Below are 56,054 nucleotides of genomic sequence, written 5' to 3'. Positions count from 1 at the left end.
CCCTGCTGAAGTAAGGCTGGGCTGAAGTAAGCCACACAACCTCTTCGAGGTAGGGGGAGGGCGCCCGCCGCAAGGTGGGCGCCCTTTTTCGTGCCTGCAGCTTTCAGGCGCGGGTGACGTTCATCAACCCGTCCATATCGATGAATTTCTCACGCGGGGCGTGATTGCGGGCGCGGGCCACTTCGGCGGCATCGATCTTCTGCCAGTCGCGGAAGGTGACGATATCCAGCCCGCGCAATTCGACAAGCGCATCGAAGCCCGCCCCGCCGGTTTTGGTGGAGTCCCTGCCGTCCAGATCCTGCGCGATACGCTCCACGATGGCAAAGCCGTCGGGCCGGTTGGTGCCGATGGTGCCTGAAGGACCGCGCCGCGCCCAACCCACGCAATAGAGGCCGGGCAGGATGCGGCCTTCCTCGTTGGCGAAGCGCCCGCGCGTCTCGTCATAGGGCACGCCCGCGATGGGGCTGGTCTGATAGCCGATGCAGCTGATCACCAGATCGGCGGGCAGGCGCTGGATCTCTCCGGTGCCCACGGCCTTGCCGTCGACCAGCCTGGTGCGCTCGACCTCGATGGCCTGCAGCTTTCCGGACGCATCGGCGATCAGCGCGCGTGGCGCGGTGAGGAAGGCGAAACGCACCGGGAAACCGGCGTCCGGCGTGGTGGCCCAGCCGCGCAGGGTCTGCATCGCCTTGCGCAGGCCGGGATCGAGTTTCGCATCGGCTTCCACCGGCGGGAAGTCGGCGGGATCGACATGCGGCACGGCGCGGGCCAGATGGGCCAGTTCGCCCAACTCCTTGGGCGACATGGAAATCTGATGCGGCCCGCGCCGCCCCAGAATCGTCACGCTTTCCAGACTGGAGGCGCTCAGCTCGTCCAGCGCATGGGCGACGATGTCGGAATCCTCGAATTCTTCCGGGGACTTGGCCAGAATGCGCGCCACATCCAGCGCCACATTGCCATTGCCGATCACCACCGCATGCTTGCCAGACAGGTCCGGCGCCAGCGTGGCGTAATCGGGATGGCCATTGTACCAGCCCACCAGCGCCGCCGAGCCGAAAACATTGGGAAGATCCGCCCCCGGCAGATCGAGCTTGCGGTCATGCGGGGCGCCGGTGGCCAGCACCACCGCGTCATAGAGGCCGAGCAACTCCTCCACGGTCACATCGCTGCCCACCGCCACATGGCCGATAAAGCGCACCTGCGCCGCCAGCGCCACGCTCTCGTAACGCCGCGCCACGCCCTTCACCGACTGATGATCGGGCGCCACCCCGCTGCGGATCAGCCCGTAAGGCACCGGCATACGGTCGAAAATGTCGATATGGACGTTCTCGCCCCAATGCTTGTAAGCGGCCTCGGCGGTGTAATAGCCCGCCGGGCCCGAGCCGATGATGGCGATGTGAGGCGCATTGCGAGGAGTCGTGTGAAGCATGGCGCTCGCTCTCCCTTGTCAGAACGACAATTGTCAGAATGACACTTATCCGGACAGCTGGCCCGAACCGGGGGCGGTCCGTCTGTTTTGGGGGCGCCGGGTCGGCGCCCTTTGCAGATGGACAGAACAGACCTCTTGGCCGGGCTTGGCAAGAGGCAATCGCGCCAAGCCCGCGATTTTTTAAACCTGCCGCAACAGGCGAATTTACATAGGGTTTCAGGCCGGTTTAACCGATTGGAAAGCCCCGGCGGGGGATAAGCGCGGCCATGCAGACCGGGCGAAGGGAAAGATTTATGGCGGCGGCGCGCGCCGCCGCGCAAGAGGCCGCCGGTACTTCCGGTGAAGGCGAGGCCGTGCCCGCCGCGCCCGAAAAAAGCGCGCCTCCGCCTGTTATCGCGGCTGTTTCAGCCCCTGCCGCCCCGCCGCCTTCCGCCCCTCCGTCCGTTTTTCGTCGTGGGGCCGGCGCGGCTGCGCCAGCTGCCTCTGCCGCGCCGGCGTCTCCGCCGCCGCCTGGCATGTTACCGCCCAGCCCGCGCGCGATGGGCGATCTTCCGGGGGATGATGTCGATGTTTCGGGTCTGCGGCGAAAGGTTGCCGTGAAATCAGTCGATCGTATGGCCGAACCCTATCCCGGCTATTTTCTGGTGCCTCAGGGCTGGGCGATGATGGCGCCGGCCATGGCCATTGCCTGCCTGCTGCTGGTGCTGGACCAGTTCACCCTGCCGATCCAGCGTACGGTGATGCCCGCCACGGTGGCGGTGGTGATCTGCGCCTGCGCGGGGCTCTTCGTGCGCGCCGAGCGCACTGAGGGACGTTCCCTTGCCGTCCGCTATGGCGTGATGGTGCTGGCGGTGCCTCTGCCCATGGCGCTGTTCGGTCTGGCCATGGCGCTGTGGCATCATGTCGAGCCGCTGCAATCCACGCTGGCGATCATCGGCGCGCTGGCCACCACGTCGCTGGTGGCCGCCGTGGCGCTGTCGGGCCGCGCGCCCGCGCTGGTCGCGGGCTATCTGGCGCTGTGGGCCGCGCCCGCGCTGGAGATCAACAGTGTCGGCGCCACGGCCATGCTGGTGCTGGGCGGGCTGATCGGCATCGTCGCGGCGATCCGCCAGATCACGCTGGACCGCGCCGCGCAGGCCGAGGCTCATGCCATGCTGCGCCTGCAAAAGCGCGCCGAGGACATCCTTCACGATTACGAGCAGACCGGGCAGGGCTGGTTCTGGGAAACCGACCGCAAGGGCATCATCACCTATGTCTCGGCCCCGATTGGCCGCGTGCTGGGGGTGGAGGCCGAGCAGCTGCTGGGCCACAGCCTTTCCGACCTGTTCATTCTCGACGATGCCAGCCGCGAGGGCGAGCGCACGCTGGCCTTCCATATGAATGCGCGCTCCTCCTTTCAGGAGCTGCCGGTGCGCGCCGCCACGCGCCGCGAGGAGCGCTGGTGGTCCATCAATGGCCGCCCGATCTATGACGGCTTCAACAATTTCCTGGGCTTTCGCGGTTCGGGCAGCGATCTGACGGAAAAGCGCCGTACCGAGCAGCATGCCACGCGCCTTGCCCATTTCGACTCGCTGACCGGTCTGGCCAACCGTTTCCAGATGAGCCAGACGCTGGAAAAGATCCTCAACGCGCCGCAGCCCGCGCATCGCATCTGCGCGGTCTTCCTGCTCGATCTCGACCGTTTCAAGCAGGTCAATGACACGATGGGCCATCCGGCGGGCGACGCGCTGCTCAAGCAGGTGGCGCAGCGTCTGGCGGGCACGGTGGGCGATCTGGGCCGCGTGGGCCGTCTGGGTGGCGACGAGTTCAAGGTGATCCTGCCGGGCCGCATCGACCGCAACTCTCTGGCCGGTCTGGCCCAGCGGGTGATCGACAATCTCTCGCAGCCCTACACGATCGAAGGCGCGCGGGTGGTGATCGGCGCCAGCCTGGGCATAGCCCTCTCGCCCGACGATGGCGTCACCTCCGAGGCGATCATCCGCAACGCCGATCTGGCGCTGTATGCCGCCAAGGATCGCGGGCGCGGGGTCTATCACTTCTATGCCGCCGATCTGCATTCCGATGCCGAGCAGCGCCGCCAGCTGGAAGCCGATCTGCGCGATGCGCTGGTCCATGGCGGTCTGCGTCTGGCCTATCAGCCGGTGGTCCACACCAATTCGGAGCGCATCACGGGGTTCGAGGCGCTGCTGCGCTGGAACCATCCGACGCGCGGCGACCTCTCGCCCGCCATCTTCATCCCCATTGCCGAGGAAGCCGGGCTGATCGCCCAGATCGGCGAATGGGCGCTGCGCACCGCCTGCATGGATCTGGCCCAATGGCCCGAGAGCGTGCGCGTGGCGGTCAATGTCTCGCCGCTGCAATTCGCCAATCCGGCGCTGCCCGGCATCGTCACCAGCGCGCTGGCCTCGGCGCAGGTCACCCCGGCGCGGCTGGAGCTGGAGATCACCGAAAGCGTCTTCCTCAACGACAGCGAAAGCACCGAGGCGATGTTCGCGGCGCTCAAGCGCGTCGGCGTGCGTCTGGCGCTCGACGATTTCGGCACCGGCTATTCCTCGCTGGGCTATCTGAAAAAGGCGCCCTTCGACAAGATCAAGATCGATCAGGGCTTCGTGCGCGGCGCCACCGAGCCCGACAGCCGCAATGGCGCGATCATCGCCTCGATCGTGAGTCTGGCCGAGGCTTTGGGCATGGAAACCACGGCGGAAGGCGTGGAGACGCTCGACGAGCTGGATCTGATCCGCGATCTGGGCTGCAGCCATGTGCAGGGCTATATCTACGCCAAGCCGCTGGAGACCGCCGACGCCAATGATCGCGTCTCGGGCGATCTCTCGATGGAGGCCAAGGGGCCGCGCTCCTCGCGCGCGCCGCGCCGCACCATGCTGCGCCGGGTGATGATGGAGGCGCTGGGCGCGCGCTATCCGGTCACCATCCGCAACATGTCGGCGCGCGGGGTGATGATCGAGGGCGTACTGGATGTGCCGCTGGGCGTGGAGCTGCTGCTGGAGCTGGGCGAGGGCATGGCGCTGGTCGGCATCGTGCGCTGGAGCCGGGAAGGGCGCACCGGGGTGGAATTCCTCACCCCCGTGGCCTTCGACGAGGCGGGCAGCGTGATCCCGCCGGCGGGCTGGAACGCGCCGGACAGTGCGGCGCTGGACACTCAGGCCCTCTGAACCTGCGCGGGCGGGCGCCCCAGCACGATATCGAGAAAGGCCTGAGCGGTGGGGCGCGGGCGCTCGGCATGGATCAGCCACAGGCGGGTCATCACCGGCTCACGCAAAGGGCGATAGACCACATTGTCCACCCGCAGCCGCATCAGCGAGCGCGGCAGCAGGGTGGCCCCGAATCCCGCTGCCACCAGCCCCAGCAGCGTGGCCAGACCCGCCGCTTCGCTGGCGATGCGCAGCGGCAGGCCCGCCGCGCGGGTGCGGGCGAAGACATCCTCGTAATAGCTGGAGGCGCCCGCCGCCGTGGTGATCACCAGCGGATGTTCGGCGCATTCCAGCAGGCTGGGCAGCGCGATCTGCGTGGCCAGCGGATGATCGGCGCGCACCGCCACCATCATCTCCTCCTCGACCAGACAGCGGGCATAAAGGCCCACCGGCAGGGTGGGGGCGGAGGCGGCGCGCACCATGCCCAGATCGATCTCCTCGCGCCGCAGCATCTCGATCTGGTCATGGGTGCCCAGTTCGCGCACGGTCAGCTCCACCTCGGGATAATGCTGGCGATAATCGTGCAGGGCTTCGGAAAGGCGCGCCACATAGGGGCCCGATGAGGTGAAGCTGATCCGCAACCGCCCGCGCTGGCCATGCAGCGCCATGCGCGCCACCATGCGGGCGTGATCGGCCTGCGCCAGCGTGCGGCGCGCCTCGGGCTCGAACAGGCGGCCCGCCTCGGTCATCTGCACGCGCCGGCTGGAACGTTCGAACAGGCGCACGCCCAGTTCCTCTTCCAGCGCGCGGATCTGCTGGCTGAGCGGGGGTTGCGACATGCCGAGCCTTTCGGCGGCCCGCCCGAAATGGAGTTCTTCCGAAACGCAGAGGAAGGAGCGCAGCTGTTTGAGGTCCATACAGCTGTCATTAAGACGAATATCAAATCAATCAATCCGCATTCCATATTGGACAGAAAAGCTTCGCTGCCCCAAGCAACCTTTCGTCGCAGGCTTCCCCCCCACTTGCGGCGCCTATTCGGTCTTTCAGCGTTGCGCGGCCTGCATGCCGCTCCCCTTTGCGCCGCGTTTGCGCTGTGGGCCGGTCAAGAACCGCTTGTGCTCCGTCCTTCATGTCGCAGGGATGCGGGTCCTATCTGGTAGAGATGCTTCGGCGGATCATGCCTCCTTGGCCGCATTCACGCGGGCGGGATCTTGGCGTGGGCGGGATGTTGGAGTTATCGATGCTGGATATCGTCAAGGTTGCGCTGCACCGTCCGCTGACCTTTATCGTCATGGCCATTCTGATTGCCATGGGCGGCACGCTGGCGGCCATGAACACGGCTGTCGATATCTTTCCCGAAATCCGCATTCCGGTCATCGCCGTGGCCTGGCAATATGCCGGCATGCCCGCCAAGGACATGGCGGACCGCATCACCACGCCCTATGAGCGCGTGCTGACCACCACGGTCAACGATATCGAGCATATCGAAAGCCAGTCGATGCAGGGCATTTCGGTGGTGAAGATCTTCTTCCAGCCCAATGCCGACATCCGCACCGCCAATGCGCAGGTGACGGCGGTCTCGCAGACCGCCCTGCGCCAGCTGCCGGCTGGCGAGAACCCGCCGCTGATCCTGAACTACAATGCCTCCACCGTGCCGATCGTGCAGCTGGCGCTGTCGGGCAAGGGCCTGAACGAGCAGCAGCTGTTCGACATCGGCATGAACCAGATGCGCATCCGCCTGATCACCGTGCCGGGTCTGGCCATGCCCTATCCGGCGGGCGGCAAGCAGCGCCAGGTGCAGATCGACCTTGATCCTTCCGCGCTGCTGTCCAAGGGGCTGTCGGCCAATGATGTCGGCAATGCCATCGCCGCGCAGGACCAGCTGACGCCGGGCGGCTTCATCAAGATCGGCGATCTGCAATACAGCGTGCGCCTGAACAACGCGCCCGACAAGATCGAGCAGTTCAACAATCTGCCGATCAAGGTGGTGAACGGCGCCACCGTTTACATGCGCGATGTGGCCCATGTGCGCGATGGCTATCCGCCGCAGCAGAATGTGGTGCATGTGGAAGGCCAGCGCTCGGTGCTGATGACGGTCTTCAAGAATGGCGGCGAATCCACGCTGGCGATCATCGATGGCGTGAAGCGCACGCTGGCCAAGATCAAGCCGGCCCTGCCAGCCGACCTGAAGGTGATGCTGGTGGGCGACCAGTCGCTCTTCGTGAAGGCGGCGGTCACGGGCGTGATCCGCGAGGGCCTGATCGCGGCGGGGCTGACCAGCCTGATGATCCTGCTGTTCCTGGGCTCGTGGCGCTCGACGATCATCGTTTCCACCTCGATTCCCCTTTCGGTGCTGGCGGCGATCGGCACGCTGTCGATCTTCGGGCAAACGCTCAACACCATGACGCTGGGCGGTCTGGCGCTGGCGGTCGGCATTCTGGTCGACGAGGCCACGGTGACCATCGAGAACATCAACTGGCATCTGGAGCAGGGCAAGCCGGTGATCCCCGCGATCATCGATGGCGCCTCGCAGATCGTGGTGCCCGCTTTCGTCTCGCTGCTGTGCATCTGCATCGTTTTCGTGCCAATGTTCTTCCTGCCGGGTGTGGCGGGCTTCCTCTTCGTGCCGATGGCGCTCTCGGTGGTCTTCGCGATGATCGCCAGCTTCCTGCTGAGCCGGACGCTGGTGCCCACCATGGCGATGTATCTGCTCAAGCCCCATGCCCCGGGCGGCGCGGGCCATGAGGCCGGCGCCGAGAATTCGCGCAATGTCTTCATCCGTTTCCAGCGCGGTTTCGAGGAGCGCTTCGAGGCGTTCCGCAAGCGCTACATTGGCCTGCTGCGCAGCGTGCTGGAGGTGCGCAAGCCCTTCATCGCGATCTTCATGGCCGGGGTGCTGATTTCCTTCGTGCTGATGCCTTTCCTGGGCAGCAACTTCTTCCCCGATGTCGATTCCGGCCAGATCCAGATGCATGTCCGCCTGCCGGTGGGCACCCGCATCGAAAGTTCGGCGGCCCGGTTCGAGCTGATCAGCCGCTCGATCCGCGAGATGGTGCCCGCCGAGGAGCTGACCTCGATCACCGACAACATCGGCCTGCCGATCAGCTCGATCAACACCGTCTATGACAACAGCGGCATGATCGGCCCGCAGGACGGCAACATGCTGATCACGCTGAACGAGGAGCATCACCAGCCCACCGCCAAGGTGGTGGCGATGCTGCGCCGCGAACTGCCGCGCCGCTTCCCCGGCGTGAGCTTCGCCTTCCTGCCCGCGGACATCACCAGCCAGATCCTGAACTTCGGTTCGCCCGCGCCGATCGACGTTCAGGTCGCCGGCAAGAATGCCGAGGATGCCCGCGCCTATGCCGCCAAGCTGGTGGCGAAGATGAATGGCATCGCGGGCATCGCGGATCTGCGCATCCAGCAGCCGGCCCATTCGCCGGAAATGACGGTGGATGTGAACCGCACCCTGATCGGCCAGTATGGCCTGACCGAAAAGAACGTGACCGACAGTCTGGGCACCTCGCTGGCGGGCACCTCGCAGGTGGCGCCGCTCTTCACGGTGAACCCGGAGAACCGCGTGTCCTATGCGGTGGTCGCGCAGACGCCTGAATACAAGGTCGCCAGCATGAACGATCTGGGCAATGTCAGCGTCACCGGCACCACGCCGGGGTCACCGGGCCAGTTGCTGGGCGGTGTGGCCGATCTGCACCGCACCAACACCGAACCGGTGGTGACCCATTACGACATCCAGCCCACCATCGACATCTTCGCCGCCACGCAGGGCCGTGACCTTGGCGCGGTGGCGGGCGATGTGCAGCATGCCATCCACCAGCTTGCCGCCGAGCAGCCCAAGACGGTGACGGTGACCATCCGCGGCCAGTACGCCACGATGAAGACCGCCTTCTCGGGGCTGGGCTTCGGCCTGCTGGGCGCCATCGTGCTGATCTATCTGCTGATCGTGGTGAACTTCCAGAGCTGGACCGATCCGCTGGTGATCATCAGCGCGCTGCCCGCGGCTCTGGCCGGCATCGTCTGGATGCTGTTCATCACCGGCACCACACTTTCGGTGCCTGCCTTGACCGGCGCGATCATGTGCATGGGCATCGCCACGGCCAACTCGATCCTGGTCATCAGCTTCGCGCGGGAGCGTCTGCATGCCACCGGCGATTCCACCCGGGCGGCGCTGGAGGCAGGCTTCGTGCGCTTTCGCCCGGTGCTGATGACGGCGTTGGCCATGGTGATCGGCATGCTGCCGATGGCCTTGGGCCTTGGCGACGGCGGCGAGCAGAACGCGCCGCTGGGCCGCGCGGTGATCGGCGGCCTGTGCTGCGCGACCATCGCCACGCTGTTCTTCGTGCCCACCCTGTTTGCCATCGCCCATCGCAACTACAATCCCAACGAGGCTGACGCCTTCCCCGGCAATGACCCTTCCATCGATCAGGCTCCCCATCATGCATGAACAATCCCTTCTTCCCGATGACGATCAACAGCGCGACACCGGCGGCCTGAAGCGGCTGGGTCTGGGCGTGGCGGTGGTGGCTCTGGTGGCCGCCGGTGTGGGTGTGGCCATGCGCCTGCATGCCACCAGCGGCCTGCATGGTGTCGCTGCGGAAGCGGCGCTGCCCAATGTTTCGGTGGTGATCCCGCGCAACGCCGATGGCGATGACGAGCTGGTGCTGCCGGGCAATCTGCAGGCCTACAATGCGGCAGCGATCAATGCGCGCACCAGCGGCTATGTGAAGCGCTGGCTGGCCGACATCGGCGACACTGTGAGGCAGGGGCAGGCGCTGGCGGTGCTGGAAGCGCCCGATCTCGATCAGCAGCTGATTCAGGCGCAGGCCGATTACCAGACGGCGCTGGCCAACCAGCATCTCTCGGAAACCACCAACACCCGCTGGAAGAGCCTGCTGGCCAAGGATGCCGTCTCGCAGCAGGAAGCCGATGAGAAGAAGGGCGATCTGGCCGCCAAGCTGGCGTTGTCGCACTCGGCGCTGGCCAATGTGAAGCGGCTGCAGGCGACTCAGGGCTTCAAGACGCTCTATGCCCCCTTCGACGGCGTGGTCACCAGCCGCGCCGCGCAGATCGGCGCGCTGGTCGTCTCGGGCAACATCGCGACGCAGCCGCTCTTCACCGTGTCAGACATGCATCGCATGCGCATCGATGTGCGCGTGCCTCAGGCCTATTCGGCGATGCTGCACAAGGGTGTGAACGCCACGCTGCAGCTGCCCGAATATCCCGGTCGCAAGTTCACCGCCACGCTGACCCGCTCGGCCAATGCCGTCGATCAGGGGTCGGGCGCGGTGCTGGTCCAGCTGGAGGCCGACAACACCGATCATGCGCTGAAGCCCGGCGCCTATGCGCAGGTCCATTTCCAGCTGGGCGACAAGGCCAGCGGCACCCCCGAAGTGGCCGTGCCGGGCAGTGCCATCCTCTATGGCGCGGCTGGCCCGCAGGTTGCCGTGGTCGATGGGCAGGGCGTGGTGACGATGCACAGCGTGACCATCGCGCGCGACAAGGGCAGCATCGTGCTGCTCTCGGGCGGGGTGAGCGCCACCGATCACGTCATCGACAGCCCGCCCGATGCAGTGCGCACGGGCGATCATGTCCGGGTGGCGCAGACCACGCCGATGCCCGCGCCCAAGCCCGATGAGACGGCCAAGCCGAATGCTCAGGCCCCGGCCAACACGCCCGCGAAGGGAGCCGCCCATGGCGGTTAAAAAGGGCCGGACCCTCCTGGTTCTGGCGCTGGCGGGCACGGCTCTGGCCGGATGCGACATGGCGCCCGCCTATCACCCGGCCACGCCCGCCGTGCCGCCGACTTTCGCTGAAACACCCGGTTGGCAGGCTGCCGAGCCGATGGACGCCCTGCCGCGCGGCAAGTGGTGGGAAGGCTTCAACGATCCCCAGCTCAACGCGCTGGAAGATCAGGCGGAAAAGGCCAGTCCCACGCTGGCGGCCGCTCTGGCCCGCTATGATGCCGCCACCGCCGCCGCGCGGGTCAGCGCCGCCGCGCTGCTGCCCGAGGTTTCGGCGGGCGGCTCGGCGGAGCGCACCCGTCTGGCGCGCGACCGGCCGTCTTCCACCACGGGCCGTCCCGTGACCTATGATCTCTACAATGTCGGCGGCTCGCTGAGTTACGAGATCGATTTCTGGGGCCGCGTGCGCAACAGCGTGAAGGCCGCGCGCGCCGAGGCTCAGGCCAGCGCGGGCGATCTGGCCAGCGCGCGCCTCAGCCTTCAGGCCGAAGTCGCCGATGCTTACGTGCGGCTGCGCGGGCTGGATGCTCAGGCCGAATTGCTGCGTCATACGGTGGATGCCTATCAGCGCGCCTGGCAGCTCAACCATGACCGGCATGAGGGCGGGGATGCATCGGGCGTCGATGAAAACCGCGCGCTCTCGCAGCTGGCCAGCGCCAAGGCGCAGGTCTCGGCCATTTCGGTGCAACGCGCCACGACCGAGCATGAGATCGCCGCCGCCGTGGGCGCCGTGGCTTCCAGCTTCCATCTGGAGCCCAATGCCGCCGCGTTGACGATGCCGCAGATACCCTCGGGCACGCCGGGTCAGGTGATCCAGCGCCGTCCGGACATCGCCGCTGCCGAACGCCGCCTGTTCGAGGCCAATGCCGGGATCGGCGTGGCCCGCGCCGCGCGCTTCCCTTCGGTGACGCTGGGCGGCAATGCCGGCTGGCAGACCACGGGCGGGCATGATCTGTTCGCCGCGCCCAACACGGTCTGGGCGCTCGGGCCTTTGGCCGCCAGCCTGCCGATCTTCGACGCGGGCAAGCGCGCGGCGCAGGTCCGTCAGGCCCATGCGCAGTTCGATGAAGCCGCTGCGGCCTATCGCGGCAGTGTGATCGCGGCGTTCCAGCAGGTGGAGGATGCTCTGGCCACCGAGCGTGACACCACCACGCAGGCGCGTGACCAGACCGAGGCGGCGCAGGCGGCCAATCGCACCAGCGATCTGGCCTTCATCCGCTATCGCGAAGGCGCGACGGACTATCTGGAGGTCGTGACCGCCCAGACCGACGCGCTGACCGCCGAGCGAACTCGCATCGCGGTGGAAACCCAGCGCCGTCAGGCCGCAATTGCGCTGGTCAAGGCGATTGGTGGCGCCGTGCCCGAAGGGCATTGACCAAGGCGCCGAAGACTATGGATTGAGAGGACGCTGACAGGCGTGGACGGAAAGGGCGGCCCGGCGCAGGACGGGCCGCCCTTTTTCCATCAACCGGAGGGCAGGGCCCTTTGGTCTGTCGCCAGCGCGCGGCACACCCGGTCGCGCCCGGCCTGCTTGGCGGCATAGAGCGCTTCATCGGCGCGCTGGAAATGATCGTCCAGACTGCCCGAACTCCAGCCGCACAGGCCCGCCGAAAAGCTGATGATGCGGCCGTCGACATCGCCGATGGGCAGACCGCGCATCTGCGCGGCGATGCGTTCCAGCGCGGCGCAGGCTTCCTCCTCGGAGCAGCTGTCGAAGAAGATGGCGAATTCCTCGCCGCCCCAGCGCGCCACCAGATCGGCGCGGCGCAGCTGCCCTGCCAGCCGCGCGGCAAAGGCGCACAGCACGCGGTCGCCCTCGTCATGGCCGAGCCTGTCGTTGACGCTCTTGAAATGGTCGATGTCGACGATGGCGACGCAGCCCCGGCGCTGCTCCTCGGGCATGGTTTCCAGCTGGGCGAGGAAGCCGCGGCGGTTGGGAATGCCGGTCAGCGGATCTTCGTGCGCGGCGGAATCCAGCTCGTCGATCCGCGCCTGCGCATGGGCGGCGGAGCGCTGCACCCCGGCGTAAAGCGTGTGGATGATGTCGCCCACCTCGGGCACCAGTGGGGCGGGGGCGGCGTCGCGATGCAGCGCCTCGGCCAGCACGTGAATGGGATTGAGCAGCGCGCCGATGCCCCACAGCGCCAGCCCCATGCCCGCCACCGTGGCCAGCGTCAGCAGCAGGAACTCGGACAAGGCGATGCGTCCCGTGGCAAAACCCCAGCCGCAATAGGCCAGCAGCGGCACATGGGTGGAAACAAAGCATAAAGCGAAAAGCCGCATGCGCAGCGAACGCGGAAAGATAAAGGATGTGGCGAGATAGAAAGTCACGAAAACCTCTCTCTTTCTGTATTGCGTTGCAGCAAAAATTGATCGAGCGGCTTAAGTGAATGATAAGGTTCACGGTTAACAACATGCTGCGGGATAACCCGTGCTTTGGGCGTGGTGGATTGCCGGGCGCATGGCATGATTGCGCGCGGCAAAGAAAACGCGCGGCGGGCAGATGCCGCCGCGCGTTCATGTAAGCCTTTGCTGCGGGCGAAGAGCCTTGCGGCAAGCTCCGCCCGTCTGGATGGATCAGTGATGACCCCCATGGCCGCCACCGCCGCCATGACCGCCACCACCACCGTGGAAGCCACCGCCACCACCGCCGTGGAAACCGCCGCCACCGCCATGGAAGCCACCGCCCCCACCGTGGAACCCGCCACCACCATGATAACCGCCGCCGCCGTGCCAGCCACCGCCGCCATGCCAACCGGGGCCGCCGCGATAACCGCCGTGCCAGCCGGGCCCACCGCGATAGCCGCCATGCCAGCCGCGCGGACCGCCATGGCCACGCCAGCCCCAGCCGCCGCCCCAGCCATAGCCGCGGCGCCAGTTATAGCCGCACCAGTACCAGCCCGGACCGCTCCAGGCCGAATCATACCAGCAATAGCGGCGACCGCTCCACATGAAGGGGTCCATGCCGACGCCGATGACGACGGGTTGCGCCTGCGCCTGCGGGGCGGCAAGCGGCATGACGCCGGTCAGCACGGTGGCGGACAGCACCAGCGCGAAGAGGGATTTTTTCACGGGATCGCACCTTTCTCGCCAGCATGGGGGGATGGGCCGGCGGCTTGTTTTTTGATGTCGTCTTTTCGCAAGAAGCGGAAAGAAACATAACCTGTAGGTAAATAGCCGGGGAGGCCTGTCGGTTCCCTGAACCGCCTCGTCAGTGGCTGTTTATCGAATAGGGAAGATGCGTGGCAAGTATCTGGCTCCGCGCGATCTTTCCACCTATCATGCGCAATGCCGGAGGGAATGCGTGGAAGAGATCGCCCAGAACAGCAGCAGCGATGAAAGCCCCGTGGTGGATGGCGAGCCACAGCGGCCCCCCGCCACTGGCGCGCGGCGCGTGGGCTGGCTGGTGCTGGGTCTGGTGCTGGTGGGGATCGGCATCATCGGGTTGTTCGTGCCCTTGCTGCCGACCACCGATTTCATGCTGCTGGCGTTGCCGTGTTTCGCGCGCTCCTCGCCCCGGCTGGAGCGTTGGCTGGTCGAGCATCCGGTCTTCGGTCCGCCGATCCGGGCGTGGCGGAAGAATCGCGCCATTCCGCGCCATGCCAAGATGGCGGCCGCCTTGGGCTTCGCGCTGTTCTGGTGGCTGGCGCATCCCCGCGCCTGGGTGGTGATGGTGGTGGGCGGTTTGCTGCTGTCCTGCGCCTTGTGGATCGTGCGGCGGCCTTCTGGCGAGACGCGCTAACGGCGGGCCACGAATGGCGCACGGCTCTGGGCCGGTTGGGGGGCTTGCGGGATAAAGCGGAGCGGCGTGACTTGCGCCTGTCACCGATCTCTGTTATTGAGAATGGATCGCAACAACTGGTTCGGCGCCCGCTCTGGCACGGACCGGTCGGCCCCTTAAGGAGGAGACGCCCCATGCCCCCCGCTTTCTCGCCTCCAACCTATTCGCCCCCCTTTTACTCGCCGAAGCCCTCCACCTCGCCGCTGGTGCCCTCCGCGATGGTGGTGGCCGCGATGCGCTGCTGGCGCCGCGCGCGGGATAATGGCGAGCCGGTGCAGCCCAGCCTGACCGCCACCCTGCGCCCTCAGGTGGGGGCGATGCTGGCCCCGGTCTTCGCCAGCCTGATGGCTTTGTGCGAGGCGGCGATGGCAAGGCCTCTGCGCGTGGGGGCGGAAACGGGCACGGGCATGTCAGCGGATGAGAGCATGGTGGTGGGGCTGGTCAATGGCTCGCTCAAGCGGCGGGCCTGCCTGACCTGCACCGCCGAGGCGGCCAGCGCACTGGATTGCGCGCTGTGCTCGACCCGGTTGATGGTGGCGCAGGCTATGGCCGACCGGATGCCGGTTCTGACGAACTGATCGCGCGGCTCGCGCCCAGCCAGCCTGAAAGGGTGGGCAGGCGGGGCAGCAGCCAGCGGTCGAAGGGCAACAGCACCGCCAGCGACAGGGTGAAGAGCGGCAGCCAGAGCAGCAGCAGAATCATCAGCGCCCATGGCGCCACGCCTGTCATCCGCGCAGGGTTGGTGGCGGGGCGGGGCGCGCCAAGCTGCCCTTGCGGTCGGCGCCGCCACCACATCACGCCGCCGCTGATGGCCAGCGTGATCAGCATCAGCGCCGTGGCCAGACCGATCAGCTGGTTGATCCAGCCGAACAGCTGTCCTTCATGCCAGGCGACGCCATAGGCCACCACCCTGTCGATGGGATGGCGGTTGGTGATGTCCTCGCGGGAGGTCAGCGTGCCATGCGCATCGTAATGGAGCGTGACGCGCAGGGGGCGGTTCTGCGCGTCGGAGCGCACCGACCAGCCTTGCGCCGCCTTGCCGCTGCCGCCCTCGCCAGAGGGCATGCCCGGCGGCACCACCAGCGCGGGGAAGGCCAGATGCGCGTTGCGGGCATTGGCGACCATGGTGTTGAGCATGGCCTCGCCCTCCATGGGCATGGCCGTCATCGGCATGCCCGGCATATCCATCCCGGCCATATCCATGCCTGCCATCATGGCGGCGTGGTCGTGTTCGGCATGGCGAGGGGCCTTCAGGACCACGGGGTGACCGCCGATGGTCCAGTCGGGCGTGCCTTGCATCCAGCCCATCTCCTGACGGATGGCGAGGAAGGCGCTGCCCCATGCATCGGCCCAGGGCAGTCCGGTGAGCAGCAGCACCAGCGCCAGCCCGGAGACCCAGAAACCTGTCACGGCATGCAGATCGCGCCAGAATACGCGGCCCTTTGCAGTGAGGCGCGGCCAGAGCGTGCCCGCCAGGCCCTGCCTGCGCGGCCACCACAGATAGAGGCCTGTGACGATCAGCACGATGGCCCAGCTGGCCGCCAGCTCCACGATCCAGCTGCCGCGTCTGCCCAGCAGGAGTTGCCCGTGGATGTTGCGGTCGATGGCGATGATGCGACTGTCGGGGCGCAGCGTGCCCAGCAGGCTGCCTTGCGGGCTGACGAAGGCGTCGGTCATGGCGCCGTCAGGCAGGGCGAGGTGGAGCATGGCGGCGTCGCCCTTGCGTTCGGGCAGGCGGTAAGAGGTGAGGCGAGCACCGGGGAAGGCGGCCAATGCTGCGGCGACTTGCGCTGAAGGCGGTGCAGCATTCTGCGTTGGCAGGTCGTGGAAGGCGCGTTCCTCCCAGCGCTCCACCTGCGGCTTGAACAGGAACAGCGCGCCCGAGAGCGAAAGCAGGATCACCAGCGGCAGCACCAGCAGTCCGGCATAGAAATGCCAGCGCCACACGGTGCGGTAAAATGTTGAGGTCATGATATTGTCCTCAGATATGGGCGCGCAGGCCGAAGGTGGCCCACAGCGGCATGCCCAGCGCGGGGATAGCGCCCCCCCGCACCGTGGCGCCGTTGGTGGCGGTGACGCCGTAGCCCTGATCGAGGTAGCGCACATTGGTGAGGTTCTGCGCCGATGCGTAGAGTTCCAGCCCCTTCATCACCTGCCACGAGGCGCCCAGATCGAGGGTCGTCGCGCCATCGTTGCGCTGGTTGTGCGAGGTGCTGTTCCAATAGGAGGGGAAGCTTTTCACCGTGGCGTTCAGGCTGAACCGGTGCGTTACCCGCCATTGCGCCGAGGCATTGGCCGTCCATTCGGGCACCTGACCCAGCTGCTGGTTCACCGGATCGGGGATCACGCCCGCCGAGGCTGTGGTGTAGCGTGACGAGGTGAGGTGGGCATCCGTGTAGGTGAAGCCGCCGGTCAGGGAGAGGGAGCCTTGCGACCAGCTGCCCAGCACCTCGAAGCCGCGCAGCACGGCATCGCCCGCGTTGACATATTGGCTGACCGTGCCGCCGTTGATGCTCGCCAGGCCGGTGCCGCAATAGTTGGTGGCCGCAGAGCAGCCCGATTGCACCGTGGCATAGTCGATAAAGTTCTTCAGCTTGTTGGTGTAGGCGGTGGCCGAGAGCGTCAGCCCGGGAACCAGTTTCGATCCATCCAGATCGAAGCCTGCCTCCACGCCCAGATTGGTCTGCGGCTTCAGATCGGGGTTCACCGAGGTGGAGTTCGTTCCGCTGATGATCGAGCGGTACATCTGGTTCATCCCCGGCGCGGCGAAATTGCTGTAGCCCGCCGCGCGCAGGCTGAGCGCCCCCAGCTTCAGCTTGGCGCCGAGGCGCGGGTCAAAGCGGGCGTAGCTCTGGTTGGCGATGCTCTGCGCCACAGGTGAGCCGAGGTAGAAGCCGTTGAGGCTGCCGTTGGCGGTCTGCCAGAAGTCTCCGCGCAGGCCCAAAGTGATGGAGAGCGGACCATCGCCGGGGACGAGGCTGGCCTGGGCGAAGACGCCCTCGAACTGGTGCCGCGCATGCGACAGCAGATTGCCGGTGGCGCCTGACGTGCCGAAGAAATTCACCGGATCGTTGCTGGTGATGGTGCGGCCATCGACGCCCAGCTTGATATCATGCAGCATGCCCAAACTGGCCTGCCACACCAGCGATCCGCCCAGATTGCTGTAAGTGGCATGCTCGATCTGCGACACGTAAGGCACGCCCGCTGAAGGGTTGAAGATGCTGAACGATGGCGTCTGGCTGACATTGGTGGTGTCCATCCCGCCCGTGCCGTACCAGCCGCTCAGCGACAGCTTGCCGGGGCCCACGCCTTTCTCGCCGCCAAAGCTGATACGGAAGGTGTCCCAGCGGTTGCTGGTGCCCTGCCAGACTTGTCCCGTCTGGCGCAGGCTGTGCCACAGGGCCGAAACGTAGAGATGCGCGTCGGGCGCGACATCGGCATGCAGGCTGCCGCCCAGATTGAGGTTCCGGGAACTGGTGGCGGTCATATAGGGGTTGCGATAGGCCTCGGGCGTCTTGTTGTAGCCGTCGGTGGTGGTGTCCGAAGCGGTGATCCCTGCCACCACGCCCGGCGCGAGGCCGATTCCGGCATTGGCGGTGGCCGAATAGGTCTTGTAGCTGCCCGCGCTGATATCCAGATCCATATGGCCCGCCTCGGGGCGCTTCGAGACGATGTTGACGATGCCGCCCATCGCCATATTGCCCCACAGGCTGGTGGCGCCGCCGCCCCGGATCACCTCGATGCTCTCGATCTGGCCCTTGGCCACCTGATTCCAGTCGACCACGCGGAAATAGGGATCGTTCATCGGCATGCCGTCCAGCATGACCAGCGTGTTGACATTGGTGGTGGTGCCGAAACCGCGAATGCTGAAGGTGTCTCCGGTAGGGTGCAGCGCGGCGGCGGGCTGGTTCAGCGTAAAGATGCCGGGGATGTGGTTGACGATCTGGTCGGTGGCCATGGCGGGCGCGGCCTGAACATCCCTGGCCGACAGCACGCTGGCGGAAACGTCCATATCCTTGAGCGCCGTGCCGCGCGCGGCGGTGACGATGATTCCAGTGGTGTCAGCCTCGTCGGCCATGGCGGGGAGCGCGCCGGCCAGCATGGCGGGCAGCGCGAAAAGAGCGGTCTTCATGAAACATCCTGTCCTGAGCAAGGCGCATGCCGCTCGCTGCCCTTGTCCGCAAAACGGTGTCAGCAGCGATGGATGCGAAACCCCGCGCATGCAGCGCGGGCCGTTGGATCAGGAGAGGGCAGGTGGTCCGCGCAAGGGCGGGCGCAGGAAAGCGGTAAGGCGCGGCGCGGGGGCCAGCACCGGAGCAAAACCCAGCGCCAGAACAAACACCAGCGCCGCAGCCAGCAGCACCGGATCGGCCCCGCCCAGCATGGCATGGCCAAGGGCGGTGAAGTGGCAAGGGCTGTCCGACTTGGCCTTATCCTCGCCGGCGTGGTTGCCCGATCGGTTAAGCGGCAGGACGATTTTCTGCGTGATCTGCTGCCCCAGCGCATCGGCGCAGATCTGCACCGTCAGCACGCGCGTGTCGCTGCCCAGCATAAAGCCCGCTGGCACCAGCGCCTTCATCGCCAGAGTCAGCGCGATCAGCAGCGCTGCCATACGGCGGTGATGAAGGAAAAAGGCGCGAAGGGCGGTCATGCTGGTGGCGTCTCTACAACAGGTTGGCCGCAGATGCCATTGTACGCATGGTCGATATGCAGGTTCTTGTTTGTCAATTTGGCATCATATCCCTACCGGGGCGCTCGACAAAGGGGCGGGAAGCCCCATCGCGCTCACTCCGGTCACGCCGGTAGAAAGACTTGATGATGGTATCGACGGCTGTTTTCCACTCTGCGTCCCGCAAGCTGGCCCTGCTGGCCACGGGGGCTGTGCTGGCCCTGCCTCTGGCGGCTTATGCCGAGGCTTCGCCCGATGCCGCCGAGCAGGCGCATGACACCGCCACCATCCGCGTCGTCGGCCATCCCGATCCCGAAGGCCTACTGCCCGACCAGAGCGCGCCCAAGGCGATCAGCGCTGTTTCCAGCGCCTTTATCGAGAAGCAGGCGCCCACCTTCAACGCTTTCCAGCTGGTGAACCTGCTGCCGGGCGCCAATGTCTCGATGAGCGATCCCTTCGGCCTGTCGACCAGCTCCAGCCTCACCCTGCGCGGGCTGGGTCAGGATCAGATCGGCGTGCTGATGGAGGGCGCCCCCCAGAACGACATCGGCTATTATTACGCCTATCCCTCGCAATTTGCTGACGCGGAGAACGTGAAGCAGGTGGCGCTGGGGCAGGGCGCGGTCGATCTCGACTCGCCCATTGTCAGCGGCGCGGGCGGGCTGCTGTCGCTGAGCCTTGACGACCCGCATCAGAAGATGGGGGCGCTGGTCGATGGCACGCTGGGCTCGTACAATCTGCGCCGTTTCTTCGGGCGCTTCGACACCGGGCAGATCGGCAACAGCGGGTTGCGCGCCTTCGTCTCCTACTCCAACACCTATGCGGACAACTGGCGCAACCCCGGTTACGAGCGCCGCCAGCACATCGACGCCAAGCTGCTGAAGGAATGGGGCGAGGAAAATCGCGCCAGCATCGCGATCTCCTTCAACGATGCCCGCAACTCGACCTATGCCAACCCCACGCTGGCCGACTGGCAAAGCTATGGCCGCTCCTATGGCTTCGATGCCACCTATGCGGCGGGCGGGGCGAACTATTGGCGGCTCTATCGCCAACCGTTCCGCAATGAGTATGTCTCGGCCCCGGTGCATCTGAAGCTGGCCGACAATCTGCGCTTCGACAGCACCTTCTATCTGCAATATGGCTATGGCAACGCGCCCTATGGCACGGCGCTGTCCACCACCGGCAATTATCTCGGCACGCAGGAACTGGCGCAGCCCATCAGCCTGCCCGGCGCGGTCGATGGCACGGCGACGGTGCTGGGCAATTACATCGGCAGCCAGTTCCGCACCGGTGACGTTGCCAAGCTGACCTACAGCGCGGGCCGCCACACGCTGACGGCGGGCCTGTGGTTCGATTACGGCAGCGACCATGACACGCAGAGCTTCACCAGCCTGAGCGACAATGGCACCCCGCTCGACCAGTGGGGCTATGACAGCAACGCCATCCACACCGCCGACGGTCGCCTGCTGGCGCTGGAAAACATCACCACCATCACCGTCACAAAGGGCTTCTTTGTCGCCGACAGCTTTGCCGTCACGCCGAAGCTGAAGGTGGATCTGGGCTTCAAGGGCGTCGATCTGCTGCACAACGGCCACAACTGGTTGCCCGGCAACCAGAGCGCCGTGCGCACCAACAGTTTCGCCGCCCTGCCGCGCGCCTCGGTGCATTATCAGTTGGACGACCGCCAGCAGCTCTTCGCCAATGTAACGACCAACTTCCGCGCCCCCGATCAATACACCATGTATGATACCTATGACGGCGTCGGCGGCGTCGCCAGCCAGGGCAACACCGCGCTGAAGAATGAATATTCGATCAGCGAGGAACTGGGCTATCGCTGGCAGGGCCGCAACCTGTCAGCCTCGGTCACGGCGTTCCATTACAACTTCCGCAACCGGCAGATTTCCACGCTGGCCAACATCAATGGCGCTCTGATCACCACCACGATCAACGCCGGGCATCAGACCTCTTACGGCGTCGATGCCGAGATCGACTGGCGCCCGGTGGAGGGCGTCAGCTTCTACGCCTCGGGCGAGTGGCTGCATGCGCGGCTGGGCGATAACCTCCCCGTGGGTGATGATGTCCTGCCCACGCGCGGCAGGCAGGCCGTGCGGTCCCCCGCTGTGCAGCTGGGCTTTGGCGGCACCTATGACGACAAGCGGCTGTTCGGCAGCTTTGCGCTGAAATATGTCGGCAAGCAGTACAGCACCTTGATGAATGACGAGAGCATCAAGGCCTATGCCACGCTGGACCTCGCTCTGGGCGTGCATCTGGCCGACTGGATCGACGGCAAGCGCACCGATCTGCGGGTGAATCTGATCAACCTCACCAATCCGCATGTGCTCTCGGGCGTGTCGGGGATCAGCCCCAATGCGCAGGACACGGTGGGCGCCAATGGCACGCTGATCGCCGGGTCCGCGCCGACTTACTACATCGGCAGCGGTCGGGCCTTTTCGGTGACTCTGGCCCGCGCCTTCTGAATGAGCGGCGATCCGCATCTGATCCACGGCATGGGCACCGGGCTGGAAGCCCCCAGCTGGCCCGCCATCACGCCCGATGAGGCGGAAGCGGTGCTGTCCCGCTTCCCGCAGGCCGGGCGGCTGGAGGTGCTGGAGTGGCATTCGCCGCGCCCCTTCTCCTCGGCGGCGCTGGCGCGGACGGATCGTGGGGCGCTGTTCCTCAAACGCCATAGCCGCCGCCTGCGCAGCCCGGAGGGATTGGCGCAGGAACATGCCTTCATCGCCCATCTGGCGAGCAAGGGCCAACCCGTGGCCGATCTGCTGGTAGCGGACAATGGCGCCACCGCTCTGGCGCAGGGCGAATGGACGTGGGAAATCCACCGCAAGGCAGGCGGGCTCGATCTTTACCGGGATCGCCAGTCATGGACGCCCTTTATCGAGCCGGGCCATGCCTTTGCCGCAGGCGCCGCGCTGGCCCGGCTGCACTGCGCGGCGGAGGGGTTCGCCGCACCCGCCCGCCCCGTCCAGCCGCTTGTCACCAGCCTGAGCATCCTGCCCGCGCCGGACCCTCTGGCCCTAGCGCAGGCCTATATCGCCTCACGCCCGGCCTTGGCAGCCTATCTGGCCGACAAGCCTTGGCAGGCCGAACTGTCGCGCCTCTTCGCCGCGCTGGGCCTGCCCACGCTGCAGCCCCGGCTGGCCGCGCAGCCCCAACTCTGGACTCATAACGACTGGCATCCCTCCAACCTGCTGTGGAGCGCGGCGGGCGAGGTGGCCACGGTCCTCGATTTCGGCCTGTCGGATCGCACCTGCGCCCTCCACGATCTGGCCACCGCGCTGGAACGCGTGGCGGTGCGCTGGCTGGAACTAGGTCCGGCTGGAACCGCCATCACCGAGCCTGCAGATGCGCTGGCGCTGCTCTCCGGCTATGCCAGCGTGACCCCGCTCACCGCACAGGACCGCGACCTGCTCGCCCGCCTGCTGCCGCTGGTGCATGTGGAGTTCGCCCTCTCCGAAGCCGATTACTTCCACGGCGTGCTGGGCAAGGCGCAGGATGCCGATCTGGCGTGGCATGGCTTTCTGATCGGCCACGCCGAATGGTTCCTGACGGCAGAGGGCCAAAACCTGCTGGCGCTTGTCCGCAACGGCGCTTTGCCGCAAACGTGAACCCGACCCGCAAAAAGGCCGCATGATGACGCTGTTTGGCATGTCCCTGTTCGAGATCGTCGCTGTCATCATCAGCTTCATCGGCATCTGGCTGACGGCGCGGCGCCATATGCTGTGCTGGCCGGTCTGCCTTGCCGCCTGCGCGCTCTATTTCAAACTGTTCCGCGATGAAAAGCTCTATGCCGATATGGCGCTGCAGCTGCTCTTTGGCCTTGGCATCGCCTATGGCTGGATCGCGTGGCGCGGCGACCGCGATGACAGCGGCGAGGTCATCGTCCGCCCCCTGCCGCCCGCCGAGGCGCTGGCCGGATTGATCGCCGGTGCCGTTGGGGCCATCGCCATCGGCTGGTTCACCAGCCACTACACGGATGCCGCGCTGCCCTGGGTCGATTCCGGCCTCACCAGCTTCAGCCTTGTGGCGCAGTTGTGGACGGCGCGGCGGCACAAGGCCAACTGGCTGCTGTGGATCGTGGTGGATGTGATCTACGTCGGCATGTTCGTTTTCAAGGGGCTGTACCCCACGGCGGTGTTGTATGCCGCGATGGTGGGGCTGGCAGCGATGGGCTATGTCGACTGGCACAAGGCCGGGCGCAGAACAGCCATCGCCTAAAGCCGGTAATTGGCCTCCAGCCCGGCCATATGGATGGTGCGGGCATAACCGGCCTCACGCAGAAAACCGCCAGTACGGAACAGCGAGAGCGAGGCGGACAGCGTCAGCTCCTGCGTGGCGCGCCATTCCACCGAGGTTTCGGCCTGATTGCCGAGGAAGCGGCCAGAGCCCCCATGAGCAACGGCGTCGCTGGCCACCAGCAGATGGCCGGGAATATCATAGACGCCGTCACCCCGGCTCTGGCGCCAATAGGCTCCGGCAGCGAAGCTCAGGCCCACGCCCTGGCCCAGATCGAACGCCAGCACCGGCTGGAGATTGACCAGATTGTAAGGCCCGATGGGCGACAGCTCGCCGAAATACTTACCCTTGGGGAACAGCGCGTTGAAGGTGCCAAGGTGATGGTCGCCAGCGTTCTTGTCGCCGCTGGCCACATTGAAGCGCAGGGTGAGATCGGGCTTCAAAGGTGCCTTGGTGAAGCTGACTCCAGCCTCGCTGCCGATGGACCAGGCATGGATGGTCTGATCCGCCAGATGGCCCGATTGCAGCATGGCCTCCATGTTCCAGTGGACGGTGGCATTGTCGCTCACGGGCACCTTGCCGAAGAAACGCAGCCCTGCCGTGCGGCGCGTTTCGCGCCCGCTGGCATTCTGGAAGCGGGCCAGATCGTTGCGGTAATCGAGCCAGTAGACATCCACCCCGACAGGCCCGACCAGCTGCGTGGCATAGACGCCCCACAGCGCCCGCGCCTGCGATGTATGGTCATCGAAGGTGCCTTTGCCCGGCTCGACGGGGCGCAGGTAGAAGGCATTCACCGTCAGCTTGCCGCGATGGACAATCGCCCGCCCGCCATCGAAGGCCAGCGGCACATTGGGGCCATAGCGCGTGCCGATCAGCCGCTCGGTGCCAAGGCTGACCATCTCACGCCCGCCGCGCAGGCGCAGGGTGGTCTTGCTGCCGAGCGGCACCACCACATCGGCGAAGGCCTGAAGCGTATCGACGCGCGTCTGGTCGATGGCGCTGGCCGAGGGCGCCACGCCCGCCGCATAGGCGATGGCCGGCTGGGCAAAGGCGCGGACCTCCACCTTGCCGAGCCCCGCATGCAGATCGGCATAGGGCAGCAGGCGCGTCCAGAGGTAGCCATTGTCGGGCGCGTCAGAGTTGCCCAGCGCGTTGTTCCGATAATCCTCATTGCGCAGCCGCAGTTCGAGGCCGGTGGTGAGGTAAGCGCTGCCCGTATCGTCCAGCGGAATATATTTGAGCTTCTCCGTCCAGTGGCCGCTGCGGTTGGTCTGGCTGGCCAGATCGGACCAGTCCTCATTGTAGCGCTCGGTGGTCAGCACGGGGGGCTGCCAGGCTTCGGTGGGGGTGTCGGCCTGCGCTGTGGCAGGGATCAGGCCGAGCAGAAGAAGGCAGAGGGCGGAAAAGCGGCGCATGAAGGTCAGTCCCGGCGGCGGGCCAGCAGGGCGGTGAGGATAAAGCCGCCGACGAGGCCGATGTGTTCGAAGAAGGCATTGGTGGCGCCGAAACGCTCGGGGCCGGTGGGCATGGTCCAGAAGGCGTTGGCGGTGATGGCGGCCAGCGCGGTGAAGACCCCCAGCATGCCCGCGCCCAGCCACACCAGCCTGCCCGAAAGGATCAGCGCCGGGCCGATCAGCTCCACCGCGATGGTGAGGATGGCGAAGAGGGTGGGATAGGGCATGCCAAAATGGGCCTGTTCGGCGATGGCGCCGGGGAAGTCGGTCAGCTTGACCACCCCGCCCAGCAGATAGGCGCTGGAAAGCGCCAGACGGGCGATCAGGCCCGTCCCGGCCCAGTCGAGGATGGCCTCGACCGGGCGGGGAGCGAAGCCCTTGCTCACTTGGCCCCTGCCTTTTGATTGGCGGCCTGATGGATCTCGGCGATATAGCCGCCGGGGAAGCGGACGATGGCACTCTGGCGATCGGCACCGGCATGGGCTGGCACCAGCGTTTCGGCGCCGGCGGCGGTGGCCTTGGCCAGCGTGGCGGTGAGATCGGCGACGTTGTAGCCCGCCATATCGCGGCCATAGGGCCAGGGCAGCTGGCCGTCCGAGACGATCACCAGCATCTTGCCATAGCCGCTCTCGATGGCGATGCGGCGGATGGTCTTGCCGGGCTGGCCCACTTCATCGCCGGGGGCGTTGCGGTCGTCAGCGGTGATCTTGCCATGGGCATAGCCGGTCCAGCTTTTGACGAAGGCGTCGGCGGCATCCGGGGTGAGGTAGACGCGGTTCTCCGGCATGCTGGCGAGCGGCGTGTAATTGGGCTTGGCGGTGTGCCAGTAGAGCTGCATGTTCACGCCGCCCGGCCATTGCACCACCACATCGCGGCCGATGGGATCGGGGAAGCTGGTGATGAGGCGCGTGGCGCCATGCTTGCGGGCGTCGGCCACGGCGGCGTCGAGGTCGGTCACCAGATAGCCGGTGCGCTCATCGCCGAAGGGGGTGGGGATCGGCGTCTTGAAGCCGAAGACCGAGACGGTGCCTGCCGGGGTCAGCACCAGTTGCGATTTGGTGAGGCTGGGGGTGGGGGTGACCTGAAACTCACCCTGCTTGCTGGTGGTGCCCCCGAAGGTGGCCGAGAAGCTGGTGACGAAAGCGTCGAACTGATCGGCGGGGACATAGACATGGGTGGTGTCATACTGCGGGCCGACGGCATAGTCGGGGCTGGCGGGGGCGGCCATGACGGCAGGGGTGGCCAGCGTAAGGGCCGAAGCGGCGAGCAGCGTCTTGAACAGTTTCATGGGGATTATCCTTGTGGAGCAAAGAACGGGGGAGTGGTGTCAGACGGCCCAGCAGCCGCAGCCAAGGGCACCCCAGAAGCTCTGGGGATCGGCGGTGGGGGCCTGCGCACCAAGAGCCGCAGCATGGTCATGGCCGTGGACGCCGCAGGAGGACGCGCAGCCACAGGCCGAGGCGAGCTTTTTCTTGGTTTCCGGCGCGGTCCACGAGCCGAAGGTGCCCACCGGCGACCAGTCGGGCATGGGCTTGGGCAGATCCGGGGCGTGTTTGGCGTAGGAGCCATTGCCATGGACGACCTTGCCGCCAAGCACGGTCAGCACCGAGCGGATGTTGGTGATCTCGTTGTCCGGCACGGTGAAGAAGTCATCCGAGAGCAGCGCGAGATCGGCCAGCTGCCCGGCAACGATCTGGCCCTTCTTGCCCTGCTCGTTGGAGAACCAGGTGTTGGCCTGGGTCCACAGACGCAGCGCGGTCTCGCGGTCCAGCCGGTTGCGCACCGGGTAGAGCGCCAGGCCGCCCACCGTGCGCCCCGTTACCAGCCATGAGAGCGAGACCCATGGGTTGTAGCTGGCCACGCGGGTGGCGTCGGTGCCGGCGCCCACGGGGATGCCCGCTTCCATCATGCGCTTGATCGGCGGGGTGGCCTCGGCGGCCTTGGCGCCATAGCGCTCGACGAAATATTCGCCCTGAAAGGCCATGCGATGCTGCACCGCGATGCCGCCGCCCAGCGCAGCAATCCGGTCGATGTTGCGGTGGCTGATGGTCTCGGCATGGTCGAAGAACCAGTTGAGGCCTTGGAGCGGAATGTCGCGGTTGACCTTCTCGAAAACGTCCAGCGCGCGGCTGATCGTCTGGTCATAGGTGGCATGCATGCGCCAGGGCCAGCGGCGCTCGGCCAGCAGGCGGATGACGGGTTCCAGATCGCCTTCCATCTCGGGCGGCATATCGGGGCGGGCGACGCGGAAATCCTCGAAGTCGGCGGCGGAATAGACCAGCATCTCGCCCGCGCCATTGTGGCGATAGGTGTCGTCGCCGTCGCCGGGCTTGACCTGTTTCGACCAGTTGGTGAAGTCGGCCAGTTCCTCTTTCGGCTTCTGCGTGAAGAGGTTGTAGGCGACGCGCAAGGTCATCTCGCCGTCCTTGTGCAGCTTCTCGATGACTTCGTAATCGTCGGGATAGTTCTGCGAGCCGCCACCGGCATCGATGACTGAGGTGACGCCCAGCGAATTCAGCTCACGCATGAACTGGCGGGTGGAGTTGAGCTGATACTCCTGCGGCAGTTTGGGGCCCTTGGCCAAGGTTGCGTAAAGGATCGTCGCATTGGGTTGGGCCAGCAGCAGACCCGTGGGGTTGCCCTGAGCATCGCGCACGATCTCGCCGCCCGGCGGGTTGGGCGTGTCCTTGGTGTAGCCCACGGCGCGCAGGGCGGCGGCGTTGAGCAGGGCGCGGTCATAGAGGTGCAGGATGAAGACCGGCGTATCGGGGGCGGCCTCGTTGATTTCCTGAATGGTGGGCAGGCGCTTTTCGGCGAACTGGTGCTCGGTGAAGCCGCCCACCACGCGCACCCATTGCGGGGCGGGGGTGTTCTGGGCCTGAGTTTTAAGCATCGCCATGGCGTCGGCCAGGCTGGGCACGCCTTCCCAGCGCAGCTCCATATTGTAGTTCAGCCCACCACGGATGACATGGATATGGCTGTCGATCAGGCCGGGGATCAGGCGGCGGCCACCGGCGTCGATGATCTGCGCCTGAGGGGCGGCGGCGCGGGCTTCGCCTTCCGAACCTGCCACAAGGATCTTGCCGTCACGGATGGCCACGGCCTGCGCGGTGGGGTTGCTGGGGTCCAGCGTGGTGACCTTGGCGTTGATGATGATGAGATCGGTCATGGGAGGCTCCGGGGGCTTGGATCAGGCGTTGTCGGTGGGGAGTTTGATGTGGTCGCCCAGCACGCGGCGGGCGGCATGGGTCTTGACGAAGGCCAGCACCGGTTCCTTGCGCAGCATTTTCTGCGCCACGGGGATGGCCTGTTCGCCCAGCAGCATGCCCAGCAGGCCGATCAGCGCGATGGTGGGGGGCGCGGGAGATTTCACGCCCAGCAGGGCATAGATACCGCCGACCAGCACACCGACGGCCAGCGAAAGAAGATAGGGTTTCATGGGGAATAGCCTTCCGGAAGGGAGGGGCGCCGGGGCAATCGGGGGGGCTTGCCCCGGCGCCAGAGGATCAGTGGCCGCCTTCCGAGGCGTTGAACATGGTCTTGGCGTAGGTGATGCCCAGACCGTAGGCTCCGCCCAGCTTGCGGGCGACGCCGGTGGTGAAGTCATAGGTTTCGGTGCGGGCCCAGTCGCGCTGCAGTTCGAGCAGATACTGGAGCGCGGTGACGGGGCGGGCGCCGGCCTGGATCATGCGCTCCACGGCGCGCTCATGGGCTTCGGTGGAGATGTCGCCGCAGGCATCGGTGATGATGTAGACCTCATAGCCCTGCTCGATGGCCGAGAGCGTGGGGCCGACGATGCAGACGCTGGTCCACAGACCGGCGAAGACGATCCGGTCCTTTCCGATCTTGTTGATCTCATCGATCACGGCGGCGTCTTCCCAGGTGTTCATGCTGGTGCGGTCCAGCAGCTTCTGACCCGGAAAAGGCTCGGTCACTTCGCTGAACATCGGGCCCGAGAAGCTCTTTTCAGCCACGGCGGTCAGGATGGTGGGGACGTTGAAACCGGCGGCGGCATTGGCAACGAGGCCGGCATTGTTGCGCAGCAAAGTGGTGTCGATCGACTTGGTGGCGAAGGCCATCTGCGACTGGAAATCGATCAGCACCAGAGCATGATTGGCGGGGGAAAGCAGGGACTTGGCGGGGGTAGCGGTGGCGGTGATGGTCATTGGTCTTCTCCGTTCAGGGGGGGTGTCGGTGTCGCGTCAGCGCCGCGGTGAGCACTGGTTAGGCGAGGATGGACCTGCGGAGAACCGGGATAAAAACGATCAAAATGTTCAGAAAAGTTGAATGACGGCTGGAAGGATTTCGGCGCGCCAGCACAAGCGCCAACAGCAGCGATCCGCCCGAGGCCTGGGCCTTCAGGAAGGGGCAGGAAAAAGCGGTTCGGCTGCGGCATGCGCGGGGCGCTTGGCGGTTCAGCTCCCGCCCTCATGCCATGCGCGGGCCGCGCAGGGGCATGGCATCCGGGGACGATCCCGGTGGTTGGCGTGCCTTGCCCGGCGCTTATTGCGCCAGCGTTTCCAGGGGGATGGTCAGGTCGATCACCAGGCCGTCGCTCTGCCAGGCGCGGGTGATGACGCCGCCAAGGCCGCGCACCGACAGGCTTTCCAGACGGCTGCCGAAGCCCTCGGTCATGCTGCCTTCGGCACGCGGAATGCCGCTTTCGGTCCAGACCAGATGAACCTGTTGCCCATCGCTTTCCAGCGTGACGGTGAGTGAGCCTTCAGGAGCGCTGAGCGCGCCATATTTGGCGGCATTGGTGGTCAGCTCATGCAACAGCAGGGCGACGGAGGGCAGGCTGCGCTGGCCGATGGGGGCGTCATGGCCGCTGGCCTCGATCCTGGCGCCATGCTCGCCCTGATAGGGGCGCAGGATGGTGGAAAGCAGATCGTGCAGCGCGGTGGAGGTCTGCATCTGCGGGCGATGCGGGCCCGACAGGGTGATCTCATGCGCCTTGGCCAGCGCCACCAGACGGGCCTGAAGGTCGCTGGCCAGCGCCTCCTTGGTCTCGGCTTCACGCGAACTGAGGGAGACAAGGCTGGTGGCCAGCGAGAAGAGGTTTTTGATCCGATGATTCATCTCATGCAGGATCAGATTCTGCTCTTCGGCGAAGCGGCGGGCATGGGTGATGTCGCGCGCCACCTTCGAGGCGCCCAGCAGCTTGCCATTGCGGTCCCGCACTGGCGAGATCGTCAGCGAGACATCCACCATCGTGCCATCCTTGCGGCGGCGCACCGTCTCGAAATGATCGACGCGGCGGCCTGCCTTGATGCTCTCGATGATGGCGTCTTCCTCGTGAAGGCGCTCTTGCGGGATGATGATGGTGATCGATTTGCCGATGGCTTCATCAGCCGTATAGCCGAACAGTTTTTCCGCGCCCTCGTTCCAGCTCAGGATGATGCCGCCCAGCGTCTTGCTCAGGATCGCATCCTCGGAATTCTCGACGATGGAGGCGAGCCATGCGCTGGCGTCGAGCGTTGCGGGTTGGCTTTTGACCTCGTTGATTTCGCTCATGTCTTCGGCGCGCCCGGCAAGCAGCATGTGATTCTCTCGCGACCATCAGCTGTGCCACAATAGCACCGCTCCACAAGAGATCGTGTGGAAAGGATGGGCCCGAAGACTCACAGCGTGTTAATTCACGTTAGGCGCTTTGTCGTAAAAGGCAACCGTCATGCCATTGGCGTGCATAATCAATCCGTTCCGCACGGGTGGCGGCGCGGTGACGCGAAAGCGGCCAGGTCTGCGCCTCAGGCGTCGGCGCTGTGGCTGGCTTCTTCGGCCAGATCTTCCAGCCGGTGCAGCTTGTCGAGCAGAGCCTGATGACCCTCGGCAAGGCTTTCCTGCGGCTGGGTTGTGAAAGACCCTTCCAGCCGGGCGATCACCTCGGCCTCAAGCGACTGGTGGTTGGCCTGCGCCGAAGCTTTCAGCCGGTCGTGAAGCTTGTCAGCGATGCGCAGGGTCAGCTGCGGGAAATGGGCGAGGGGATCGCTCATGGTTTTCCTCCTGATGCCGGGTTTTGCCTTGGGGGTGATGCGGTTCGGTGGCGGGGCGCGGGGGCAGATTGTCCGCCCGGGGCGGGCGGATCATCTCATCCTCCACCTCGCGGTTGTGAGGGCGCTGATCCTGCGGTTTTTCCTGTTCGCGATGGCGATGTCCGGTGGCCATGATCGGGCCTTTCCTCAGAAGGGCGCTTCCCGTGGCGCAACATACCACAGGAAGCGCGAAAGTCAGATAAGGGGCTTCAGATAAAAGGTGGGGGCGTGCGGTAATAATCGCTCAGCGTCTGGTCATAGTCCTTGTCGAACAGCGGGGCCTCCTCGCCGTAACGCGGGGCGCTCCTGATCTGATCGGGCGTGATATCCACCACATAGCCGCCGCGGATCGGCTCATAGCCGAGCTTCTCCCAGGGGATCGGATAGTAATCATTGCCGATGCCCAGAAAGCCGCCGAACTGCAGCACGGCATATTCGGTGCGGCCCGAGGCCTTGTCGACCATGAAATTACGGATCGAGCCAAGATGCTCGCCATTGTTGCTGTAGACCGGCGTGCCGTTGACAAGATCCGAGGCGATGAGACGCGATGTCTCCGCAATGGGCAGGGTTTCGGTCATGGATGCATCCTTCCAGCTTGTGTTTCTGGTGAGGGCGTGGGTCTTCGGGCGCCCCTTGCCGGTCTGCCGCCGCCGGTCTTGTCCGCCGGCCCCGTTGCGGCGCGTTTGCAATGCGCCTTCGCACCATGGAACGCTTCGCCGGGCGCAAGGTGCCGGGGCGGATTTACATTGGCCGCAGGGCCGCGCCATTTCGTCGCCCGCCTCGATCATGGGGCCGGATCAAAGCCGCATGCGGCGCATTCCAAGGTCCATCAGGTATCTCAGGGAGAGCCACGATGCCACGCGGTGACAAAAGCGCTTACACCGACAAGCAGAAGCGCAAGGCCCAGCATATCGAGGACAGCTATGAAAGCCGCGGCGTCCCCGAGGCGGAGGCGGCAAAACGCGCCTGGGCCACGGTGAACAAGGAGTCGGGCGGGGGCAACAAGTCCGGCTCGGGGCGTGGCAAGCCTGACACCCATGTGTCGTCGTCACGCGGCGGGCGGGCCAACAAGGCCGGCTCGCCCGAGCAGCGCAGCGCCGCCGCGCGCAAGGGCTGGGTAACGCGCCGCAAGAATGCCGCGGATCGCCACGCGGCCTGATCGTTCCATTCCGCAAGAGGATATCGTCATGACCACAATGACCCTGAAAAAAGGCCTGTTCTTCGGTTTGCTCAGCGCCGTGGGCAGTTGGCTCTATCTCAATCGCGGGCGTTACGGCCCGGTGGTCAAGCAGGATGATGGTGAGCATCATCCCGCTCCGGCCTTTGCCGGGCCGGGGGCGCACAAGGGCTCGCCCAGCCAGGTGCGCGATGCCGGGCCCGCCCATATGCGCGACAAGCAGCACAAGTGGGACGATGTCGACCAGGCCTCGGACGAGAGCTTCCCGGCCAGCGATCCGCCCTCGTACTAAGGGGCGCGTCCTGGGGAACGATAACGCGGGCCGGTCGCCGCCGGCCCGCGCATCCTTGCGTATTCATGCCGATTGACGTCCCGCGCCGGAACCATGAGTCTGGCGCGGGGACAGGGGGATCATCCATGCAGCTTTTCCAATGCCAGTCCTGCGGTCAGGTGCTTTATTTCGAGAACACCGCTTGCGTGAAATGCGGCCATCGCCTCGGTTATTTGCCCGACCGGGGGCGGATGAGCGCGGTGGAACCCGATGGCGCCGAATGGATCGCTCTGGCCAACCCGCAAACACGCTATCGCTTCTGCGCCAATTGGGAGCAGAATGCCTGCAACTGGATGGTCGATGCCGCGCAGGACCAGCCTTTCTGTATTGCCTGCCAGCATAATCGAACCATTCCCGATCTGTCGCTGCCCGACAACCGCGCCAATTGGCAGAAGATTGAGGAGGCCAAGCGCCGCCTGTTCTACACGCTGATCAAGCTGCGCCTGCCGATGCCGACCGTCGCCAGCGGCGATCCGGAACCTCTGGTCTTCGATTTCCCCGCCTCGGCCAACGGCGAGAAGGTGATGACCGGCCATGACAATGGCGTGATCACCATCGCGCTGGAAGAGGCCGACGATGTGGCGCGTGAAAGCGCCCGCGCCTCGATGGGCGAGCTTTATCGCACGCTGCTGGGCCATTTCCGGCACGAGGTCGGCCATTACTATTGGGACCGTCTGGTGCGCGATGGCGGCGAGCTGGAAAGCTTCCGCGCCCTGTTCGGGGATGAGAGGCTCGATTATGGCGAGGCCTTGCAGCGCCATTATGATCAGGGCGCCCCGGCGGGCTGGCAGCAGGAGTTCGTCAGCGCCTATGCCACCATGCATCCCTGGGAGGACTGGGCCGAGACCTGGGCGCATTACCTCCACATCATCGACACGCTGGAGATGGCCGGCGCCTTCGGCATCCGCATTGAGCCGCGCATCGATCACGATCCCGAACTGGAAACCGAGATCGCCTTCGATCCCCATCAGGACGTGCCGGTGGAACGGCTGATCGATGCCTGGTTGCCATTGACCTATGCGGTCAATTGCCTCAACCGCTCGATGGGGCAGGGTGATCTTTATCCCTTCGTGATCCCGCCGCGCGTGGTGGAGAAGATGGCCTATATCCACCGTCTGATCCATGCCCGCGCCGCCATTCCTGTGCTGGGCTGAAAGCATCGTGCGAAAAAGTGGGAACCGGTTTTTCGCAAAAACGATGCGGCAACAAAAACCCCTGCGGTGAGTGGCCGCGCAGCTGGGGCCAGCGGTTCGTCGCAGCGCCACTTTCGCGCCGGTCGGGCCTTTCATCCAAGGCAGGCGGGGCCTTCCCTCAGCGCCCCGCCCCTAGCCATGGGAGACAAGCGATGTCACAGCATGATCATGATATCTCGACGCTGAACGACCTGATCGCCACCACCATCGACAGCGCCGACGGCTATGCCGAAGCCGCCAAGGAGGCGCGCGGCAGCCGTTTCGAAACGCTCTTCAACGCCCGCGCCGGTGAGCGCCGCAACATCGCCAACACGCTTCAGCGCGAAGTGGGCCTGCTGGGCGGCGAGGCCGAAAGCAGCGGCACCATCCTGGCCAGCGCCGAGCGGCTGTTCTTCAACCTGAAGTCGGTCGTCACCTCGCATGACGAGAAGATGATCGTCAACGAGGTGGAGTCCGGCGAGGACCATATCAAGGCCAAATATGAGGATGCGGTGCGCGATCGCGGCCTGTCCACGCAGGTCAAGGCGCTGATCGAGCAGGCCTATCAGACCGTGCGCGCGGGCCATGATGAAATGCGCGACATCAAGCACAGCATGCAGGGTTAAGTCCTTTCCCCCGTCGGGATTTAACCCTGGGAAAAGGGCGAGGCGGCTGGAGCGCCTCGCCCTTTTCTTGTGCCTGCGTTTCAGGCCGCGTCGATACCCTCCAGATGGCGCTGCAACCCGCGTTCATGGCGCGTCAGCCAGCGCGTGGCGCGGGGCAGGGGATGGACAGCAAAGTCGTCCTTCTCCTGCGCCACAGCGATCAGGCTGGGATGGACATAGGCCTTGCGCGCCACGGCGGGCGTGTTGCCCAGATCGGCGCAGACATGCGCCAGCATCGCCTTCAGTCCACCGGGCGCACGCGGCTGGGCCACCAGCCATTCAAAGGCCAGCACCGATGCCGCAAAGGTGCGGAAATGTTTGGCGGTGATCGCCTCGCCGGTGATGGCGCGCAGATAGTCGTTCACATCATGCGAGTGGATGGGATGGGCTGTGCCGTCGCTATCCAGCCACTGGAACAGATGCTGTCCCGGCACATCCTGCATCGCCTTCACAAAGCGCGCCAGCCCCTGGTCTGAAACGGCCATGCGGCATTGCTTGCCTGATTTGGCGCGGAAACTCAGCGCCAGCCGCCCGCCCTGCAGCTTCACATGCCGCATCCGCAGGGTGGAGGCGCCGAAGCTGCCGTTCTCGCGCGCATAGCACTCATTGCCCACGCGGATATGCGTGACATCCAGCAGCCGCACCAGCGAGGCGATGGCCCGCTCCCGGCTGAGGCCCCGCCGCGCCAGATCCTCCTCGACCCTTGCCCGGATCAGCGGCAGCACGGTGGCGAAAGCGGCGCATCCGGCGAACTTTTCCGCCTCGCGCGCGGCGCGGAAATCGGGGTGGTAGCGGTATTGTCGGCGCCCCTTGGTGTCGGTCCCGGTGGCCAGCACATCGGCCTGCGGATCGGGGGAGAACCACGCCTGCGTATAGGCGGGCGGCAGGGCGATGCGGTTGAGCCGCGCGACCTCTTCGGCTTGTGTGATACGTTGGCCATCGGGCGCGAAATAGTGCCAGAGCTTGCCGCGCCGCTTTCGTGTGATGCCCTCGGGCTGGTCGGAGACGGTGGGGAGAAGAGCTTCGCTGGCCATGCCGAAGAAAGCATGGCCAGCAAGGCTTTGTTCCTGTCAGCCCTTCTTCTTGAGCCGCCGCAGATTGGCGCGCACCTTGCCACGGTAGAAGCGCGTCGCCCCGCTGGCCTGGTCCTGGGGCTGCATGCCCCATTGCCCCAGCGCCAGCTTCCAGCCGACATCGCCCATGGCGCGCAGCTTTTCGCTGACCATGCGCTCGCTCTCGCGCGCGGCGCCGGGGCCGCCGGTGGAGATCATCATCATGCGCAGGGCGATGACCTGCGCCGCCTCGAAGGACAGCATGCTCCAGTCGAGCCAGAGTTTGCCCATCTGGGCTGCGGTGTGGTGGGGTGAGGGCATCATCTCAAGGCACCAGCGCATGGGTGAGCAGCTTGGCGACCTCTTCGGACTGCCCGTCCAGCACCGCCCTGGCCGAATAAAGCGCCGTGCCCAGCACCTGCGAGGCGCTGACCTTGGGCGGCATCACCAGCTCATAGCGGTCGGTCACCACATCGAGCAGGGCGGGGCCGGGCTCGGCCAGCCATTGCGCCACGGCGGCTTCCAGGCTTTCGGGCTGCTCCACCTTTTGGCCCCAGAAGCCGATGGCGCGCGCCACTTGCGCGAAATCCGGGTTCTTCAGATCGGTGAAGGCGTGCAGCATGCCTTCCACCTTCTGCTCCAGCTCGACAAAGCCCAGCGATGAGTTGTTGAAGACGCAGACCTTGATCGGCAGATCCTCCTGAATGGCGGTCAGCAGATCGCCCAGCAACATAGAGAGCCCGCCATCGCCGCACAGCGCGATGACCTGCCGGTCCGGATAGGCCGCCTTGGCCCCCAGCGCCTGAGGCATGGCATTGGCCATGGTGCCATGGGTGAGCGAAATGATCGTGCGGTTCTCCCCCGTGGCGGGCACATGGCGCAGGCACCACACCATCGGCGATCCGCCATCGGCGGTGTAGACCGCATCCTTTTGCGCATGAGCGGCAATCAGGCTGGTGAGATATTGCGGATGGATCGCCCCGCCCTTGCCGACGACCGCGCGGCTCTGCTGGCCCTTGCGTGTTTCCGCCTGCATCTCCAGCGAGGCGTCGAGGAATGTGCGATCCTCCCGTTCACGGATCAGCGGCAGCAGCACCTCCAGCGTGGGGCCGATATCGCCCACCGCGCCGATCTGCACCGGATGGCGGCGGCCCAGATGGGTGGGGTCGATGTCGATCTGGATGATCTTGGCCTTTTCCGGATAGAACTGGCGCCAGGCGAAATCGCAACCCAGCAGCAGCAGCGTGTCGCAGCCCATCAGCGCGTGATAGCCCGCCTTGCCGCCAAAGATGCCGGTCATCCCCACATCGTGTGGATTGTCATACTCCAGGAAATCCTTGGCGCGCGAAGTATGCGCCACCGGGGCCTTCAGCTTCTCGGCCAGGGCGAGAACGGCGTCATGCGCGCCCTCGCAGCCCGATCCGCCATAGATCGCCACCTTGCCTCCGCTGTTCAGCGCCTTGGCGATCCGGTCGATCTCATGCGGGGCGGGGACGGTGCGCGACTGTGCGCGATGGACGGCGAAAGGCGCGTCATCCGTCAGCTTGGCGGCGGAGACATCGGCGGGCACGATCAGCACCGCCACGCCCTTTTTCGACAGCGCCGCCTGAGCCGCCATCGCCGCCTTGCGCTTTGCCTGCGCGGGGGTGCGGATCTCGTCGCACCACACGCTGCACGAGGAGTAGACCGCCTTGAAGTCCACCTCCTGGGGAAAATCGAAGCCCAGCTCGTCGCGCACGATCTGGCTGGCGATCAGCACCACCGGCGCGCGGTTGCGGTGGCTTTCGAACAGACCGTTGATGAAATGCAGGCTGCCCGGCCCGCAGGAGCCCGCACACAGCGCCAGATCGCCCGTCAGCAGCGCATCGGCCCCGGCGGCGAAGGCGCCTGCCTCCTCATGCCGCACATGGACCCAGCGCAGATCCTCCTTCTCGCGAATGGCGTCGGTGATGTGGTTGAGCGTGTCGCCCGGAATGCCATAGACGCGCCGCGCCCCCGCCTCGAACAGCGTATCGACGATGGCCTGCGCAACGGTGGATGACATCACATGCTCCTTATCGGGGGGACACAAGGAAAGGGGCAGGCTTTCGGCCCGCCCCGCAAAGGAATTGATGGAAAGATGTGGGGCGCCAGGGTGTCACAGCAGCCCCACGGCATGGTGCCCCGCCTGATCGGGGCGGATGGCCAGACCCGTGAACAGGTCGAACAGGCCCGCCAGCGTGATGTCGGCGGTCCAGACCTCGGCCTTGCTGATCTCGAAGCGCATCAGCGAGAGGGTGGGATCGGTTTTGCCGCCGGGGAACCAGGCCTCGACCTTGTTGGACCACAGCTTGTCCAGCACGCCGCGATCCTGTTCGCGCCGCAGCTGGCCGGAAAGGGCGGCGAACAGCTTGTGCCCGCTGCTGGAAAAATCGACCTCGGCAGCAGCTTCGACCGCCAGCGTGCTGGACTGGTGCATGAAGAACCAGATCGTGTGATGCGCGTTGCGGTCCAGCATGGCCGTCATCGGCTGGCTGTGGGCGCCGGCCTCGCTCAGGCGCATCATGACGAAGGGGCTGTCATCCAGCGCGTTCCAGAAGGCATTGCGGATATCACTGTCCATGGCGTTTCCTCCTTGGGAAGGGGGCAAGCGGCGTGGAGCGCTCTGCGTTGCGTCTGGAAGGTAACGGGCGGAACGGGGCGCTTGTTCCGCGTAAAATCACCTTGAGGATAAAAGCCTTGGCAGCGGGGCGGATGCCTTGCCGCAGGCCTGTGAAGGGCGCATGAAAACGCACCCCGGCCCCGCCGGAGTCGCGGGGCCGGGGTGATGATTGCACCGGTCTTGGCGTTGAATCAGGCTCCCGGCCCGATCATGGTTTCGGGCCTCACCAGCGAGTCAAACGTCGCTTCATCCACCAGCCCGGTTTCCAGCGCCGATTGCTTGAGCGTCAGCCCATTGTGCTGGGCATGTTTGGCGATCTTGGCGGCATTTTCATAACCGATGGCCGGAGCCAGAGCGGTCACCAGCATCAGCGAACGGTCGAGCAGTTCGGCCAGTCTCTCGCGGTTGGGCTCAAGCCCTTCCAGCGTGCGCTCGGTAAAGCTGGCGATGCCATGGGCCAGCAGATGGATCGAACGCAGCACATTGGCCCCGATCATGGGCTTGAAGACATTGAGTTCCAGATGGCCCTGCAGCCCGCCGATGGTGATCGCCGTGTTCAGCCCGATCACCTGCGCGGCCACCATGGTCAGCATCTCGCATTGGGTGGGATTGACCTTGCCGGGCATGATCGAACTGCCCGGTTCATTTTCGGGCAGCAGCAATTCGCCGATCCCCGCGCGCGGACCCGATCCCAGCAGGCGGATATCATTGGCGATCTTGGTCAGCGCCGTCGCCAGCGCCGAAAGCGCGCCCGACAAAGCCACCAGCGCATCATGCCCGGCCAGCGCGGCGAAGAGATTGGTGGCGGGACGGAAGGGCACGCCGGTGATCTGCGCCAGTTCCGCCGCCATGTCCTGAGCAAAGCCCTCCGGCGCATTCAGCCCGGTGCCGACCGCCGTGCCGCCTTGCGCCAGCTCAAGCACCTCGTTCAGCGTATAGGCGATGCGGACACGGGCCTTGGCGATCTGGTCGGCATAGCCCGAAAACTCCTGCCCCAGCGTGATCGGCGTGGCGTCCTGCATATGGGTGCGGCCGATCTTGATGATATCGTGCCATTCCCCGGCCTTGCGTTCCAGCACATGATGCATCGCGGCCAGCGCCGGATCGAGCTGCGCCAGCACCGCCACAGCGGCGGCGATATGCAGCGCGGTGGGGAAGCTGTCGTTGGAGGATTGCGCGCGGTTGACATGGTCGTTGGGATGGACCGGGCTCTTGCCGCCGCGCTTGCCGGTCAGCAGTTCGTTGGCGCGGCTGGCCACCACCTCGTTGACGTTCATGTTGGTCTGCGTGCCCGATCCGGTCTGCCAGATCACCAGCGGGAACTGATCGTCAAGCTGGCCGGTGGCGACTTCGCTGGCGGCGGCATCGATGGCCTCGGCGATGTCGGCGGGCAGGCCCTGGCGGGCATTGACCTTGGCGGCGGCCTGCTTGATGCGGGCGAGGGCGTGGATGATCTCGATCGGCATGCGTTCCTGCGGGCCGAAGGGGAAGTTCTGCAGGCTGCGCTGCGTCTGCGCCCCCCAATAGGCCTCGGCGGGGACGGGAATGCCGCCCAGACTGTCGGTTTCGGTGCGGAATTCCTGGGTCATGCTAGTCCTCCGAGGGGTGAGGCGGGTCGGGGCACAAGATAGGCAAGGCTTGCGCTTATGGAAGCCTTATCCGACGATGGTCGCGGGCAGGACGAAAGGGGCATGCGATGCTTGGAATGCTGCGCAGCAAGCGCGTGGTGGCGCGCTGGTTTCTGGTGGTGCTGTATGGGTTGGCAGGGGTGCTGCATCTGGCGCTGCCCGCGCCTTTCATCGGCATCACGCCCGGCTGGGTACCTGATCCGGCGCTGATGATCGCGGTGACGGGATTGTGCGAGATCGCCGGGGCTGTCGCGCTGGCCCAAGGGCGCTGGCCGGGGCTGCGGCGGGCGGCGGGTGTGGCGCTGGCGCTCTATGCGCTCTGTGTCTGGCCGGCCAACATCCACCATATGATGATGGATCTGGCGCGCCCCGATCATGGGTTGGGTTATGGCTATCATCTGCCGCGCATGGTGGCGCAGCCGGTGCTGATCTTTTTAGCCCTGTGGTGCAGCAAAAGCCCGGATCAAACCGAGGGATAGCTGGCGAGTTCCATCAGATTGCCATCGGGATCCCGACAATAGACCGAACGGATCGTGCCCTGTGCTCCGCGCTTGTCCACCGGGCCGACTTCGACCGCCACGCCCTGCTGCGCCAGATGCGCCACCACATCATCGGGCGAGGCATCGACCAGAAAGCAGAGATCGTCGCTGCCGGTGGCGGGGTGATGGCCGGTGAACCATTCGGCCTGCGTGGCGGCGATGGGGCGCAGATTGATCTTGTGAACGCCGAAATGCAGGCTGATGCGCGGGGTCTTGCCGGGGGCAGGGGCGTTTTCCTCTCGCGACATGCCAAGGATGCGGGTGTACCAATCGGCGCTGATCTGGGGATCGCGCACATTCAGCACGATATGGTCGATGGCGGTGGCGCGGATCATGCGGCTTGCTCCCAGTTCAACCAGTCACGCAGGACAGCGCTGGTGGCCTCGGGCTGTTCCAGCGGGGGCAGATGGCCGCATGCTGCAAAGCGATGCAGCTGCGCCCCAGGGATGGCCTGATGCATGGCCTCGGCCAGAGGGGGCGGGGTCATCCGGTCATCCTCGCCCACCGCGATCAGCGTGGGCACGGCAATCAGCGGCAGCAGAGGGCGGCTGTCGGCGCGGGTCAGGATGGCCTGCTGCTGGCGCACAAAGGCTTGCTGGCCCACCTCCTTGGCCATGGCGCGCACCGTGGCACCCACCGGGCTGCGCACATGGCTTTCATGGACAAGCTGGGGCAGCATCGCCTCGGTCACGCCCATGAAGCGGCCCAGACCCAGCGTTTTGATGGCGCGCTCGCGTTCGGCCTTTCGGGACTCGCCATCGGGCGCGGCGCTGGTGTCCATCAGGGCGAGGCGGGTAACGCGTTCGGGCGCCTGCCGCATAATCTCCAGCGCGACATAGCCGCCCATCGACAGGCCTGCCAAAGCGAAGCGCTCTGGCGCCTGAGTCAGCACGCGCCCGGCCATGGCGGGGATGCTGTCGTCCTGCGTGAGGTCGGCGATCCATGGCGCGGCGATGTCGGCCAGATCGTCGGCCTGCTGGCGCCACAGCCGCGCGTCGCACAGCAGGCCGGGCAGAAGGACCAGAGCTTCAGCCATGGGCGCGCTCCTCGCGGATGCCCAGGGTCAGCACCACGCCCGCCAGCGCGAGTGCGCCTGACAGGCCCGCCACGCCGTTCCAGCCCAGATGCTGCCAGAACCAGCCGCCCACCGAACCTGTCACGCTGGAGCCCAGATAGTAGAACAGCAGATAGAGCGAGGCGGCATGGCCCTTGGCGGGCCCGGCCAGTCGCCCGACCCAGCCGCTGGCGATGGCATGGGCGGCGAAAAAGCCGATCGTCACCAGCAGAATGCCCAGAATGACCACCCACAAGGCGCTGGCCATGGTGGCCGCCACGCCCAGCCCCATCAGCGCCAGAGCGGCGGCGGCGGGCAGGCGGCGCCCGATGCGGTCGGCCAGTTGCCCCGCCGCCGAGCTGGTGAACATGCCCGAGATATAGGTCAGGAAGATCATGCTGATCGCCGTCTGCCCCAGATTGTAAGGTGCGGCGGACAGGCGGAAACCGGCGTAGTTGAACACCGTCACGAAGACGCTGGTCAGCACGAAGCCCACGCCGAACAGCCGCAGCATCGCCGGATTGCGCAGATGGCCCAGCCAGATTTCGGGATGGCCGCGCAGCTGGAAGCGCTCATGCGGGATAAAGCGGCGCGAGGCGGGCAGCAGCAGGGCAAAACCCGCCGCCGCCGCCAGATCGGCGATGCTGATGGCGATCATCGCGCCGCGCCATGAGGTGAGGTCGGTCAGCACGCCCATGCCCACGCGCCCGGCCATGCCGCCAAAGGCCGTGCCCGCGACATAGAGCCCCATCGCGCGGCCCAGATCGCGGCTGTGGATCTCCTCGGCCAGATAGGCCATCGCCACGGCGGGCACGCCGCCCAGCGCCAGACCTTCCAGCAGGCGGAATCCCAGCATCGCGGGCCACCATGGCGCGATCCCGGCCAGCAGGTTGAACAGCGCTGCCGAGGCCATGGAGGCGAACATCAGCGGCCTGCGCGGCAGAGCCTGAGACAGCGCGCCCATGGCAAAGATCGCCAGCGCCAGCGCGCCAGTGCTGAGTGAAAGGGCCAGCGAACTCTCCGCCGCGCCGATATGAAAGCTGCGCGAGAATTCCGGCAGCAGCGGCTGTACGCAATAGAGCAGTGAGAAGGTGGAGAACCCCGCCAGAAACAGCGCAAGGCTGGCATGGCGATAGGCTGGCGCACCGCGCGCCATGCCTTCGGGCAGAGGCAGATCGGGAAAGGAGGAGATGGCGTTCATGGGCCCGATATAGGCCTGCCATGACCGCCAGTCCAATCTATGACACTGGCGATTGTGATTGGTTTTATATATGGAGATGGCGAGAGGAGTGCCTGATGGAACTGCGCCATATCCGCTATTTCCTCGCCGTGGCCGAGGAGGGCAATTTCACCCGCGCCGCCGCGCGCATGGGGATCGGCCAGCCGCCGCTCAGTCAGCAGATCCGCGATCTGGAGGAGGAAATCGGCACACGCCTGTTCCACCGCGTGCCCCATGGCGCGGAACTGACCGAGGCGGGACGGGCATTTCTGGACGGCGTTTCGGCGCTGCCCGATCAGGTGGCGGGAGCGGTGCGGCAAGCCCAGCGGGCGGGGCGTGGCGAGACGGGCGCCCTGCGCATCGGCTTCACGGGCGCGGCGGCGCTCAACCCGATCGTCCCGGCGGCGATCCGGGCCTTTCAGCGCTCGCGCCCGCAGGTGGAGCTGACCCTGCTGGAGCGCAACAGCACGGCGTTGGGGCAGGGGGTGCGTGATGGCAGCCTCGATCTGGCCTTTCTGCGGCCCTCTCCCACCGAAGTGGATCTGCATCTCAGCCTCTTTCCCGATGAGGAGATGATTGCCGCCGTGCCTCTGGGCCATCCGGCCTTGCCCGAAGACCCTGACGCGCCGCTGGTGCTGGCCGATCTGCGTGACGATCCCTTTATCCTCACCCCGCGCCCCGTTGGCACGGCCTGGTTCGACGCCGCGCTGGAGGCTTGCGCGCTGGCCGGGTTCACTCCGCAACTGGGGCAGGCGGCGCCGCAATTGTCTTCGGTGCTGTCACTGGTGGCGGCGGGGCAGGGGGTGTCTGTGGTGCCGGTGTCGATGCGGCAACTGGCGCTGGAGGGCGTCAGCTATCGCGCCATTGGCGATGTGAAGGCCCGCACCAGGCTGGCGCTGGCCAGCTTGCGGGGGCTCCGGAACGTGTTGGTGCAGCATTTTCTTGGGCTGGCTTTGCCGGGTTAGGGGTGGAAGGGGGCCTCCGGCGGGCAAAGGGCCATCGCCCTTTGCAATCCCTTTAATGGGGCGCCATAATACTGATATTCAAAGGCGATGAGACGAATCATGGATTCCTGTCATTCCCATGCCGATATGAGTTCGCACACGCATAGCCATTGCTCGAACACAACGAGCCAGGACGATAGCGCGGCGATGATGTTCGATGGCGCCGACAAGGCCTGCGGACGTAAAGCGCTGAGACGCTATCGTTACACCAACATTGTGGTCATCGTGGTGCTGATGGCCGCCGCCTTGTGGGACCTACGGTCGAGCTGATCGCTGCGCGCGAGCAATCCCTTCAGCGCAGCGGCTTATCACCTCAACCTCCCGGCCCGAAATCAAAGGCCGAAAACCCAAACCGCCGGAGGCATCCCTTTCTAAACCCTACTTCCCCCGCCGCTTGGCATGCCGGTGGCTTTCATGCTCGGCCCCGGTGAAATCATAGACCGCCACGCCGGATGGATCATGCGGCAAACGCAGCACTTCCGGGTGAGTCAGCGTATGCTGGGCGTCTTCGTAACCGGCGGTCCAGTGGTCTTCCATGGTCTGGCGGGAGAACTCGTAGTCCTTCGATTCGCCCTCATAGGTCTGCGATTTGTAGACCAGCTGGACGATGTTGAAGAGCGCCGGGTCGGTCGCCTCGATCAGCGTCCTGGCCTCGGGGGTTTCCAGCAGCTCGGGCGGCACCTGCGCGGCCAGCTTGCGGAAGGCTGCGCGCAGCAACTGGCGCTCGCGGAAGGTGTCGGTGGCGGTGCGGGTGCGGCTGGAGAACTGGATCTCCTTGGCGCGCACCGCCACGCTGGACAGATCCGAGGGCAGGGGGCCGCGCGCGCTCCACAGGTCCACCTGAAACACCAGCGTGTCCAGCTCCGAGCGGGATGACAGCACCCAGTCCAGCGGCGTGTTGGAGACCAGACCGCCATCCCAGTAATGCTCGCCATCGACCTCGACAGGCGGGAAGCCGGGGGGCAGGGCGCCGCTGGCCATGATATGCTCGGGCCGGATCTTGTCGGTGGCATTGTCGAAATAGGCGAAATTGCCGGTGCGGATGTTGACCGCCCCCACGCTGAAGCGGGTCTCGCGCGCATTGATGCGGTCGAAATCGACCAGCGACTCCAGCGTGCTTTTCAAGGGCGTGGTGTCGTACCAGCTGGTCGCCCCGGCGCTGCCGCTGGGGTAGAGCATGGGGGGCAGCATGCGTGGGGTGAAGAAGCCGGGCACGCCGCCGACCATCACATGGCCCGCCGCCATCTGGTTGATGGCGCCCCGCACCGTGGCGTCGCGCGCCAGATGCGGCAGCCATTCGGCCCAGCTGGCGGTATGGGCGCTGACGCCCTCCCAGAACTGGCGCAATTTACCCACGCGGCTGCCGCGCGGATTGCCCGCGATGATCGCGCTGTTGATCGCGCCGATGGAGATGCCGGCAATCCAGTTGGGCTCGATCTCGCGCTCGGCCAATGCTTCGTAGACGCCCGCCTGATAGGCTCCCAAGGCGCCTCCGCCCTGAAACAGCAGGGCGACGCAGCTGAAGGGCGTGCCATTGTCGCCGCGGTTATGAGTGGAGGGGGCTTTCCATGGACGCAACTTGGGCGAGGACGACATGGCGGCTCCTGTGAGAGCGTGGGGGGTGAGCCCACACTATCCTAAGGCACCGCCGATGCAAGCTTGCCGCACGCAAGGGCAATGCCCCTGATTGCACGCGAAAAAACGGGAACAAAAAGCGCCATCACATCTTCAGTCCAACCGCGCCGGTTCCAGACGCGGGCTCAGCAGATGCACCGCCAGCAGGGCCAGCACATAGGCGCTGGCGCAGAGGGCGAAGAGCACTTCATAGGAGTGGGTGGTGTCCAGCACATAGCCGGTGAACTTGGCCATGCCCATGCCGCCCAGCGCGCCGATGGTGCCGCCGATGCCCACCACGCTGCCCACCGCCGCGCGGGGGAACAGGTCGGAGGGCAGGGTGTAGACATTGGCGGAAAAGGCCTGATGCGCGGCGGTGGCCAGGCCGATCACCAGCACGGCGCCCCATACACTCTCGATGCTCTGGGCAAACCAGATCGGGGCGACGCAGATGGCGCAGACCAGCATGGTCAGCTTGCGCGCGGCATTCACGCTGTAGCCGCGCCGGATCATGGTGGAGGACATCCAGCCGCCCGCCACGCTGCCAAGGTCCGAGATGATGTAGATTGCCGCCAGTGGCAGGCCGAAGCTTTTGAGATCAAGGTGATAGCGGTCGAACAGATAGCCCGGCAACCAGAAGAGGAAGAACCACCAGATCGGGTCGATCAGGAATTTGGCGATGGCGTAACACCAGGTCTCCCGCTTGGAGAGCAGCGGGCCCCAGCCGATTTTCGCGCCGGTGTCGGGCTTGTCCTGGCGGATCCAGTCGAGTTCGCCCTGCGTGACATGGGGATGGATGGAAGGGTGGCGATAGAGCGCCCACCATGCCGCCAGCCAGGCCACGCCGAAGATGCCGGTAACAAAAAAGGCGGTGCGCCAGCCGAACCACAGCACCAGAGCAGGCACCAGCAGCGGGGTGATGATCGCGCCCACATTGGCGCCAGCGTTGAAAATGCCGATGGCCAGCGCCCGCTCGCGCTGGGGGAACCAGTCGGCCACGGCGCGGATGCCCGCAGGGAAGTTGCCGGATTCGCCCACGCCCAGCCCGAAGCGTGCGGCGGCAAAGGAAGCGACACCGCTGGCGAAGCCATGCGCCATATGGCCGATGGTCCAGATCACGATGGCGATGGCGTAACCCACGCGGGCGCCCAGCTTGTCGACGACGCGCCCGAAGCTGAGATAGCCCAGCGCATAGGCCATCTGGAACCAGAAGATGATGTTGGAATAGGCATTCTCGTCCCAGCCGAGTTCGCTTTGCAGCGTGGGCTTCAGAACGCCGATCATCTGGCGATCGATGTAATTGACGGCGGTGGCCGCGAACAGCAGCCCGCAGACCACCCAGCGGTAGCGCCCCGCTTTGGCCGAGAGCCCCGCTGCCGTATCAGCGGCCAGCGGAGCCGAAGCATCGGCGCTGGCCGCTCTTGAGACGGATTGCGGGTCTGAAATGGCGCTGTTCATCGATCTCTCTCCATCATGGCCCTTTGCGGGCTCTTGATCGCGGCGACCCTAGTGTGGATCGCCGGTGCTGTCTTTGCCGATCAGCGGGGTTTGGCGGTCACGATCCGGCATGACACCTGACCATGGGGGCCAAAGCTGGCGGTGGCGCTCTGCCCCACGGCGATGGCATGGACGCCGGTGACCGCTCCGGTCGAGACCCAAAGCCCCTTCGAGGTGTCGATCCCGCGCTCGATCAGATTGGCGAGCAGGAAGCGCACCGCGCCCAGCGGGCCATCGAGCATGGTGGCGGCTGTGGCCTCGCCCACGAGTTCGCCATCTATGGTGGTCGAGAGGGGGATGGCGCGCAAATCGACCTCACGCCAGCCTTCCAGCACCGCGCCAAGAATCAGCCCGTGATTGTTGCCGAAATCCGAGACGGTGACTGTGGGGCCGTCCTCGTTGATGCCGGGATAGGGGGAGGAGGCGATCTCGATGCCGATGCGCAGATCGTCGAGGATCGCCAGCGTTCCGGCGTCATCCGTGGGCACCGGGCCTGTGAAGCCAGGGGCGATATGGGCCATGAATTCGGCTTCCACGGCGGCAAAGCCATCGGCGAAAACGGGCATTTCGGGCGCGGTGCCGGGCGCGGCCCAGACCACCGTATCGGCGAAGATCGGCCCGGCCAGCCGGTCCGTGCCCAGCCGCTCGACGTGGGGCGGGGGCACGCGGCCCACCTTCCAGCCGACCACGGTACGTTTGTTTTCGGGGCCATCCTCAAGGGCGAGGGCGCGATTCTGGATGGCATAGGCCTCCGCCATGTCCTGCGGCCTTGTGCCGGGATAGGTGGCCAGCCCTGTGGCATCGCGGCGCGCCTGCACAAAGGCGCTGGCGACTTTGTCGATCTCAAGCCTGTCGATCTCTACGGACACTCTTCCCAACCTTCCCCGTTATCTTGTGTGCAGTCGTCTTGGGGACAGGGTTACTGGAAACCGGTGTCATTGACAATCATCTTGGCAATTTTTGTCCTGTCCGCTGATGCGGGACAGATTTTTCGCGCGAAATGGCTTGAATGCCGCGTGTTTGCGGGGGTGCGTAAGGCAGGAGGGGAGGCGGAGCCGGGTATCGGTAACCGGTGTCAGATTGGCGATAAAGGGAAGGATCTTGAGGTTGTCCGGTGTCAATCCGGTTGCCAGCGCCCGTTCCTGCGGGCAAGGCTGGGGTTTCGGCCGCAATCGAGGCTGCCGCTCAGGAGGTTGTGTGCAAAAGCACGAGGCGAAAGCGACGATCAACGATGTGGCGGAAAAGGCCGGCGTCTCGAAAAAGACGGTCAGCCGGGTGATCAACCGCTCGCCCCTGCTCAACGACGCCACGCGTGAGAAGGTGGAGAAAGTGATCGCCGAACTGGGCTATGTGCCCAATCCGCAGGCGCGCGCTCTGGCGCTGCGGCGCAATTTCCTGATCGGCCTGGTGCATGACAACCCCAATGCCCAGACCGTGCTGACCGTGCAGCAGGGCATGCTGGAGGCGATTCGCGACAGCGAGTTCGCGCTGGTGCTGCGCTCCATCGACCGCCGCAGTCCGACCCTGCTTGAGGACATCCGCTTCTTCATCCAGCAGCAGCGCCTGTTCGGCGTGCTGATCATGCCGCCGATGTCGGAAATGGACGCCTTGCCCGCCATGTGCCGTGAACTGGGCTGCAATTATGTGCGGATGGGCTCGGCGCGACTCGATGATGAAAGCCATCTGGTCGAATCGAACGACCGGCAGGCGGTGGCGGCGGCGGTGAATCATCTGATCGCGCAGGGGCACCGGCGAATCGGCTTCGTGGCGGGCCCTCAGGGCTTCCGCTCGGCCTATGAGCGCGAGCAGGGCTATCGCGATGCGCTCTCCGCCCATGGCATTCCCGTTGATCCGGCGCTGATGGCGGGCGGCAATTACACCTTCGAAACCGGGCTGGAGGCCGGGCGCGTGCTGTTTTCGGGCGCGGTGCGGCCCAGCGCGATCTTCTCCAGCAATGACGAGATGGCGGCAGGCGTCGTTCATGCCGCACATCATGCCGGGCTGACGGTTCCCGACGATGTTTCGCTGATCGGTTTCGATGATACGCCGATCGCCGCGCATATGTGGCCGCCGCTCACCACCGTGCGCTGGCCGATCAAGGCGATGGCCTATTCGGCGGCTATCAAGCTGATTTATCCGGATCGTGCGGCCAGAGAAGTGGCCTTTTTCGAATCCGAAACGATCCATCGCGAGTCAGTTGCTCCTTTCAAAATGTGATCCCTTGGTGCATATGGTGGACATATTCTGACGAAGCGTCAGAGTGTTGACACCGGTTACCAAACCTCGCTAGACCTGCGGCAAGCAAAGCGCGCAGCAATGGCGGCCACACGCCTGCGGGCAGGGAGAGACACATGTTTGCCAAGACCTATCACGCCACCCATCCCGATATGATGGAAGGCGTCTCGAACGACGATCTGCGTGACCGCTATCTGGTGGGCGGCATGTTCGTGGACGGCCAGGTGACGCTCAACTACTCGCACAATGAGCGTTTCGTGATTGGCGGCGCGGTGCCCGGCGCTAGCCCGATCAAGCTGCCCGAGCAGACCGTTCCGGCCAGTGCCGCGGGCCATCCCTTCCTGGAGCGCCGCGAGGCGGGCATCGTCAACATCGGCACCGCGGGCGCGATCACCGTCGATGGCCAGCGTTTCGAGATGGGCAACAAGGAATGCCTCTATGTGCCCATGGGCAGCAAGGAGGTGATCTTCGAGGGTGAGGGCGCGCGCTTCTACATCGCCAGCGTTCCGGCGCACAAAACCCTGCCGATCAAGCATATCACGCTGGATCAGGCCAACCCGCTGGCGCGCGGCGATCTGGCCAATTCCAATCAGCGCACCATCTATCAGCTGGTGATCCCCGGCGTCTGCGAGAGCGCCCAGCTGCTGCTCGGCCTCACCGTGCTGGAGGAAGGCAGCGTGTGGAACACCATGCCGCCGCATCTGCATGACCGCCGCAGCGAGATCTATCTCTACTTCGACCTGCCCGAGAAGAACGACCGCATCTTCCACTACATGGGCGAACCGGAAGACATGCGCCACATCGTCATCGCCAATGAAGAGGCGGTGATCAGCCCGCCCTGGTCGATCCATATGGGCAGCGGCACCAAGAAATACGCTTTCATCTGGGCGATGGGCGGGGAGAACCTCGACTACACCGACATGAACGTCCTCGACATCTGCCAGCTGAAGTGAGCGCAGCCATGTTCGATCTGGCGGGCCGCGTGGCCGTGGTGACCGGTGCCAATACGGGCATCGGTCAGGGGATTGCGCTGGCGCTGGCGCAGGCGGGGGCCGATGTCGCCGCCGTGGGCCGTTCGCCAGCCGATGAGACAGCGGCGCAGATCCGCGCGCTGGGTCGCAAATGCGAGCTGGTGCAGGCCGATCTCTCCTCCATCGCGCCGGTGGGCGATGTGGTGGCTCAGGTGGTTGAGGCGCTGGGCGGGCTGCATATTCTGGTCAACAACGCCGGGATCATCCGCCGCGCCGACGCTGTCGATTTCACCGAGGAAGACTGGGATGCGGTGGTCGACACCAATCTCAAATCGGTCTTCTTTCTGAGCCAGGCTGCGGGTCGCCATATGATCGCGAACCATGCGGCAACCGGCCAGCGCGGCAAGATCGTCAACATCGCCTCGATGCTGTCGTTTCAGGGCGGCATCCGGGTGCCCAGCTACACCGCGTCGAAATCGGGCGTGGCCGGGCTGACCAAGCTGCTGGCCTGCGAATGGGCCTCCAAGGGCGTGAACGTCAACGCTATCGCACCGGGCTATATCGCCACCAACAACACGGCGGCGCTGCAGGCAGATGAAACCCGCAACCGCCAGATCCTTGAGCGCATCCCCGAGAATCGCTGGGGCAGCCCGGCGGATATGGGTGGCGCGGCGGTGTTCCTTGCCAGCAGTGCCGCCGATTACATTCAGGGCCACATCCTCGCCGTCGATGGCGGCTGGCTGGCCCGTTAACCATGAGCGGCGGCGCTCTCACCCGCCGCGCCATGACCAAGGGTCTGGGGGCTGCCGCTCTGGCGGCTCCCGGCCTGCTGCATGGCGCAAACGCTCTCAAACAGCCGGCAAAAGGCAAACGCGAAGGCGCCGTCTGGGCCTTCCCCGGCATCCGCTACGCTAGCGCCGCCCGCTTCGAAGGGCCCGTGATCGCCACCGCCATCGAGCAGCCCTTTTTCGGCAAGGCGGACTTCGCCCCCATCGCGCCGCAAACCGGCCTGGCCAGCGAGGCTCAGGCCGAGGATTGCCTCTTCCTCAACATCTGGACGCCCGAAACCAACCCCGCCGCCAAGCGCGCGGTGATGGTCTATTTCCATGGCGGCGCCTACACCAGCGGCAGCGTCACCGATCCGCTGACACGCGGCGGCAAGTTGGCCGAGCAGGGCGATGTGGTGGTGGTCACCGTCAACCACCGGCTCAATGCGCTGGGCTATCTCTGGCTGCAGCCCTTCGGATCCCGTTACGCCGACAGCGGCAATCTGGGGCAGCTTGACCTTATCGCCGCGCTGCAATGGGTGAGGGCCAACATCGCCCGTTTCGGCGGCGATCCCTCGCGCGTGATGGTCTTCGGCCAGTCGGGTGGCGGGGCCAAGATCGCCACGCTGATGGCCATGCCCGCCGCCAAGGGCCTGTTCCACAGCGCCGCCACCATGAGCGGTCAGCAGGTGCAGGCCAGCGGGCCGGACCATGCCTGGCAGCGCACCAAAGCCCTGATGGCCGAACTGAAACTGGCCCCCGGCGATGTGGAAAGCTTGCGCCAGATGCCGCTCGAACGCCTGATCGCCGGGCTGCATGCGCGCGATCCGATTATGGGCGGCTCGGCCTATTTCGGTCCGGTGCTGGATATGACCAACCTGCCGCGCCATCCCTTCTGGCCGGATGCCGCGCCGCAGTCGTTGGGCATCCCGATGATCCTAGGCAATGTGCTTCAGGAGACGCGCACTTTCCTCGATCCGCACGGACCCAAGGGGCAGGGCCTCACCTGGGAGAACCTGTCCGCCCGCATGAACGCCGAGGTCAAGATCGATCTCGAACCCAACTATGTGGTCGCCCAATACCGCGCCCATCACCCGGACTGGACGCCCACGCAGGTCTATTACGCGGCCACCACCGCCGGGCGCAGCTGGCCGGGGCAGGTGATCGAGGCTGACGCGCGCGCGCAGGCGCATGCCGACAAGACCTGGGTCTATTGTCTTACCCGCCCTTCGCCGATCGATCCCCTGCGCGGCACGGGGCATACCGATGACATTCCCTATGTTTTCGGCACGCTGGATGTGCAGCACAGCGAATGGGGCCGCAGCTATTCCGGCACCGACGCCGGAGCGCAGGCCACGCGCAACCTGTTGCAAGGCGCCTTCGTCAAGCTGGCGAAAACAGGCGAGGCGGGATGGGAGCCCTACCGCCTGCCGACCCGCGCGACTCTGCTGGCCAGCGAAACTCCGCGCGTGGAAAACGACCCGCGCGGGTGGGAGCGGGAGATGTGGGGCATCGCGCCCTATGTGCAGCCGGGGGTTTGAAGGGGGTAAAGCGGGAGGGCGCGCCCCCTTCAACTGTGCCTCACCTGCATCACCAACCATCATTCACACATCACGCTTCTTGACAGCGCCCCCGCCTCATGCGACATCGATGACACCGGTTACCAAATCGGACAAAACACTCCTCGCACGCCGGCCCAACCGCCGGGTGACGAGGGGAAAAAGATAAGGCAGGCCGTATAAGCGGTGGGAATGGATGCATGGTGCGCTGAATAAAGCCGGAAAAGGCTGACAGGACGCCAAAAGCTTTTTCCGGTTTTGACACCGGTGCCATTCCTTCCTCTCGCGGTCAGCCCGCAGCGCGGGCACACTGGAAGGCATTAGGGGGAGTGACCATGCATAAGGCACAGGAGCGGCAGAATGCCGCCAAGCGAGTTTCATTCATCCGCCTCGCGCTGATCGCGGGCACGGCGCTGGCATCGCCCGCGCTTCATGCGCAAACCACGCCGGAACCGGCTCCCGCAGCGGAGAGCGCGCCGCCCGCTTCGGACATCGTCGTCACCGGCTTCCGCCAGTCGCTGCAGGCGGCGCTCAATCTGAAGAAGTCCTCGGTCAGCGCGGTGGACGCCATCGTCGCCGAAGATATCGCCAAGTTCCCGGACCAGAATCTGGCCGAATCGCTGCAGCGCATCACCGGCGTCGCCATCACGCGCGACGGTGGCGAGGGCCGCCAGATCACGGTGCGCGGTCTGGGCAGCCAGTTCACCGTCACCCGCGTGAATGGGCTGCCCGCGCAGTCGACCTCGATGCTGGCGGGCTCGGGCGGCGCGCCCAACCGCGATCGCTCCTTCGATTTCAACGTCTTCGCCTCGGAGCTGTTCAAGTCGCTGGTGGTCCACAAGACCGCCGAGGCCAATCTGGACGAAGGCTCGCTGGGCGCGGTGGTGGATCTCAACACCGGCCATCCGTTGGGCGCCAAATCGGGGCTGACCGGGCTGGTCTCGGCCTCGGGTTCCTACAACACGCTCTCGGGCAATGTCGGGCCACGTCTGGCCGGGCTGCTCAACTGGAAGAATGAGGACGGCACTTTCGGCATCAACGCCTCGGCCGCCTATTCGCAGGGTTACACGCTGGAGCTGGGCAACAACACCACGCGCTGGGCGCAGGCGCCTTTCGCCTCGGTGACCAGCAATGGCGTGACCACCCCATGCTTCTCGGGCAACACTTATCTCCAGTCGGCGGCGTGCAACAAGGCGGCGCTGGCCTTCCATCCGCGCATCCCGCGCTATGGCGTCATCACCCATGACCGCAAGCGCCTGGGCCTGACCGGTTCGGTCGAGTGGCAGCCCGATGACGCCACCCATCTCGAGATCGACGGCCTCTTCTCGCGCTATCACGAGGAGCGTCAGGAAGAATGGGCCGAGGTGCTGTTCCGCTCCAACGAGAAGGGCATCAGCGTCATCAACCCGACCTATGACAGCAATGGCAACATGGTCTCGGGCACGTTCAACAACGCCTATCAGCGCAGCGAGCATTACCGCCAGATCCAGAATTCCACCTTCTACCAGATCAACGGTCATCTGACCCATGATCTGACCGACCGCTTGAAGGTCGATGTGCTGGCGGGCGCCTCCAAGTCGGTGCTGTCGGTGCCGCTGGCCACCACCATCATGCTGGACAACCGCACGGCGCAGGGCTTCTCCTACGATTACACCAATATGGCCCATCCGGTGATCAGCTTCGGCTCGTCGGTCACCGATCCGGCGAATTATCAGCTTGCTGAAATCCGCGACGCGCCCACGCACACCAACAACACCTTCCGCACCTACAAGACCGATTTCGAGTGGAAGACGACCGATACGCTGACGCTGAAGCTGGGCGGTTTCTATCGCCTCTTCGGGTTCGACACCTGGGGCGCGAACCGCAACACGCTGGTCTGCCCCTCCACCACCGGCAAGGATCTGGTGCTGGGCACGATCACCTGCTCGTCGAACTCGGTGACCAACAACGGTTTCCCGATCAATTCCAGCATGGTCGATACGGTCAATCTGGGTAACGCGGGCCAGCCCGCCGGCACCACCAGCAGCTTTATCGTCGCCAATCTGCCCGCCACCACGGCCTTCACCAACCTCTACAACCGCCCGCTGGTGGCAGACACTTCCAACACCCGCTCGGTGAAGGAAGAGGACAGCGGCTTCTATCTGCAGGGCGACTGGAAGACCCGCGCCGTGGGCATGGATGTCACGCTGGATGCGGGCATCCGCTATGCTCACACCGGCCAAAGCTCGACCGGCCTGCAGAACGGCACCACCGTGGTGACGGTGCAGCGCAGCTATGACGACTTCCTGCCCTCGGCCAACCTCAACCTGTTCCCGCATAAGGATGTGATCGTCCGCTTCGCCATCGCCAAGGTGATGACGCGCCCCGCGCTGGGCAATCTCACCCCGGGCGGCTCGGTCGATTCGTTCAACTATAAGGTCAGCTACGGCAACCCGCAGCTCGATCCCTACCGCGCCACCAATTATGACGCGGCGGTCGAGTGGTATTTCGCGCCGCAGTCGCTAATTTCGGTGGCCTTCTTCTACAAGGATGTCGCCAGCTTCCCGTCCAGCACCGTCACGCAGGGCACCTTCGCCTCGACGGGCCTGCCGACCTCGATCCTGTCGCCCGGCTCGCCCGCCGCTCAGAATCCGGAAGGTCAGGTCTGGACGATCAGCTCGATCGGCAATGGCACGGGCGCCAAGCTGAAGGGCGTGGAGCTGGGCCTTCAGGCGCCGCTGCGCTTCCTGCCCGGCATGCTCAAGAACTTCGGCGTGATCGGCAACGTCACGCTGACCAGTTCGAATGCCACCTACAATGTCAGCGGGGCGGGCACGGCGGTCAGCTCCACCGGCACGATCACCCTGCCGGCCTCGACCGTCACCTCCTCCTTCTTCGGCCTGTCGAAGACGACATGGAACGCGACGCTCTATTACGAGAAGGGGCCGATCCAGGGCCGCATCAGCTACTCCTACCGCGGGCCCTACAACGATCAGAACAGCGCCACCGGCAATGTCTTCGAAGGCTATGGCGCCTATGCCAGCCTCGATGGGTCGCTGCGCTATTCGCTGACCAAGCAGCTGGAAGTCTCTGTGGATGCGGTGAATTTGCTCGACCGCTACACCTACCACTGGACCGATGCGACGGCGCAGCGCAATTATGAGAGCCAGCACACCGGCCGCACCATCGTCTTTGGTGCGCGCTACAAGCTGTAACATCTATGAGAAGGAGAAGGGCATGAAACTCGATCGCCGAACGCTGTTGGTGGCGGGCGCGGCGGCGGGGGCTATGCCCGCGCAGGCTCTGGCGCTGAACGCGCCGGGGGCTGGGCTCCCGGCGGGAGGAAAGGGGGCTTCCTTCCCGCCCTCGTCTCCGGCCTCGGCTCTGCCTGACGTGACCGAGGTGATCGATCTGTGGCCCGGCGGTGTCGGCCCCGGCCTGCTGCGTCCGCTAACCGAGGAAATCCCCGATCGCATGAAGCCGGGCGAGCCTCACGACCGCTACATCACCGGCCAGAGCCGCCCGCGCATGGCGGTGTTCCGCCCGAAGCAGCCCAATGGCGCGGCGGTGCTGATCGCGCCGGGCGGCGGCTATGTCCGCGTGGTGGTGGACAAGGAGGGCTATGAGCTGGCCCGCTGGATGGCCGAACGCGGCTTCACCGCCTTCGTGCTGGTCTACCGCCTGCCGGGCGGCGACGCGCATGGCTGGGACTGGGCGAGCGGCGCCGATACCCCGCTTTGCGATGCCCAGCGCGCGATGCGGCTGATCCGTTATCACGCCCCGGCCTTCGGCATCGAACCCAATCGCGTGGCGGCGATGGGCTTTTCGGCGGGGGGGCATGTCTGCTCCGATCTGGCCGCCCGGTTCGACGCGAAGGTCTATGCGCCGGTGGACGATGCGGACCGCCATTCTGCCCGCCCGATCTGCGCCGCGCCCTGCTATCCGGTGATGTCGATGCATCTGCCCGTGGGGCACTCGGAATCGCGCAAGCAATTGCTCGGCCCCAACACCAGCCAGGCTTTCGAGGATGCCCATACACCCTCGCAAAACCTGCCCGCCAATCCGCCGCCGCATTTCCTGCTGCATGCCGAGGATGACAAGGTGGTCAATCCGCTCAACACGCTGATGCTGCGCGACGCGCTCAAGGCGAAAGGCGCCCGCGTCGAGACCCATCTGTTCGAGCAGGGCGGCCATGGCTTCGGCCTGCGCGGCGCGGTGGGCCTTCCGGTGGCGATCTGGCCTCAGCTGTGGCTGAACTGGGCGCAGACCACCGGCCTGCTCTGAACACGTCTGTTACCCCAAGGATTTCCCATGCCCCGCCCGCTCGACCTTCATCCCGACCGCCTGCTGCCTTCTGACCCGTCTGTGCGCGCCATTGCGCGAGACCTTTACGCCAGTGTGGCGGGTCTGCCCATCGTCAGTCCGC

The 56,054-nt window shown here is 65.6% G+C and carries 51 protein-coding genes; 23 read left to right on the top strand and 28 right to left on the bottom strand.

Going from position 1 to position 56,054, the window contains the following annotated elements:
* Positions 1-103 precede the first annotated feature (103 nt).
* The gene (locus SR3_RS20295; protein ID WP_068090116.1) at positions 104-1,429 is read right to left on the bottom strand and encodes an FAD-dependent oxidoreductase; all 1,326 of its coding nucleotides are present in this window, start codon (positions 1,427-1,429) and stop codon (positions 104-106) included.
* Positions 1,430-2,025: 596 nt separating this feature from the next.
* Between SR3_RS20295 and SR3_RS20290 the strand changes: the two genes are divergently transcribed.
* Positions 2,026-4,599: a putative bifunctional diguanylate cyclase/phosphodiesterase gene (locus SR3_RS20290; protein ID WP_307563014.1), complete on the top strand. Its 2,574-nt coding sequence runs from the start codon at positions 2,026-2,028 to the stop codon at positions 4,597-4,599.
* Here SR3_RS20290 and SR3_RS20285 read toward each other — a convergent pair.
* A complete protein-coding gene (locus tag SR3_RS20285; protein WP_068090114.1) occupies positions 4,587-5,495 on the bottom strand; it encodes a LysR substrate-binding domain-containing protein in 909 nt (302 codons plus the stop codon). The two genes, SR3_RS20290 and SR3_RS20285, sit on opposite strands and share 13 nt — an antisense overlap.
* A gap of 323 nt (positions 5,496-5,818) precedes the next feature.
* Between SR3_RS20285 and SR3_RS20280 the strand changes: the two genes are divergently transcribed.
* Genes SR3_RS20280 through SR3_RS20270 form a run of 3 tightly spaced genes read left to right on the top strand, consistent with a single transcriptional unit; the run spans position 5,819 to position 11,712 of the window.
* Entirely contained in the window at positions 5,819-9,040 is a 3,222-nt protein-coding gene (locus SR3_RS20280; protein ID WP_068090125.1) for an efflux RND transporter permease subunit, read from the top strand.
* Entirely contained in the window at positions 9,033-10,298 is a 1,266-nt protein-coding gene (locus SR3_RS20275; protein ID WP_084455759.1) for an efflux RND transporter periplasmic adaptor subunit, read from the top strand. Before SR3_RS20280 ends, SR3_RS20275 begins: the two co-directional genes overlap by 8 nt.
* On the top strand, positions 10,288-11,712 hold the full coding sequence (locus SR3_RS20270; RefSeq protein WP_068090113.1) for an efflux transporter outer membrane subunit: 1,425 nt from the start codon (positions 10,288-10,290) through the stop codon (positions 11,710-11,712). The genes SR3_RS20275 and SR3_RS20270 overlap by 11 nt, the downstream gene beginning before the upstream one ends.
* A gap of 89 nt (positions 11,713-11,801) precedes the next feature.
* Here the strand turns inward: SR3_RS20270 and SR3_RS20265 are convergent, their stop codons facing one another.
* Genes SR3_RS20265 through SR3_RS20260 form a run of 3 tightly spaced genes read right to left on the bottom strand, consistent with a single transcriptional unit; the run spans position 11,802 to position 13,409 of the window.
* A complete protein-coding gene (locus SR3_RS20265) occupies positions 11,802-12,668 on the bottom strand; it encodes a GGDEF domain-containing protein (protein WP_068090112.1) in 867 nt (288 codons plus the stop codon).
* Entirely contained in the window at positions 12,665-12,931 is a 267-nt protein-coding gene (locus SR3_RS31915) for a hypothetical protein (RefSeq protein WP_169805673.1), read from the bottom strand. The genes SR3_RS20265 and SR3_RS31915 overlap by 4 nt, the downstream gene beginning before the upstream one ends.
* The gene (locus SR3_RS20260) at positions 12,915-13,409 is read right to left on the bottom strand and encodes a hypothetical protein (RefSeq protein ID WP_068090111.1); all 495 of its coding nucleotides are present in this window, start codon (positions 13,407-13,409) and stop codon (positions 12,915-12,917) included. Before SR3_RS20260 ends, SR3_RS31915 begins: the two co-directional genes overlap by 17 nt.
* Before the next feature lie 166 nt (positions 13,410-13,575).
* Between SR3_RS20260 and SR3_RS20255 the strand changes: the two genes are divergently transcribed.
* Both SR3_RS20255 and SR3_RS20250 read left to right on the top strand, forming a co-directional pair.
* Positions 13,576-14,079 (top strand): YbaN family protein, encoded by a 504-nt coding sequence (locus SR3_RS20255; RefSeq protein WP_084455758.1) that lies wholly within the window; start codon positions 13,576-13,578, stop codon positions 14,077-14,079.
* Between the two features lie 173 nt (positions 14,080-14,252).
* Positions 14,253-14,696 (top strand): hypothetical protein, encoded by a 444-nt coding sequence (locus tag SR3_RS20250; protein ID WP_068090110.1) that lies wholly within the window; start codon positions 14,253-14,255, stop codon positions 14,694-14,696.
* Here SR3_RS20250 and SR3_RS20245 read toward each other — a convergent pair.
* The 3 genes from SR3_RS20245 to SR3_RS20235 all read right to left on the bottom strand — a co-directional run bounded on the left by SR3_RS20245 (position 14,662) and on the right by SR3_RS20235 (position 18,769).
* Positions 14,662-16,089, bottom strand: coding sequence for a PepSY-associated TM helix domain-containing protein (locus SR3_RS20245; protein ID WP_068090109.1), 1,428 nt, complete (start codon positions 16,087-16,089; stop codon positions 14,662-14,664). The two genes, SR3_RS20250 and SR3_RS20245, sit on opposite strands and share 35 nt — an antisense overlap.
* A 10-nt stretch (positions 16,090-16,099) precedes the next feature.
* A complete protein-coding gene (locus SR3_RS20240; protein WP_068090108.1) occupies positions 16,100-18,250 on the bottom strand; it encodes a TonB-dependent receptor plug domain-containing protein in 2,151 nt (716 codons plus the stop codon).
* 108 nt (positions 18,251-18,358) lie between these two features.
* Positions 18,359-18,769, bottom strand: a complete 411-nt coding sequence (locus tag SR3_RS20235) for a hypothetical protein (RefSeq protein ID WP_068090107.1) — start codon at positions 18,767-18,769, stop codon at positions 18,359-18,361.
* A 164-nt stretch (positions 18,770-18,933) separates the two neighbouring features.
* Here SR3_RS20235 and SR3_RS20230 point away from each other — a divergent pair, with 164 nt between their 5' ends.
* From SR3_RS20230 to pnuC, 3 genes are read left to right on the top strand one after another with little or no spacing between them, the layout of a single operon-like run.
* Positions 18,934-21,264 carry a TonB-dependent receptor gene (locus SR3_RS20230; protein ID WP_407668185.1) on the top strand — a complete coding sequence of 777 codons (2,331 nt, stop codon included), beginning with the start codon at positions 18,934-18,936 and terminating at the stop codon, positions 21,262-21,264.
* Positions 21,265-22,410 (top strand): phosphotransferase enzyme family protein, encoded by a 1,146-nt coding sequence (locus tag SR3_RS20225; RefSeq protein WP_068090106.1) that lies wholly within the window; start codon positions 21,265-21,267, stop codon positions 22,408-22,410.
* A gap of 40 nt (positions 22,411-22,450) precedes the next feature.
* Positions 22,451-23,020: a nicotinamide riboside transporter PnuC gene (pnuC, locus tag SR3_RS20220; protein WP_068090122.1), complete on the top strand. Its 570-nt coding sequence runs from the start codon at positions 22,451-22,453 to the stop codon at positions 23,018-23,020.
* Here pnuC and SR3_RS20215 read toward each other — a convergent pair.
* The 8 genes from SR3_RS20215 to SR3_RS20180 form a co-directional block, all read right to left on the bottom strand.
* Positions 23,017-24,453: an alginate export family protein gene (locus tag SR3_RS20215; RefSeq protein WP_068090105.1), complete on the bottom strand. Its 1,437-nt coding sequence runs from the start codon at positions 24,451-24,453 to the stop codon at positions 23,017-23,019. The genes pnuC and SR3_RS20215 overlap by 4 nt on opposite strands.
* Positions 24,454-24,458: 5 nt before the next feature.
* The gene (locus SR3_RS20210) at positions 24,459-24,878 is read right to left on the bottom strand and encodes a DoxX family protein (RefSeq protein WP_068090104.1); all 420 of its coding nucleotides are present in this window, start codon (positions 24,876-24,878) and stop codon (positions 24,459-24,461) included.
* The gene (locus SR3_RS20205) at positions 24,875-25,780 is read right to left on the bottom strand and encodes a glyoxalase (protein ID WP_068090103.1); all 906 of its coding nucleotides are present in this window, start codon (positions 25,778-25,780) and stop codon (positions 24,875-24,877) included. The genes SR3_RS20210 and SR3_RS20205 overlap by 4 nt, the downstream gene beginning before the upstream one ends.
* A gap of 39 nt (positions 25,781-25,819) precedes the next feature.
* Positions 25,820-27,661 (bottom strand): amidohydrolase, encoded by a 1,842-nt coding sequence (locus tag SR3_RS20200; RefSeq protein WP_068090102.1) that lies wholly within the window; start codon positions 27,659-27,661, stop codon positions 25,820-25,822.
* Between the two features lie 21 nt (positions 27,662-27,682).
* A complete protein-coding gene (locus SR3_RS20195; protein WP_068090101.1) occupies positions 27,683-27,931 on the bottom strand; it encodes a DUF1427 family protein in 249 nt (82 codons plus the stop codon).
* Positions 27,932-27,998: 67 nt separating this feature from the next.
* The gene (locus tag SR3_RS20190; protein WP_068090100.1) at positions 27,999-28,658 is read right to left on the bottom strand and encodes a hydrolase; all 660 of its coding nucleotides are present in this window, start codon (positions 28,656-28,658) and stop codon (positions 27,999-28,001) included.
* A gap of 337 nt (positions 28,659-28,995) precedes the next feature.
* Positions 28,996-30,033: a PAS domain S-box protein gene (locus SR3_RS20185; RefSeq protein WP_245654016.1), complete on the bottom strand. Its 1,038-nt coding sequence runs from the start codon at positions 30,031-30,033 to the stop codon at positions 28,996-28,998.
* A 206-nt stretch (positions 30,034-30,239) separates the two neighbouring features.
* The gene (locus SR3_RS20180; protein ID WP_068090099.1) at positions 30,240-30,485 is read right to left on the bottom strand and encodes a FitA-like ribbon-helix-helix domain-containing protein; all 246 of its coding nucleotides are present in this window, start codon (positions 30,483-30,485) and stop codon (positions 30,240-30,242) included.
* On the opposite strand from SR3_RS20180, the gene SR3_RS20175 reads away from it, so the two are divergent.
* Positions 30,484-30,741, top strand: coding sequence for a hypothetical protein (locus tag SR3_RS20175; RefSeq protein WP_068090098.1), 258 nt, complete (start codon positions 30,484-30,486; stop codon positions 30,739-30,741). The genes SR3_RS20180 and SR3_RS20175 overlap by 2 nt on opposite strands.
* Here SR3_RS20175 and SR3_RS20170 read toward each other — a convergent pair.
* Complete coding sequence (locus tag SR3_RS20170; protein ID WP_068090097.1) at positions 30,734-31,102, bottom strand: PRC-barrel domain-containing protein; 369 nt, start codon at positions 31,100-31,102, stop codon at positions 30,734-30,736. The genes SR3_RS20175 and SR3_RS20170 overlap by 8 nt on opposite strands.
* Positions 31,103-31,377: 275 nt before the next feature.
* Here SR3_RS20170 and SR3_RS20165 point away from each other — a divergent pair, with 275 nt between their 5' ends.
* From SR3_RS20165 to SR3_RS20150, 4 genes are all read left to right on the top strand, one after another.
* Entirely contained in the window at positions 31,378-31,683 is a 306-nt protein-coding gene (locus tag SR3_RS20165; RefSeq protein ID WP_068090096.1) for a plasmid stabilization protein, read from the top strand.
* 28 nt (positions 31,684-31,711) lie between these two features.
* Entirely contained in the window at positions 31,712-31,993 is a 282-nt protein-coding gene (locus SR3_RS20160) for a hypothetical protein (RefSeq protein WP_245654015.1), read from the top strand.
* A gap of 125 nt (positions 31,994-32,118) precedes the next feature.
* Entirely contained in the window at positions 32,119-33,186 is a 1,068-nt protein-coding gene (locus tag SR3_RS20155) for a zinc-binding metallopeptidase family protein (protein WP_068090095.1), read from the top strand.
* 191 nt (positions 33,187-33,377) lie between these two features.
* Positions 33,378-33,830, top strand: coding sequence for a PA2169 family four-helix-bundle protein (locus tag SR3_RS20150; RefSeq protein ID WP_068090094.1), 453 nt, complete (start codon positions 33,378-33,380; stop codon positions 33,828-33,830).
* 80 nt (positions 33,831-33,910) lie between these two features.
* Here SR3_RS20150 and SR3_RS20145 read toward each other — a convergent pair whose 3' ends face one another.
* The 5 genes from SR3_RS20145 to fumC form a co-directional block, all read right to left on the bottom strand.
* Positions 33,911-34,903 (bottom strand): DNA topoisomerase IB, encoded by a 993-nt coding sequence (locus SR3_RS20145; protein WP_068090093.1) that lies wholly within the window; start codon positions 34,901-34,903, stop codon positions 33,911-33,913.
* A 36-nt stretch (positions 34,904-34,939) separates the two neighbouring features.
* Positions 34,940-35,245, bottom strand: a complete 306-nt coding sequence (locus SR3_RS20140; protein WP_218018859.1) for a hypothetical protein — start codon at positions 35,243-35,245, stop codon at positions 34,940-34,942.
* Position 35,246: 1 nt separating this feature from the next.
* Positions 35,247-36,965 (bottom strand): thiamine pyrophosphate-dependent enzyme, encoded by a 1,719-nt coding sequence (locus SR3_RS20135; protein WP_068090091.1) that lies wholly within the window; start codon positions 36,963-36,965, stop codon positions 35,247-35,249.
* Positions 36,966-37,058: 93 nt separating this feature from the next.
* On the bottom strand, positions 37,059-37,523 hold the full coding sequence (locus SR3_RS20130) for a pyridoxamine 5'-phosphate oxidase family protein (RefSeq protein WP_068090090.1): 465 nt from the start codon (positions 37,521-37,523) through the stop codon (positions 37,059-37,061).
* Between the two features lie 230 nt (positions 37,524-37,753).
* Complete coding sequence (gene fumC / locus SR3_RS20125) at positions 37,754-39,151, bottom strand: class II fumarate hydratase (protein ID WP_068090089.1); 1,398 nt, start codon at positions 39,149-39,151, stop codon at positions 37,754-37,756.
* A gap of 107 nt (positions 39,152-39,258) precedes the next feature.
* On the opposite strand from fumC, the gene SR3_RS20120 reads away from it, so the two are divergent.
* Positions 39,259-39,669: a DoxX family protein gene (locus SR3_RS20120; protein WP_307562978.1), complete on the top strand. Its 411-nt coding sequence runs from the start codon at positions 39,259-39,261 to the stop codon at positions 39,667-39,669.
* Here SR3_RS20120 and SR3_RS20115 read toward each other — a convergent pair.
* Genes SR3_RS20115 through SR3_RS20105 form a run of 3 tightly spaced genes read right to left on the bottom strand, consistent with a single transcriptional unit; the run spans position 39,654 to position 41,984 of the window.
* Positions 39,654-40,064: a VOC family protein gene (locus SR3_RS20115; RefSeq protein WP_068090087.1), complete on the bottom strand. Its 411-nt coding sequence runs from the start codon at positions 40,062-40,064 to the stop codon at positions 39,654-39,656. The genes SR3_RS20120 and SR3_RS20115 overlap by 16 nt on opposite strands.
* The gene (locus SR3_RS20110; protein ID WP_068090086.1) at positions 40,061-40,765 is read right to left on the bottom strand and encodes an alpha/beta fold hydrolase; all 705 of its coding nucleotides are present in this window, start codon (positions 40,763-40,765) and stop codon (positions 40,061-40,063) included. Before SR3_RS20110 ends, SR3_RS20115 begins: the two co-directional genes overlap by 4 nt.
* Positions 40,758-41,984: an MFS transporter gene (locus SR3_RS20105; RefSeq protein WP_068090119.1), complete on the bottom strand. Its 1,227-nt coding sequence runs from the start codon at positions 41,982-41,984 to the stop codon at positions 40,758-40,760. The genes SR3_RS20110 and SR3_RS20105 overlap by 8 nt, the downstream gene beginning before the upstream one ends.
* Positions 41,985-42,079: 95 nt before the next feature.
* On the opposite strand from SR3_RS20105, the gene SR3_RS20100 reads away from it, so the two are divergent.
* Together SR3_RS20100 and SR3_RS20095 are read left to right on the top strand one after the other, a co-directional pair.
* Positions 42,080-42,967 (top strand): LysR family transcriptional regulator, encoded by an 888-nt coding sequence (locus SR3_RS20100; RefSeq protein WP_068090085.1) that lies wholly within the window; start codon positions 42,080-42,082, stop codon positions 42,965-42,967.
* 99 nt (positions 42,968-43,066) lie between these two features.
* Positions 43,067-43,276: a hypothetical protein gene (locus tag SR3_RS20095; RefSeq protein WP_068090084.1), complete on the top strand. Its 210-nt coding sequence runs from the start codon at positions 43,067-43,069 to the stop codon at positions 43,274-43,276.
* Between the two features lie 108 nt (positions 43,277-43,384).
* Here the strand turns inward: SR3_RS20095 and SR3_RS20090 are convergent, their stop codons facing one another.
* The 3 genes from SR3_RS20090 to SR3_RS20080 all read right to left on the bottom strand — a co-directional run bounded on the left by SR3_RS20090 (position 43,385) and on the right by SR3_RS20080 (position 46,986).
* On the bottom strand, positions 43,385-44,602 hold the full coding sequence (locus SR3_RS20090; RefSeq protein WP_068090083.1) for a patatin-like phospholipase family protein: 1,218 nt from the start codon (positions 44,600-44,602) through the stop codon (positions 43,385-43,387).
* A 132-nt stretch (positions 44,603-44,734) separates the two neighbouring features.
* The gene (locus tag SR3_RS20085; RefSeq protein WP_084455756.1) at positions 44,735-46,078 is read right to left on the bottom strand and encodes an MFS transporter; all 1,344 of its coding nucleotides are present in this window, start codon (positions 46,076-46,078) and stop codon (positions 44,735-44,737) included.
* A gap of 80 nt (positions 46,079-46,158) precedes the next feature.
* On the bottom strand, positions 46,159-46,986 hold the full coding sequence (locus SR3_RS20080) for a 2-keto-4-pentenoate hydratase (protein ID WP_068090082.1): 828 nt from the start codon (positions 46,984-46,986) through the stop codon (positions 46,159-46,161).
* Positions 46,987-47,314: 328 nt separating this feature from the next.
* On the opposite strand from SR3_RS20080, the gene SR3_RS20075 reads away from it, so the two are divergent.
* From SR3_RS20075 to SR3_RS20050, 6 genes are all read left to right on the top strand, one after another.
* Entirely contained in the window at positions 47,315-48,334 is a 1,020-nt protein-coding gene (locus tag SR3_RS20075; protein WP_068090081.1) for a LacI family DNA-binding transcriptional regulator, read from the top strand.
* A 134-nt stretch (positions 48,335-48,468) separates the two neighbouring features.
* Positions 48,469-49,305, top strand: a complete 837-nt coding sequence (gene kduI, locus SR3_RS20070; RefSeq protein WP_068090080.1) for a 5-dehydro-4-deoxy-D-glucuronate isomerase — start codon at positions 48,469-48,471, stop codon at positions 49,303-49,305.
* An 8-nt stretch (positions 49,306-49,313) separates the two neighbouring features.
* On the top strand, positions 49,314-50,075 hold the full coding sequence (kduD, locus tag SR3_RS20065) for a 2-dehydro-3-deoxy-D-gluconate 5-dehydrogenase KduD (protein WP_068090117.1): 762 nt from the start codon (positions 49,314-49,316) through the stop codon (positions 50,073-50,075).
* Between the two features lie 2 nt (positions 50,076-50,077).
* Positions 50,078-51,631 (top strand): carboxylesterase/lipase family protein, encoded by a 1,554-nt coding sequence (locus SR3_RS20060; RefSeq protein ID WP_068090079.1) that lies wholly within the window; start codon positions 50,078-50,080, stop codon positions 51,629-51,631.
* 353 nt (positions 51,632-51,984) lie between these two features.
* Positions 51,985-54,843, top strand: a complete 2,859-nt coding sequence (locus SR3_RS20055; RefSeq protein WP_068090078.1) for a TonB-dependent receptor — start codon at positions 51,985-51,987, stop codon at positions 54,841-54,843.
* A gap of 22 nt (positions 54,844-54,865) precedes the next feature.
* On the top strand, positions 54,866-55,912 hold the full coding sequence (locus SR3_RS20050) for an alpha/beta hydrolase (RefSeq protein ID WP_068090077.1): 1,047 nt from the start codon (positions 54,866-54,868) through the stop codon (positions 55,910-55,912).
* Positions 55,913-56,054 lie beyond the last annotated feature (142 nt).

This window comes from Novosphingobium rosa NBRC 15208, assembly GCF_001598555.1.
Taxonomy (GTDB): Bacteria; Pseudomonadota; Alphaproteobacteria; order Sphingomonadales; family Sphingomonadaceae; genus Novosphingobium; species Novosphingobium rosa.
Note: the sequence above shows the minus strand (reverse complement) of the source record. Positions and strands in the feature narration are given on the sequence as shown.

Bases quoted from the DNA above. Each gene is read 5' to 3' on its own strand.
- SR3_RS20180 (WP_068090099.1), bottom strand. From the start codon at position 30,485: ATGAGCGATCCCCTCGCCCATTTCCCGCAGCTGACCCTGCGCATCGCT.
- SR3_RS20240 (WP_068090108.1), bottom strand. From the start codon at position 18,250: ATGAAGACCGCTCTTTTCGCGCTGCCCGCCATGCTGGCCGGCGCGCTC.
- pnuC (WP_068090122.1), top strand. From the start codon at position 22,451: ATGTCCCTGTTCGAGATCGTCGCTGTCATCATCAGCTTCATCGGCATC.
- SR3_RS20205 (WP_068090103.1), bottom strand. From the start codon at position 25,780: ATGAAACTGTTCAAGACGCTGCTCGCCGCTTCGGCCCTTACGCTGGCC.
- SR3_RS20215 (WP_068090105.1), bottom strand. From the start codon at position 24,453: ATGCGCCGCTTTTCCGCCCTCTGCCTTCTTCTGCTCGGCCTGATCCCT.
- fumC (WP_068090089.1), bottom strand. From the start codon at position 39,151: ATGACCCAGGAATTCCGCACCGAAACCGACAGTCTGGGCGGCATTCCC.
- SR3_RS20165 (WP_068090096.1), top strand. From the start codon at position 31,378: ATGCCACGCGGTGACAAAAGCGCTTACACCGACAAGCAGAAGCGCAAG.
- SR3_RS20175 (WP_068090098.1), top strand. From the start codon at position 30,484: ATGGTTTTCCTCCTGATGCCGGGTTTTGCCTTGGGGGTGATGCGGTTC.
- SR3_RS20170 (WP_068090097.1), bottom strand. From the start codon at position 31,102: ATGACCGAAACCCTGCCCATTGCGGAGACATCGCGTCTCATCGCCTCG.
- SR3_RS20190 (WP_068090100.1), bottom strand. From the start codon at position 28,658: ATGACCATCACCGCCACCGCTACCCCCGCCAAGTCCCTGCTTTCCCCC.
- SR3_RS20115 (WP_068090087.1), bottom strand. From the start codon at position 40,064: ATGATCCGCGCCACCGCCATCGACCATATCGTGCTGAATGTGCGCGAT.
- SR3_RS20140 (WP_218018859.1), bottom strand. From the start codon at position 35,245: ATGATGCCCTCACCCCACCACACCGCAGCCCAGATGGGCAAACTCTGG.
- SR3_RS20280 (WP_068090125.1), top strand. From the start codon at position 5,819: ATGCTGGATATCGTCAAGGTTGCGCTGCACCGTCCGCTGACCTTTATC.
- SR3_RS20050 (WP_068090077.1), top strand. From the start codon at position 54,866: ATGAAACTCGATCGCCGAACGCTGTTGGTGGCGGGCGCGGCGGCGGGG.
- SR3_RS20130 (WP_068090090.1), bottom strand. From the start codon at position 37,523: ATGGACAGTGATATCCGCAATGCCTTCTGGAACGCGCTGGATGACAGC.
- SR3_RS20085 (WP_084455756.1), bottom strand. From the start codon at position 46,078: ATGAACAGCGCCATTTCAGACCCGCAATCCGTCTCAAGAGCGGCCAGC.
- SR3_RS20270 (WP_068090113.1), top strand. From the start codon at position 10,288: ATGGCGGTTAAAAAGGGCCGGACCCTCCTGGTTCTGGCGCTGGCGGGC.
- SR3_RS20090 (WP_068090083.1), bottom strand. From the start codon at position 44,602: ATGTCGTCCTCGCCCAAGTTGCGTCCATGGAAAGCCCCCTCCACTCAT.
- SR3_RS20275 (WP_084455759.1), top strand. From the start codon at position 9,033: ATGCATGAACAATCCCTTCTTCCCGATGACGATCAACAGCGCGACACC.
- SR3_RS20145 (WP_068090093.1), bottom strand. From the start codon at position 34,903: ATGGCCAGCGAAGCTCTTCTCCCCACCGTCTCCGACCAGCCCGAGGGC.
- SR3_RS20060 (WP_068090079.1), top strand. From the start codon at position 50,078: ATGAGCGGCGGCGCTCTCACCCGCCGCGCCATGACCAAGGGTCTGGGG.
- SR3_RS20095 (WP_068090084.1), top strand. From the start codon at position 43,067: ATGGATTCCTGTCATTCCCATGCCGATATGAGTTCGCACACGCATAGC.
- SR3_RS20120 (WP_307562978.1), top strand. From the start codon at position 39,259: ATGCTTGGAATGCTGCGCAGCAAGCGCGTGGTGGCGCGCTGGTTTCTG.
- SR3_RS20250 (WP_068090110.1), top strand. From the start codon at position 14,253: ATGCCCCCCGCTTTCTCGCCTCCAACCTATTCGCCCCCCTTTTACTCG.
- SR3_RS20235 (WP_068090107.1), bottom strand. From the start codon at position 18,769: ATGACCGCCCTTCGCGCCTTTTTCCTTCATCACCGCCGTATGGCAGCG.
- SR3_RS20195 (WP_068090101.1), bottom strand. From the start codon at position 27,931: ATGAAACCCTATCTTCTTTCGCTGGCCGTCGGTGTGCTGGTCGGCGGT.
- SR3_RS20105 (WP_068090119.1), bottom strand. From the start codon at position 41,984: ATGAACGCCATCTCCTCCTTTCCCGATCTGCCTCTGCCCGAAGGCATG.
- SR3_RS20225 (WP_068090106.1), top strand. From the start codon at position 21,265: ATGAGCGGCGATCCGCATCTGATCCACGGCATGGGCACCGGGCTGGAA.
- SR3_RS20245 (WP_068090109.1), bottom strand. From the start codon at position 16,089: ATGACCTCAACATTTTACCGCACCGTGTGGCGCTGGCATTTCTATGCC.
- SR3_RS20135 (WP_068090091.1), bottom strand. From the start codon at position 36,965: ATGTCATCCACCGTTGCGCAGGCCATCGTCGATACGCTGTTCGAGGCG.
- kduI (WP_068090080.1), top strand. From the start codon at position 48,469: ATGTTTGCCAAGACCTATCACGCCACCCATCCCGATATGATGGAAGGC.
- SR3_RS20295 (WP_068090116.1), bottom strand. From the start codon at position 1,429: ATGCTTCACACGACTCCTCGCAATGCGCCTCACATCGCCATCATCGGC.
- SR3_RS20255 (WP_084455758.1), top strand. From the start codon at position 13,576: ATGCGTGGCAAGTATCTGGCTCCGCGCGATCTTTCCACCTATCATGCG.
- kduD (WP_068090117.1), top strand. From the start codon at position 49,314: ATGTTCGATCTGGCGGGCCGCGTGGCCGTGGTGACCGGTGCCAATACG.
- SR3_RS20230 (WP_407668185.1), top strand. From the start codon at position 18,934: ATGATGGTATCGACGGCTGTTTTCCACTCTGCGTCCCGCAAGCTGGCC.
- SR3_RS20055 (WP_068090078.1), top strand. From the start codon at position 51,985: ATGCATAAGGCACAGGAGCGGCAGAATGCCGCCAAGCGAGTTTCATTC.
- SR3_RS20200 (WP_068090102.1), bottom strand. From the start codon at position 27,661: ATGACCGATCTCATCATCATCAACGCCAAGGTCACCACGCTGGACCCC.
- SR3_RS20155 (WP_068090095.1), top strand. From the start codon at position 32,119: ATGCAGCTTTTCCAATGCCAGTCCTGCGGTCAGGTGCTTTATTTCGAG.
- SR3_RS31915 (WP_169805673.1), bottom strand. From the start codon at position 12,931: ATGGGGGTCATCACTGATCCATCCAGACGGGCGGAGCTTGCCGCAAGG.
- SR3_RS20285 (WP_068090114.1), bottom strand. From the start codon at position 5,495: ATGGACCTCAAACAGCTGCGCTCCTTCCTCTGCGTTTCGGAAGAACTC.
- SR3_RS20110 (WP_068090086.1), bottom strand. From the start codon at position 40,765: ATGGCTGAAGCTCTGGTCCTTCTGCCCGGCCTGCTGTGCGACGCGCGG.
- SR3_RS20150 (WP_068090094.1), top strand. From the start codon at position 33,378: ATGTCACAGCATGATCATGATATCTCGACGCTGAACGACCTGATCGCC.
- SR3_RS20185 (WP_245654016.1), bottom strand. From the start codon at position 30,033: ATGCTGCTTGCCGGGCGCGCCGAAGACATGAGCGAAATCAACGAGGTC.
- SR3_RS20160 (WP_245654015.1), top strand. From the start codon at position 31,712: ATGACCACAATGACCCTGAAAAAAGGCCTGTTCTTCGGTTTGCTCAGC.
- SR3_RS20100 (WP_068090085.1), top strand. From the start codon at position 42,080: ATGGAACTGCGCCATATCCGCTATTTCCTCGCCGTGGCCGAGGAGGGC.